Below are 57,671 nucleotides of genomic sequence, written 5' to 3' on the forward strand. Positions count from 1 at the left end.
TTTCCTGAAAAAAGAAATGTCTTCATAACCGACCTGATAGGTGATGTCGTTGAAGGTCCGGCTCCCTTCCTCCAGAAGGCTTTTGGCGGTTTCCACCCGCAATTGCTGCAGATATCCCAAGGGGGTGACACCCGTGGCCTGTTTGAAACGGCGCTCCAGGGACCGGCGGCTCATCCGGAATTTTTCGGCCAGCCGGTCGTAATCAATGGGGTGGGTTTGATGCTGTTCTATCCACCTCTGGGCCTTAAGGACAAAGGGATCGCCATGGTCGTTTGAAAAAAGAAAACGGCCGTAGGGGGTCTGCATTTCCCGTCCCAGATCCAGGACCATGGTCTTGGCAGATTCCAGGGCAGCTTGCCGGCCACAAAATTTTTCCACCAGGTAAAGGGATAAATCCATGCCGGCATTCACGCCTGCCGAACAATACAGGCGACCCTGGTCGATGAACATTTTGTCCGCTTCTAAATTGATATGGGGATATTTTTTGCGAAACATCCCTGTAAATCCCCAGTGAAGGGTGGCGGATTTTTTGTCCAGCAAACCGGTTTCCGCCAGTAAAAATACGCCGGTGCAGATACTGGCCACATGGGCACCCTGCCGGTATTGCCGGCAAATCCAGGGAACCAGTTCAGGGTTTTTTTCAAGAATCTGTTTGATATACGTGGCCGAAGCAATGATAATTAAATCGGTTGTGGGAATGTCCTCAATGCTGCAATGGGGCTGGATAAGGACATTATTTGTGCAGCGGATGGGGTGCCCGTCTGCCGAAGCAATGGTGACGTCAAAAAACGGGGTTTGCGGGGTATTGCCCACACGGTTCCAGAGCCGTCCTGCCTGGTTCAAGATATCCATGGGACCGAAAATAGTGGTGGCCATGGAGTTATACAGTCCAAGAATCGTTACTTTTTTCATTGGTTATCCTTAAAATAATGGATAAATGTCGATATAGACACCTAATATGTCGTTTATGCCACTTTTTTTATTTTCATGCAAGCCCTATAATTAACCTTATTTTTTCAACGAAAGGAGACCGGTTATGACATCTGAACGAATCAAGGCTTCCCTGGCCCCCTGCGGCCTGAACTGTGAAAAATGTTTTGCCCATGTGGATGGTGATATCCGCAAGTACAGCCTGAAACTCAAGGAAAAACTGGGAAATTTTCACCTCAATGCCAAGCGGTTTGAAACCTTGCTGGACGACCCGATATTTAAAAAATATGCTGATTTTAAAGAGATGCTGGATTATCTGGCTTCGGAAAATTGCAAAGGGTGCCGGAATGAGCAGTGCAAATTGTTTAAAGATTGTGGGGTCCGCAGGTGTCACCAGGAAAAACAGATTGATTTTTGCTACCAGTGTGACGCGTTTCCCTGTGACAGAACCCATTTTGATGAAGGCCTGTATAACGGGTGGGTACAGATCAACGAGAAAATTAAACGGATAGGTCTGGAGGAATTTTATGAACAGACCCGGAACCGGCCCCGGTATTGATGACATCCATTGGAAATGGGCGGTACCATGCAATAAGGTGTGGGACAGGCATCAGTTGTGGGAAGGTGTGTGTCTACGGAACTGTTTTTTGACCCTCCAGCACGTTACGGATAATTTTGACGAGTTCACTGATGACCACTGGTTTTTCATAGTATTCACTGATACCCATGTCCAGGGCTTTTTGTCGGTTGATCAATTCGTTATGACCGGTGCATAAGATGATGGGCTGGTCCGGTCGAAGGCGAAGGATCTTTTTTGCAAGTTCCAATCCGGTCATTTCAGGCATGGTCATATCCGTAATAACGACATCAAAAAAACCCGGCTGCTGTGCATAGACGTCAAACGCCTGGTGCCCATTTTGGAAAGGACTTACCGCATATCCCAATTCCTTTAAAAGTTCCTGCACAGTCCTTAGCAGGCATTCTTCATCATCAACAAGTAAAATTTTTTCCGTTCCGGAAACCGGGGATTCTTTTTCTGGGGAGGGATGGGGATCTGCGGATTGTTCAACGATGGGCAGATATACGTGAAAGGTTGTTCCCTTTTCCGGCTCGCTGAAAACGTCTATATGCCCATTGTGTTCCTGCACGATACCCAAAACGATGGCCAGGCCAAGCCCTGTACCCTTACCGGATTCCTTGGTCGTAAAATAGGGATCGAAAATTTTTTCCATAATCGCGGGTTCAATACCGTGACCGGTATCACTGACATCAAGTTTAAGATATTGGCCGGGTTTAAACTTTGATCCCAAAATACACGCTTGTTGTGAGACCGTTATCTTATTCAGGCCCACGGACAAAATGCCGCCGTTTTTTTGCATGGCATGATAGGCATTGGTGAACAGGTTCATGATGACCTGATGGATTTGTCCAGGGTCTGCCATCACCAATGCCTCGGAAAAATCAGTCTGCTTGATTTGAATCGTTGTCGGTATGATTGCCCGTAGCAGCTTAAGAGACTCTTTGACCACGACACACAAAGAGAGCGGATGTTTTTTATGGGGTGATTTCCTGCTGACGGCCAGGATCTGCTGAACCAGCGCACTGGCTTTATGGCTCACTTTGATGATCTGATCAATATTTTTTTTGGCTTTTTCCGGATGGCTCAGGTTATTTCTGGCCAATTGGGAAAACCCGAAGATTCCCGAAAGAATATTGTTGAAATCATGGGCAATACCCCCTGCCAGGGTTCCAATGGCCTCCATTTTATGGGAGTGGCGAATTTTTTCTTCAAACCGTCTCCTTTCTGTCAAATCCCGGGCAACTCGCAATATGGCATTTCTATTGTCGTATTCAATATGACTGCTGCTTATCTCGACAGGAATCAACTTTCGTGTTTTCGTCGTGCAGGTGGTTTCAAAGATCAGTTTCCTTCTGGGTTGCTGCTCATCTACCGGGGACTGTAAAACCGGGTCAGAATCGTGGGCATAGATGTCCGAAATATTCATTTTCAGCAATTCTTCACGGCTATATTGCATAAGATCAATGGCTTTCTGGTTGACTTCAAGGAATTTGCCATTCAGGTCAATGATATAGATGGCATCATTGGCACTATTGAAAAGCGTGCGGAATTTTATTTCTGACCGTTGAATCAGCAGATTAGATCTATGCAATTCATTGAACAGACTTCGATATTTAAATGCCAATTGGCCAATTTCATCTTTTGGATAGTCTGTTTTCACATCAACAGAACCGGACTGGATATCTTTGACCAGTTTAATCAGGGGGGTCAGTGATTTTTGTACCCAAAACGCAGCAATCAAGAGACCCATAAAAAAACAACCCAGGATCAGAAAAATGATGCCCCTTGTTTCTGATTTAGCAGCAGAGACCACCGTTTCAAGAGGCTGTTGCACGATCAAACCCCAGTTTGTAATGCCAATAGGATGGAAAGATGCGATCCATTTTTTATGGTCATAAGCGTAAGTGACAGTTCCGGTTTGCCCTTTTAATACCTTTTCTACGGGCTCATTTTTTAATATGCGGTATTCATTGAAGGCATTGTAATTCAGTTTTTGATGGCTGTGAGCGATAAGCCAGCCCTTGGAAGAGACCAGGTAGACGTGAGAATTTTTTAACAGGCCTGGGGTGGATATGACTTTCACCAGGGCATTATTTCCAGAAAGAATCAACACACCTCTTAAAAGAGCGGATCTCCCTCCATCCGTGTCGTTTATCGGTGTTGAAAAGCCACCCACGAGGGTGCCTATTTTTGATTTTACAACATCAAGAAACACGGTTTTACCGGTTTCAAATGTTTCATTGACCCAATGGATGTTCTCCATGGGGATTTTTTCCCCCACAAGTTTTGGGTGGGTTGGATAGGACAACCATTTTCCATCATTGTCCATGACAAAATAATAATTAAAAAAATGATTCGATCTGTTAAGGGTGTTCACTGTGTCGTCCAGAGACGCTTTGTCCATGGACACAAATGCCGGCAATGACGACATCTCCCGGAGTTCTTTAGCGGCTGTGTCCAGGCTTAGGGTTATTTGGTCTGCCAGGTATGTGGCGACTTTGTTTTGCGATAGTTTGATTTCCTCCATTTTTCTTTTTTGGAATTTGGGTGCAATATAAACCAGCTGGATGAGTAAGGCCGCACCAAAAAGAAAGGTAAGGGCAATCAGGAGTTTGCCTTTGATACTATGAAAGAAAAAGTGTTTCACACGTTGCAATCCCAATTCGCTTTATGCGATGTCAGAGAAATACCCGGTCGATGATGCTTCCGGTTGTCCATGATGTCCTGAATAATAGATAATTTTAATATTATCCAGTGGAAATTTCATTTTGACACGTTTAATGAAAATGAAGATATCGCAAAAAGCCCGTCAATGCAAAACAAATTGTCAGATTGTCATGGAAATAATTGAGATTTTTTTAAAATCCATCCAGCCGGGACCGGATGTTGCTGCCGTGGGGCAACGGGGATCTCTGCAGTGGAGGGGGGGGCCGGCTCAAACAGGGAAGCGCCGGCCTGACCCTGGATTTATTTTTTTGAGGTTCCCAATGCCTGGGACTGCGCCGGCATTACCTTTCTATAGACGCGATCAAAGGGCAGCTGACGGCCGTTTACGGTCAACAGATCCGCTTCAACGGAAATACCAAACAAGGTTTCGTTTTCTTCAAGATACGGATGAATCAACGCCCAGTCAGCATCTGACAGTTTCGCAAAAATACCGCCGTTCAAATGCTCATCCACGACCTTGCAGTCCGGGTCTCTCAGATAAATGGCACCGCCGGAAGCCAGCGAGAACAGGTTGGAGCCGGGATAGGGCATGGAAAGATCAATGACCTTGCCGTTATCATCAAAGGCAATCCCGTTAACAATAACAAATCCGCCCCCGTTTAACGGATCGCCTGCCATAAAAGATTCTGCCAGATAATCCAGACAGGTGCCGTTGATCACCACCCGGGGTCTGCCCGTGGCATTAATCAGGGGACGTCCGGCAGCATTGCCCATAATATAGACCTCCCCGCCCTTGGCACCGTACATGAAGGTTTGTCCCACATCTCCATGAACCACAAATTTACCGCGTTTCATGATTTGTCCCAGCTGGTCCTGGGCATTGCCGTGGACATGGATCTCCATGCCGTCAATCCCCGAGGCCATATAATCCCCGGAGCTGTCATATACATCAAATCGGACATCGTCAGAACCGGCGCCAAACCCGCAGCCGGTGAATCTCTGACCTTTGTACCCATAACAGATATACTGCTTCCACCCCAGTCGGTAAGCCTTATTTATCAGTCGGGAGTCACAGTCCTTACCTTCAGGTTCAAATTCTTTTGCATTTACCACAAGGATTTTTTCATTTTCCAGGGGGGCCCTTAACGCCTGCCGGGTCGAACGGTCAATATAGGCGTATAAACGGTTTTTACGATCGCCTATTTGGGGAGAGGATTTAAAAATAGTTGTCAGGCTCTCCCGGATGATCTGGAGGACAGAACTTCGTTTTTTATTGGCAGTTGGAAAAATTCTGTCGTTTAAGTGGGTTAACAGATCAATGGCCATGGTTTGATTGGCATCGCTTTTTGTTGCAAGGACTTCAATGGTGCTGCACAATCGTGTGATGTCCTGAAAATCCAGGTCAACAAGTTCTGATATGCAGTATTGTTTCATTTCCTCCCGGGCATTGTCAGAAAATAATTTTGTTATCCTGCCGGCTTGAGGGCTCTCTTCAAAAGAAGGGGACATATCCACAGAACGGTCAAAATGGCGTTGGTCTTTCCGGGTCTGAACGATGTCGCCAAACTTATTCTGGGTGATGAGGTGTTTTGATCCATTCCCTTTTCCTGAATCCTTGATGGTAAACGTAAAGGCGCCGCCATCGGTGGCACTTCCGCCCCTGGCATTCCAGTATTTGTCGGCAATGGGGCAAAACCGGCTGTCTTCGGCGGCAATGCTTTGCAAGGTGGCATCAATGGCCTGTTTTTCAGAACAGACAAGGCCGATCTGAACCTCGTCCCTTTCCTGGAGGGCAAATACCTGGGGCCGGAGCATGGCCGTGTCCGTGATCCCGATCAACTGCATCAGGTTCTTATACGGGTCATTTCTGGCAATGATAAAAAACCAGGGTCCGTCCGGGGAGCCGGTCATGTGCTGAGATTGAATATACCGGTAAACATCCTGCTTTTCCCGGGGCAGGCAGTCAAAATCATATTCCGTGGTGGGTGCCAGGGCTTCAATGATATATTCCAACGGGTAATTGAACACCCGGTTGTATAAATCCAGCAGCAGAACAGAGGTTTCCGTATCCGTAAGGAACTGGGGGTAGATATGATGCTGGTTTAAATATTCACATACGGCATGATAATTGGCAAAATCACCATTGTGGACCAGGGCCTCGTGCATTCCGGAAAACGGATGCGCGCCTCCGGGATGCCACAGGCGCCCCCGGGTCGGATACCGCTGGTGGGCAATCCAGCCATGGGCCCGGAAATCATCCAGGCAGTAATACTGGGTGGCCTGCTCGGCATAGCCCACCACCTTCAGGATCATCACGTTCCGGGCATGGGACAGGACAAAGGCCTGTTTTTCCCCAAGGGAGGCATAATAGGTCTGGTTCAGGCGATTGGAATTCTGGAAGACAAATTCATCTTCCGCCTTGCGCCTGTCCATGTCATGAAAATGATTGGCCTGGATAAAATTTTCAAGTACACTTGGTTTGACCCTGACAAAATACCGCCAGACATCCGGTGGTTTGACTTCAAGGCCAATGGTGGTGTAATCATCAATGGTGGGGATTCGTTCAGACTTATAGATGTCAAACAAAGGGGTGATGCTGGTGGATTCCACCTGGGGGATAGCAATATTATCCAGATATGCCACCTGCAAAAGGTAATGGTCTTCCAGCACATCCTGGGGAACACCAAGGTCGCCGGCACTTAATCCCACTGCGGCAATGCCGCCGCCTTTGCCGTTACCCCGGTTGTGCATTTGAACCGAGGGTTCGTAAATATGTTTGCCTGCAATGGGAATGGAGGCCATGAATCCGGTCACACCGCAGCCGCCTTCTTCATCACATTTGTTCACCGGTGTTTTAATGTGGGGCAGCCGCCCTCTTGATGCCAGTATGTTGTTTATGATTTTATCCGTATTCATATGAGTCATTATTGAAATTCCTTATTATCTCAACTTTCGGTCATTCGCTTTAATGGTCAGGGGCAGGTTTTTTTATGGTGCTTTTTATCATTATGTCATGACCAGACAGGTAAAAAGTGCCATAAAGAAAGCCTGACCCCATGTAAAATGGGTAACGCCAAAAGTTGAGGTGTTATAAAACCATTTTGGAACTGGGTGCGGGCTGGTAGCGGTTTCTTTCTTCTTGGTCCAGATAATCCAGGTGCACCAGAAGATCTGACCGGCCCCGGAGCTCCCGGATGCTTTTCAGTCCATAGGATCTCAAGATATCGCACCATTGTTTGCGCCAGGCCATATACATGTTTACCAGACGCTGTTCCACATAGGCTTCATCGATCATGCATCCCAGTTCAGGATCTGTGGTGGCGATCCCCCTGGCGCATCCCCGGCCGCTTTCACAATTGCCACACCTGACACATTCCACTGCCACCAGATCGGCGGTACCGATCACACACCCGTCTGCTCCCAGGGCGATGGCCTTTGCAATGTCAAGCCCGTTCCGGATGCCGCCGCTGGCGATGAGGCAGATCTTGTCCCTGGCCCCTTCTTCCACCAGAAACCGGTGAACTTTTGGAATGGCATATTCAATGGGCATGGCAATGTTTTTTTTGGCAATGTCCGGGGCGGCTCCGGTCCCCCCGTAACTGCCGTCAATATGAATAATATGGGCACCGGCATAGTAGGCACCAACGGCCACCATGTCCACATCCGTTGGGGTGGATACCTTTATGGAACATAAAACATTGTGATTAATTTCCTTCATCCAGTCCACATGCTTTTTATGGTCTTCAACCGAATAGACGGAATGGAAAGGGAAGGGGGAAAAAAGGGAACTGCCCACAACGGTCTCCCGCATTTTGGCCACTGCTTCCGTGACTTTTTCTCCCAGGAGATGACCGCCGAGACCGGGTTTTGCCCCCTGGGCATACTTGAATTCCATGACGGGACACTGCTGGATGGTTTCTTCCCTGACCCCAAACAGGCCGGTGGCCACCTGGGTGATGACATGCGCTTTATAGGGAAGGAATTCCGGCGGATATCCCCCTTCACCGGTACAGGTCAGGGAGTTCATCCGTTTGGCCGCCCGTGCCCGTCCCACAATAACGGATAAAGCGGTGGAGCCATAGGACATGCCGCCGCCGTAACAGGGAATGGAAATGGTTTTCCGGGGCCGGCCGTCTCCTGTTTTGTTCAGGTCAATGCTGGTATCCATGTCTTCATCACTGATGTCCAGGGCAAGCCCGGGATCCGGTTGAACAAACCGCATCATGTCAAATCCGCCGCCGGAGTTGCCCAGGTTGTATTCCAGGTTCACATGGGGGGCTGCCCCGGTTTCTGCCAGGGCAAAATGACCCAGCAGCATTTCCGGTGGCCAGCGGTAATCTCCCATGGTGTCCAGGAGAGGATTCTCCTTGAGGGTCAAGGCATCTTCCGGGCAGTGTTCAATGCAGTAGTGGTCTGTTTTTTTACAGTCGAATCCAATGCATTTGTGTTCGATGGGCCTGAAGGGGGACGCGTGACCCTCCGGTTTAATGTGAACCCCATAGGAACAGAGGTCGGCACATTTTCCGCAGGAGATACAGTTTGAATTTCGTTTAATGATATATTTGCCGATGGTATTGCGAAACCGGGAAGGGGTTTCGCGGGTTTCAGGCAAGGGGTTTTTTTTCGGGCTCATAACTTATCCTACGTCTATAGATACGTTTCGTTCACCAAAAATCGGTGCAAAATTTTCTCGTTCAAGGTCCTCAAACCACATGGAGCGACCGACTTCACCTCTCAGCCGCCGGGCTTCCCTTAAGCCCATGGCGCCCAGCATTTCCAGCATCTGGTTGCGCCAGGCCCCCATGAGATTGGTGATCCGGTTGCAGCCATACGCCGCATCAAGGGTTTCAAATGCCACCGGGCAGGGCAGCCCTTTTTTACACCGGTCGCACAGGCGGCATTCCATGGCAATGAGCAGGGGCAGGTCAATGACCACCCCGTCGGCACCGCAGATAATGCTCTTGTTCACATGCTCAGCCATGCTGATCCCGCCCGATGCCAGAATGTTGATCTGCTGCCGCGTGGCAGCATCGATCAATGCCAGATGGATATCCCTTAACATATCTTTGATAAATCTCGGATGGTCAGATTCAAACGCTCTACCCTTGGCGTTGGCATAGACATGGAGGGTGTCGATATCGGTTTTGGAAAGGTCAACGCAAATTCCGGCATAATCAAGATCTGCACTGAGCTTGACGCCCACGCTGATACACAGTGTTTCGTTCATGGCCTTTAAATCGCTCAATACGGTTTCAATCCCCGGTTCCCATTCAATTTCAACCATGTCAACAAGGGTCAAAAGTTTTGGATAGTGGTGATAATTTTTTTTTGTCACCAGCGGGATGATGGTGGGTCCATACGAAAGGAGATCTTCTCCCACATCGGCTGCAGGCATAAACAGTTTTGTCCCGATATCCTGTGCTGCATTGAGCATGGAGAGGCGGACGTTTTTGCTTAAGAGGCCAAAATCAGGCTGCTGGAACAAGATGGGGAGCGGAACCTCGAGAATGGGTCGAACGTCAGTGGCAAGGGAGCCGTCCGTATTAAAGGCCAGTCTTTCAGGCCGCCTTGACAGTTCGATGCAGGTATTGATATATTCCCGGCCATGGATGCCGTCCCGGGTGGGCCGGACAATTTCAGACATATCCGTCCACATGGAATCAAATCCTTTTCCCACAAAAGGCCCCCGGTATCCGGCCCCGGATACGGGGACGCTTCCGGTATGGGCCTGGTACCAGGTCCGGCCCAGGACGTCCGGTGTCCAATAGTCATCTCCGATTTCCCGATATTCCGGGTTGACCACCCGGGAAAAAATTCCCTTGGTGCATTCTTGAATACACCGGAAACATGAATTGCAGGTGTAGAGATATTCAGGCTCCTCCATTTTACTCATATGCAGGTAATTGTCCTTGAAGATGTCATACACACATTTTTTCTTTACACACGCTTTGCAGCTTCCGGCACAGTCTTCCCTGAACTCTATGGTGGCATATTTACCCACAGGATAAAATCTTGGCAAAGCCGCCTTTGTGTGGATATTGTATTTTTGAGGCATACGCTTACATCCTTGTTTTTTATTTCAACCCAGCCTGCGTCACAAGCTGTTCCACAACCGCTTCCCATTCAATGGCCATAATATGAACCCCGTGGACTCCGGTGAGTTCTTTGAGCGTTTCAATGGTTTCAAGGCAAATTTTGATGCCTTCATCGGCCTGGTATTGTTTGTCAACGCCGTCCATGCGTTTGATGATCTCATCGGGCACATCCATGCCGGCCACTTTTTTGTTCATATACCTGGCCATACCTGCGGATCGTAACGGGGTGACCCCCCCGAGGATGTATACCTTCTCTGTCAGTCCTTCATCATTGGCCCGCCTGATCCATTCTTTAAACCGGTCCATATTGTAGATACACTGGGTCTGGATAAAATCCGCCCCGGCATCAATTTTTTTGGCCAGTCGAATCACCCGGTAGTCAAAGGGGTCGGCAAACGGGTTGGCTGCTGCACCAATAAACATCTGTGGCGCCACATCCAGATCAAACCCGCTCATGTCTTTTCCGGTGTTCCGCATGTCTCTCACTGTCCGGATCAGATTCACCGAGTCGATGTCAAAGACATTCATGGCATCCGGCTGACTGCCGAATTTCTGATGGTCGCCGGACAGGCATAAAATATTTTTGATGCCCAGGGAATAGGCGCCCATGATATCCGATTGAATGGCAATCCGGTTCCGGTCCCTGACCACCATCTGCATTACCGGTTCCAGACCTGCGGCAACCACATGGGCAGCGGCGGCAATACTGGACATCCTGACAATGGCGGTCTGGTTGTCAGTGACATTTACCGCATCCACAAACCCATTCAGCAGGGTTATTTTGTTGTCAATGACGTCTTTGTTGGAACCCCTTGGGGGGCCACATTCTCCTGTTATGGCAAATTTACCCTGGGAAAGTTTCTCATGAAGTCGGCTAAGGGGTTTCATATGATATGGTCCTCCCTGATCAGTTTTCTGGGTCCGCCGGAAAGACTGGTATTCCAGTTCTTTGGGGGGATATAAGTTTTCAGGTTATCCAATTGCCCTAAAGTGGTCAGTCGTTCAATAATCAGGTGCCAGGCGCAGGGGGTATCCGGATCAATTTCACACACGCCGTTCTGGGAGCCGCCGCAGGGACCATTGAGTAATTTTTTGGCACATCGGGTGACCGGACAGACCCCGCCAAATATGGCCAGGCTGCAATTGCCACACCCGGAGCATTCTTCGGTGAAAATGCCGGGACTTTCCTGAATGCCGATAAAAGTGGTATTCACCCCGGGCAATACCACCTCTTTTGCAAAGCGCTTTGCCATGGCCTGAACACCGGCACCACAGGCAAGGGAAAGGATGGCCTCATTTCTGGCAATCCCGGGGGATGCTTCCTGAATAAATTCGTTTTCACACTGGCGTTCAATGGTCAGTTCTTCTATGTCAATGGATTTTGCCATTTGTTTAAAACTGAGTCGTAGGGCAGACGCGAGGACGGCCACTTCGTCTTCGCCACCGGCAAAACATGTTTTTACACAGGTGCCGCAGCCAAGGATGAGAACCTTTTTATAGGGTTCTACAAGTTTGATAATCTCATTAATGGGTTTTTGACTACCGGTTATCATTATTGTACTCCATTTCTTGGATAGGTTGGGTAAAAACCAGATTAAAGCAAGGCATGGGCTTCATACAGTTTGGGCTTCATTTAATCGGGGAGTGATCAAACAATGGACCCCAGATATAGAAACCAGGAACTTGCTTTAAATCTGATTTTTTTATCATACCCTCTTTGGGGATGGTATTAATTCAAATGATTTAAAGCGGGATTCGGGCCAATCGTTTCAAGCGCCACTAATGTTTTTTGGATGATATCTGTAATCGCCCTGCTGTCTTTTGCAGTGGTGTTGAATATGCTCAAGCGCCTGCCATCCATTCCAATATCATCTAAAATGGTTTTTACATAATCGACCCGTTTTTTTGCCCGTATGCTGCCCTGGGCATATCGACAGCCTTTATCCGGGCAGACCAGCACTAGGACGGCGTCTGAACCGGCTTCAAATGCTCTTAAGAGGTGGATATCTTTTGTCATTGAAGCGCATGCCATCTTAACGGTTTTGACCTGGCAATTGTCAAACATTGAAGGGGTTTCTTCAAAAGAATTGATACAATGAAACAGCGTAAGTTTTGGTGTGTTATGGATTTCCATTTTTTCTTCCCAAAATTAAAATAAAAAAAGGCCTTCGCCCAAGTCATAATTTGGGAAAACGCCTTTGTTTTCTTCTAACCTTGCCAATACGCCATTGTATTCAGCAATAAACAGATTAAAGGGTATTGTTTGAAATGTCAATCTTTTTTTATTGGCCTGGCCGATGATGTAAAAAAATCTGTCTTTACGAATTTAATTTTGTTATGAGGTCTATCAGTCGTATGGTATTTTTACTGATAAAATACGAAATCAAAGAAAAGTGGGGCCTGTTGATATGGTAAAGGAAAAAACAATTGCAGTATCAAAAAAAACAGTGAATCGGGACCTGCTCATTCCGTATGGGGTCCCTTATTTTGCGTATGTTGGCATTGCCTCATTGACCCAGGACAGGCTCCCTGTTGAAGTCGGTTATCTGTTGAAAATCATTATTGTCCCTTTGCTGTTATACTGGGCATGGAAATGGTATGTCCCCGTTACCGGGCCAAAAAAACCATGGGTCTCCGTGGTTTATGGCGTTGTTTTCGGAATATTGGGTCTGGCCATCTGGTGTCTGTTGATGGCCCCTTTCATAGCGGTTTCCGGCGAACCCTGGGGCAACACAGGTTTTTTTTTAAGACTCTTTTCAGCGGCATTGATTGTGCCGGTTTTTGAAGAATTGTTTATTCGGGGGTATATATTGCGGGTGGCGCTTCAATGGGATATCAACCGGCAAAACCATAAAATTGACTCCCCTTTAAATGAAACATTGGATCATGACCGTCTCGATGATGTCAACCCTGGTGCCTGGAGCATTATGGCGATCGGCATCTCAACGATTGCATTTGCAGCCGGGCACCTGCCGGTTGAATGGCTGGCTGCTGTGGCGTATAGCATCCTGATATCCATTTTATGGGTTATCAGAAAAGATCTTTTGTCCTGCATGGTGGCCCATGGGACAACCAATTTAGCCCTGGGGGGATATGTATATTTTACCGGCCAGTGGGGATTTTGGTAGAAAAAAGGGCAAGGGAAGTTAAAATCGGGTTACCCGGTTAAGGCGACTCATTATTGAAGATTTCATTGGAAAGAATCACGGCTTCTGCCACTTCTCGAATGGATTTTCTTGAATCCATGCTTCTTTTCCGGATCCAGCCATAGGCTTCATCACCAGTCATCTGTCGATTGTGCATGAGAACCTCTTTGGCTTGTTCGATTTTTTTACGGGCTTCCAATTCTTCCTGGATGACCTTTGTTTTTACCATGAGTTCCGTGTTGACGATGGCAATGGCCGACTGATTGGCAACCGCTCTTAACAGGTTGACTTCTGTATCGGAAAAGTCATGGGGTGTGGCGGTAAAACAATTTAACACCCCAATGACTTTTTCTTCTTTTGCAACTAAAGGGATACCCACCATGGAAACAAGGCCCAATTTTTTGGCCATTTCTTTTTCTTTAAAGAGATCGGATTCCAATACATCCAAAAGGACTAAGGGCTTTTTGTGTGTTACCACAAACCCGACAACGCCTTCATCCAGACCCAGGGCCCGGTCGATGATATAATCCGGAGAAATGGACTGGGTTGCTTTCAGGCGGATTTTAGGCGGTTTTTCTTCTTCATTGACAATCCATAAAGAACAAATTTCAACACCGGTCACTTTTGCGGTTACCATCACAATCAATTTTAGCAGATCTTCAATAAAAAGGTCCGAAGTGATTGCCCGGCTGATATCGGTCAACGCTTTTATGTAACCGTCATATGTCTGGTCATCATTATTTTCCATCATATCCCTATATTAATCAGAAATCAGTGATTCTCGTCAATAGGAAAAAATAATTTAGTCCCTATCCCTTTGTCTTTTCTACATGGCTGTGTTGGGGATTAAATCCCATATCCCGCAGGGACAGGCCCCTTTACAGAATCCACAGCCAATACACAGATCTGAATTTACCCGATATTCAAATGCTTCCTTGTCGAATTCAATTCTTTCAATAGCCCCTTCCGGGCAAATGGCCACACAGATGCCACAATCCTTACAATTGCCACAGGAGGCGCAATCCGCACCGCAATCGCTGAGATTGTCAGCCTGTTTCTTTGGATTGTAATATTCAAGATGGATCCGCTGCTTGTCGATCCGGGGCAACGTTTCTGCAACATCAGGACGGTTGCCTTTTATGATTTGATCAATACTCAGGGCTGCTTTTCTTCCAGCCCCAATGGCATCCGTGATAAGCCCCGGGCCCACCACATCTCCAATGGCGAACACCCGTGGGTCTGACGTCCGGTTGAATGGGTCCACGTCAATAAATCCGTTGTTAACGGTAATCGCATCATCAAGGAAGTCAAGGTCCGGAACATCCCCAATGGAGATCACCACTGTATCTGCTTTCAGGATTTCACCATCCTGGAGCACCACCCCTTTTTTTGTGATTTTCTTTGTAAAGCAGGGCCATCTGAAAGTGGCACCAATGGCCTGGGCATCTTCTTTTTCTTTTCCAAAGGCTGCCGGTTTTTGAACGTCAATCAGGGTGATGGTTTCAGCTCCCAGGCGATGGGCTTCTGTTGCCACATCGCATCCAACATTTCCCGCGCCGATGATCACCACATGTTTTCCTGGCTTTGCAATGTCTTTTTTTGATTGTTCAAGAAACGCATTGGCAAAGACGGCGGTTTCAATGCCGGGGATTGGCAGGGACCTTGGTTTTTGTGACCCGGCTGCAACAATGGTAAAATCATAGTCATACTTGATTTTTGAAAATTCCTTGCTGTCAATGACCTGGTTTAATTTTATATCCGATATCAATTCCCTGACCCGGTTGAGTTCTGCATCAAAGGTTTCTCCGGGCATTCTTGAACCGGGAATCACCGACGCTATTTTTCCGCCAATGGCGCTGCCGGTATCAAACAAAGTAGGGGTATGGCCTTTCAGCGTTAAATGCCAGGCAGCCGAGATACCACCGGGTCCGGCACCGATGACGGCAATTTTCTTTTTGCTCTTTTTAGCCGGTTTCGGCAGTTTGACGCGTTCTCCGGACTTTCCCAGGAGTCTCACATCAATGGGGGACATATACTGTTGATGCCGGGTGCAGGATGCCATACAGGGGCTGGGGCAGAGGTATCCGCAGACGGTTGCGGGAAACGGGGTGTATTCAAGACCCATACTGATGGCTTCGTCAATATTGTCCAGCCGCACCATCTTCCATCTTTCCCGGACAGGAATCCCTGTGGGGCAGGCTGCCTCACAAGGTGCCATATATTTTCCCTGTTCCCATACCGGAATGTACCGTCTTAAATCGCCCCGGGTAATCAGGGGAAGGATTTCTTTTTCCGTTTCCTGGAGATCTCCGATAAGGCCGCCCCGGCCAAGTTCTTTGTCCCAGACCTGTTCTCTGAACCAGGACATGGACGGTTTCTCCGGTTCATCGGTTTTTTCCAGGGCCGATTTTGCTTCAATGAGCTGCCATTGGGAGCGGTTGGAGAACGCGGGTAATTGATCGCTGTGATGGATTTTTTCCAGGAAAGCCGCCAGGTTGGTGAGAAGCCAGTTCCATTGTTCATCTGACACGTCAGACAATTTGGCATCTTTTTTAGAAAATCCTTCCACACTGCCCCGGACAAAGACTTTGCCCCCCACCATTCCGATAAGGGGTCTGTACCCTAAGATCTGATCTTCCGGGGCTGCCGTGTGACCGCAGATAACCGCAATTCCACCGGCCATGAATTCTCCAAAATAATCCCCGGCAGATCCCAGTACCCAGAGTTCCGGCGGTTCAAATCTCGGGTTTCGCTTGGTCATGGTCATGCCCCGGGCACCAATGGAACCGCCAATATAGACCTTGCCCTGGGCCGCACCATTCATGACACCATTGGAGGCATTGCCGTGGACGATAATTTCGGCACCGGCATTCAGCCAGCCAATATCATCCGAGGCCGGTCCCATGATTTCGATCCGGGTATTTGCATGGCCGAAAGATCCCGCTCTCTGCCCGGATTGGCCGATGATCCGGATATAGGTTTTTTCTGTCCCTGCATCCCAGAGTCTTCCGCCGATACCGTGTTGTCCAAATCCTTCTACTTCAATGTTTCTGCGACCGTTTTTTATATGGCGATGAATGATCTCTTCCAAAACCCTGGAAGAAATTCGATGGCCTTCTTTTTTGCCGGATATTTTAATAAATGCATCTTTTTTCATTGTTCACCCCTCCTTACACCACATACTTTATACTGAGGCGTTGCGCTGCAGCATGATCATCAATTCCAAGGGCATCGGACATACCTATGGGAAGGGATGTTGAGCGACCCAGTGGGGCCACGATCTTTTTAAGCTCCGTATCAAAGGAGATAAACAGATCAACGATTCTCTGGGCAACATCCTCAGGGTCAAGCCGTCTGTAAAGTCTCGGGTCCTGGGAGGTGATGCCCTTTGGGCAAATGCCCACATTGCATACATTGCACCGGTCTTCTTCCGTTCCCACACAACCGGCCGCCGCCTGCATGACATATTTTCCAATTTGAACCCCACTGGCCCCCATCATGATCAATGCTGCGGCATTGGCTGCAAGATTCCCATTTTTCCCGATCCCGCCCCCGGCAAAGATGGGGATTTCATTCTGCTTTCCAATTTTGATCAGGTTCAGGTAATTGTCTCTGATGCAGGAGGCAATGGGGTGACCCATGTGGTCCATGGAAACCGTATAGGCGGCTCCCGTGCCCCCGTCCTCACCGTCAATGGCAAGCCCGGATGCAAAATCATTACGGGTCAGGTTGTTCAATACGGCCAGGGATGTGGAAGAGGCGGATATCTTTGGATATACCGGTACCCTGAACCCCCAGGCCATGGACATGGACTGGAGCATTTTTGCCACAGACTCTTCTATGGAGTACTGGGTCTGATGGGTCGGCGGGCTGGGCAGGCTGATCCCCGGGGGAACGCCCCGGATGGCGGCAATCAGTTTATTGACCTTATGCCACATCAACAATCCGCCATCGCCCGGTTTTGCCCCCTGGCCATATTTTATTTCAATGGCACAGGGGTCTTCTTTCATGTGGGGAATGGCATGGATGATTTCATCCCATCCAAAATACCCCGAGGCAATCTGGAGAATGACATATTTTAAAAACCTGGACCGTAACAGCCGTGGCGGGCAACCGCCTTCCCCGGTGCAGATCCGGACCGGCATCCCCATCTCCTCATTCAGATAGGCCACCCCCATCTGAAGGCCTTCCCACATGCTGGGAGACAGCGCACCAAAAGACATTCCACCAATGATTAACGGATAGATTTCTCTGACCGGCGGAATCCAGCCTTTTTCTTTTAACCGTTTCATGTTTTCCCTGGGGGAGAGGACCCGTCCCAGAAGGGTTCTCATTTCAAATTCATGGCGGCCGGCATCCAGAGCCGGATCAGTGAGCATGGAGATCCGGGTAAATTTGATCCGGTCCAGTATGGATTGGGAAGAATTCCTTCTGCCGCCTCGTCTTCGGGGAATACCCTTTTGGTTGATATGGAATTTGAGCCGGTCCAGTCCTGGGTTTTTCACCGGGGCAATGGCATCATTGGGACAGACCATGGTACACATGGCGCACCCGATACAGGCGTTTTCCACCCGGGTTTTCTGGCGGATGCCGTAAAACGTGTCATATTGGTTGGAATGGGGGGTGTCTTGTTGAATGGATATTTTAACCATCCTTTTTTGAAACACCTTCAGTTCAATGGCCTGGACAGGGCAGACAGCGGTACATTGGCCGCACAGGGTGCACCGATCATTGCTGTAACGGATCTGCCAGGGCAGATCATTCAGGCTTAAAGAGGAAGGTTCAAGGCTTCTGTTTGACGACATATTTTTACCTCCTGGCGGTCAGGGCTGACAATTGCTGTATCAATGTGCATGGGTTGTATATCTTTTGTTGTATCCCGGTCCGGGATGACGGCATCAAGGCCGCAGATTTCAGAGGAAAATCCAAACAAACCGGCTTTTCCGCCAACAACACCCGGGCGAAGTTTTTTCCTGTCCTGGACCATGAAAAGGGAATGATCCGGCAGCGTACCGATGACGCAGTTGGGTCCATCAATAATAAGGGGTCTGCACGTTCTTTTAAGATGGGCGAGAAATGGTGCATCCGGGTGTTGCTGAAGATCTTTTTCCTGCAAAGGGGTAATCACATGCTTGTACGCATCAATCCCCATATCAAGGCCCACCATGGCATAATGAAGAATATGGGCAAACACCTCGGAATCGGACTGATATCCCATGTAGCCGGGGAAATCCCTTGATGACAAAAAGTCCTTGATGGGGATAAATGCGGTGTTTTCTCCATTGGTCATGGTGCAGTAGCCATTGATAAAAAACGGGTGACAGGCATATAAATTGATGGCGTAATTCGTGTTTTGCCGGCCCTGGGCCATAATGATACGGGCATTCAGCTCTTTTCGATCCAGGCCCAGATAATCGGCCAGTTGCATGGGATCACCGATTTCCTTGATCATGATGGTGTCCGGCCAGAAGGAAAAGACCATCATATCTTTTTTTTCTTCCCCCATTTCACGGATTTTCAACAGGATCATCATCAGTCTCTGGGAAATTTCGTCCGGTTCAAGAGTGTCCCAGTCCTCGGGTAGTTCATAGGCCCTGATCAGGTAAAGGTCCCGTTTGGGTATGCCCGGAACCGATTTTTTGGGCACTTTTAAAGTGATTTTGTATTTGGTAAGAAACCCCTTGTCCATCATAAAAAGGTCCAGGCGCCGAATCCCTTCTTCACTGAAGATACCGGATAAAATCGGTGCCTCTTTCATCTCTTCAAAGGGGCCGCCCAGATCCTGGAGCAAAAGCCCCATACCTGATCCGTCATGGCCTTCTTTCATCACATCAAGGGCTTTGATGGCAAGCATGGGAGACACGGGGTCCTTGCTGGTAAGCGCAAACAGACGACACATTAGTTCTCTTCTCCTTATCTTTAACTCAACTTTCGGACTTGGCCATTTTACATGGGGTCAGGCGTTCTTTAAAACGAATGACCAAAAGCTGGGTCTTTAAAATATCGCAGCATTCTGCTTGATTCTTTGGAAAATGGGGTTTTATTGCCTGTTTTCCAAAACTTCAGTATAAAGAACAAGACGGGTAATGTCAATAAATTAAACAGCTTTTCAATGGGTTACATAAATTGAGACGTGCGAATATGTTCAGTCCTTAAGAGGGGGTAACGGTATTGAAAATCCAACATTATCATACAATTTTTGAATTTTTAATAAATCTTCTTCAAGGCTTTCTCCCGGGTTGATTTTGCCGATCCACCGGGTTCGTTTTGCCTGATTGTCAAGATACCAGCAGAGGATCGGGACAGTGGCCCCTTTTGCAATATACCAGAAACCTGTCTTTATAGCGGCCACATTTTTTCTTGTGCCTTCCGGAACAAGGGCCAGGACAAGCGCCTCCCTTTGATTGAATTCCGCCACCACACTTCCGACAAACCCCTGGGTTTTATCCCTTTTCACCGGCATGCCGCCAAGGCTTTTAAGGAGAAGTGACATGGGAAAGAAAAACCATTCCGCCTTCACCAGCAGGCGCACGTTGACTTTAGCGATTTTCATATAGGTCAGTGCCCGCACCGTATCCATGTTTGCTGTATGGGGAAATCCGATCACCACGCTTTTGTCGGTCCAATAGTTTGGCAACGCATCATAGGACCATCCCATGAGCGTATACAACATCTTTCCCACTATGCTCAACAGGGTTTTCAATGGTGATGTCCGCAACCGCCTTCTTTTTTGTTCTTTTTTGTCTGACAAAAGTCAAACATATGGAACATTTTGAGTTCGTCTTTCTCCAGAAGTTCCAGATTTTCCAGGACGGTATCTTTCAGTGCCTGATAGACTTTAATATCTGATGATGCCAGGCTTCTTTGAGACCCATCCCCCATGCATTTGGTTACCACCGCATCCACGTTATCCTCTTGTTTGAACAAACCGGTTTTGCATGTGGATCCTTCACCTGAAAGTTTTTGGTTTCCTATAAGCTCAACCTCCCGGGTTTCCAGGTCCACGATCAAAAATTTTTCAGCCACACCAAAATGATCATCAATGATACTTTCCAGCCCTTTGTTCTCCTTAACGGGAAAGGCTATTTTCATTACATACCTCCAAAAAAAACGTTGTTTATTGCTGTCTCAACTTTCGGAATTGGCCATTTTACATGGTGTCAGGCTTTTTTTATGCTACTTTTTACCTGTCTGGTCATGGGATAATGATAAAAAGCATGGAACCTGAGAAAAGATTCAGCCTCCAATAAAAAAAGCCTGACACCGTCCATTGAAGCGAATGACCGAAAGTTGAGTTACCTCTATCATACCAAAAGAACGGCCTAAAAGATAAGGGTTTTTTTTGTGATGACAAGAGTGTGGTTCTTGAATTTCCTTGGAAAACAGGCCATAATTGCCGACATATGACACGATATCTGAAATACCTTTTGATGGTGGCCGTTTTCGTTTTTTCAGGCCTGTTTGCCGGGGCAGATGAACAGGGCCTTCTTTTTGTGGGGGCATTTTCCCAGCAAACGCTGGATCAATGGACGTCCAAAAAATTTGTCAAGGAAACCGCTTACTCACTGACCGTGGTTGACGGAGACTGGTCATTGAAGGCTGTCAGCGAAAGTGCGGCATCAGGATTGATCAAAAAAATTCGGGTCGATCTTGAAAAATTTCCGGTCCTGAACTGGCGATGGCGAATTGAAAACCGGTTGCCAGGCACCTTTGATGAACGACAAAAAACCGGGGATGACTATGCTGCCCGGATTTATGTCGTGGTCTCCGGTGGCATCGCCATCTGGAATACCCGGGCACTGAATTATGTATGGGCCAAAACCTCTCCAAAAGGAGATGTCTGGCCCAATGCTTTTGCTAAAAAAAATGCCGTCATGGTGGCGTTGAGATCATCTGAAGCCCCGGTATCGGTCTGGCATACGGAAAAAAGAAATATCCGTGAGGATTTTAAAACCCTGTTCCACAAAGAGGTTAGATGGATTGATGCTGTTGTATTGATGAGCGATACCGATAACACCCAACAAGCGGTAACGGCATATTACGGCGACATCTATTTTTCAAGCCAATGATGCCCATCATATGGATAGGTCATGGATGGGCGGGCTTTTAATGGTAGGAAAAAACAAGTTAAAGGGAAGTTATGAAAAATTTTTTCAAGGGAGTTGTTTTTCTGCTGACAATCGGAATACTGGCGCTTCCGATTGTTTTAGTGTTGTTGACCATTGAAAACACACCATTGGTTTCACACCATCAAAAACTGTCCTTTGAAAATGTTAAAAAAGTAAAGACCTTGATACGGGATATCACGCCTGACCACTTAAAGAAAAGACAAATTAAGGATGTCAGAATCACTGAAAAAGAGTTAACTCTTTTGCTTAATTATGGATTTTCCCAAGGGCTGAAACTTGAAACTATTTTTTCAGAGATCAAGTTATCCCATCAAATGATCAACACGTTTATTACGGTTGGCCTCCCTTCTAATCCGGTGGGAGAATATGTAAATCTTTCTGTCCGCATGAAGAATACCGGCTCATCTCTTGATGTCGACACGTTTAAAGCGGGAAATCTTACCCTGCCGGGTGTCCTTATTCATCCGGTTGTTCAGTTCTTCAATGGGTTGCTGTTGAAAGTTGACCTGTACCATCATTTTATGGAAAATGCCCGTTCCATAAAAGACATGTCAATAACCAGCAAAGATTTAAAGATAAGATATGAGTGGGACCCGGATTCTCTGGACAAACTTCATGAAAGCGGGAAAACCTTCCTGGTATCAAGAGATCATCAGGAAAGGCTTGTGCGCTATCACAATCAACTGGCAGATATTTTATCCACCGTTAAGAATCCGCACATTCCACTGGTCAATATGATACGGCCCATGTTCAAATTTGCGGCCCGGCAATCAAAACTACATAACCGGCCGGTTTTGGAGAATACGGCATTGCTGCAGGTTCTGTCCCTTTATGCCGTCAACAGGGGGGTGAAACATTTTATCAATACAGATATCCAGCGACAGATTAAACCTGCTGTTAAAAAGAGGGTAACACTTCATGGTCGAAGTGACTTGCCCCAGCATTTCCTTGTTTCCGGCGGTCTTGCGGTTTCTGCCGGAAGCCAGCTGGCCAATTTTATTGGACTGGCAAAGGAAGTTGAAGATGCTGACGGGGGGTCTGGTTTCAGTTTTGCTGACCTTGCTGCGGATAAAGCCGGTGTAAAAATGGGGGATATGGCCATTGCCTCCCCAGAACAGGCGCTTTTGTTCCAGGACAAAATGGCGGCAATAAAAACGGAAACTGAGTTTATGCCCCCCATAGATCGTTTACCGGAAGGTATCATGGAACTTGAATTCAAAAAGAAATATACGGATCTGGATTCTGATGCATATACCCTGATCAATAATGAAATAGACAAACGGATAAGAAATTGTCAGGTTTATAGATGAATCCGGATGCCATTATTTTGTTATCCCTTTCATGAATATGGTTCGGAACGTTCTCACGTATTCCCTGCCATCCAGATGCTCGCGGTTGAGCACCCATTGGTGAAGGCTTCCATCGTGTATGGCCATAAAGGTGAGCGCTGCTAGGTCCGGATCGAGGTCATTTTTAATAATCCCCTGGCGAATTCCCTGGGAAATCAAACTGCTGATGAAATTCATATAGGTTCGATAAACTGCTTTAAGGGCATATTGAAAATCAATATTACTATTCAATTCTGTTGTCATAAAGGTTAAAAACACACAGAGGTCTGGATTTTTAAGGGCGAACTCGGAATTAAAACTTAGTGCATAATTCAGTTTTTCTATGGTATCCCCTTTGTGTTCAGTAGTGGTTTTAATCAGTTGATCAATATATTTTGTTTTAAATTCTTCTATGATTTTAAACAGCAATTCACTCTTGCTTTTGAAATGAGCGTAAAGCGCACCTTTGGTAAAGTTTACCTTTTTCATAATGTCATTGATGGAGGTGCCGTGATATCCTTTTCGGACAAAGAGTTCAAGCGCAGCCTGAAGAATGATTGTTTCGGTTTTTTTGCTTTGTTTCATGACGATATGATATCCATATTTTTCCTAATCGGTTGGTATTTAATGTATTATAAATTAAACCCAATCCATTATCAATAAAATAAAATTATTTATCTATCATACCAATATAATTTATTATTTTCAATAAATTTAAATTTATTGGAAATATCCTGTTTTAAAAAAATACTGATCGGTTAGTTTTTTCTTGACATTCATTTTTTTTTTAAATATGATTTTTACTCAAACAAAAATGGTGAGTGACAAGCTGTAAATATCAAAAAGATCGTGGGTTGATAGCCCTATGCCATAAAGTAAACGTCCGTTAATACATATCTTAGGAAGGAGAAGTGGATACCATGACAGAAAAACGGCTGCCTTTAGGAGGCGAATTTCTGATTACTGAGACGGCACCACACAATATTTTCATCCCGGAAGATTTTACAAAACTCCATAAGATGATTCATGCTGCCACAACTGATTTCGTACAAAAAGAAGTTTTTCCCAATACGGAACAGATTGAAACAAAAGATGAAGCAATCTCCCGGGAGCTGTTGCTCAAAACAGGTGAACTGGGACTGAATGGGACAGATATTCCGGAAATCTATGGTGGTGAGGAAATGGATAAAATAAGCACCTGTCTTGTAACAGAAGCCATGGGTGCTGCCGGTTCTTTCAGTATCACGCACTCAATTCATACGGGTATTGGGTCGCTTCCCATTGTTTATTTTGGTACTGAAGACCAAAAGAAGAAATACCTGCCAAAACTTTGCAGCGGTGATTGGGTGGGCGCTTATTGCCTCACTGAACCGGGGGCCGGATCTGACGCACTGAACTCCTTGACAACGGCTGTATTATCTGAAGACGGGAAAAATTATATTTTAAATGGGGAAAAAATATATATCACAAATGGGTCCTGGGCAGATTGCTATACGGTTTATGCAAAGGTGGACGGAGAAAAATTTACCGGATTTATTGTTGAGAAGGCGTTTGCCGGTATTGAAAGAGGCGCGGAAGAAAAAAAAATGGGCCTTACCGGATCTTCCACCTGTACGATTCTTTTAAAGGACTGCATTGTTCCTGTGGAGAATGTGTTGTACGAAATCGGCAAGGGTCATAAAATCGCTTTTAATATTCTTAACATGGGAAGATACAAGATAGGTGCCAACGCAGTTGGTGGTTCAAAAACAGCCATTAGTGACGCAGCCAAACATGCAGCCACCAGAATCCAGTTTGGTCAGCCGATAGGATCCTTTGGAATGGTCCGGAACAAACTTGCGGACATGGTAATCCGAACCTATATGACCGAATCAATGATTTACCGGCTTGCCTTCATGATTGACAGCAGGTTGGAAAACCAGGGTGAAAAAAAAGAAAGGCCTGCTAGAGATACGGCAAACGTTATTGAAGAATATGCTGTGGAATGTTCCATGATAAAGGTCTATGGCAGTGAATGCCTTGATTTTTGTGTGGATGAATGGGTTCAAATTTTAGGTGGTGCTGGTTTGATCGCTGATTACCCGGCTGAACGGGCTTATCGGGGTTCCCGCATTAATCGTATTGTGGAAGGGACCAATGAGATCAATCGTCTTTTAGTGCCCCAGACCCTTTTTAAAAGAAGCCTGCAGGGACGATTGAATTTAAAGGCTGCTGTTGAGGCGGTTACAAAAGAGCTCAATTCCTGGGAAACAAGTCGTAACGATATGGCTGATGAACCCCTGGCGTTAGAGGAATATATGGTTCGAATGTGCAAAAAAATGATCCTTTTGGCGTTTGGGGTTACCGTCCAGAAATTAGGAAAATCATTTTTAAATGAACAATCGGTCCTGGGAATTCTGGCAGATATGAGTATTGAGGTGTTTGCCATGGAGAGCGGCCTGCTTCGAGCCATTAAAATTATAGAAAAAAATGGTATAAAAAAAGCCGAATACCATATTGCTGCAGTTAAGACCTATGTGGGTGAGACACTACACAAAATGGAATTTTGGGCAAACCAGATTTTGGTATTTTCAGATCCGGAAGAAACCCTGAATAAATATCTTGATGATATTAAAAAATTATCATCTTGCCATCCGATTCCTACGATTGTTTTGAAAGAAAAAATCGCAGAACGGGTGATTAAACTGAAAAAATATATTTTTTAAAGACCTGAATTTCTAATTTGTGAATCAAGGATAAAATTTTAGGAGATAGTAATGACCATTAAAAAAGTTGGCATCATTGGGTGTGGGGCCATGGGTTCCGGAATTGCCCAGGTTGTACTTCAGGCGGGATACAAAGTCATTGTGCAGGATTCCGGACAGCAATTTCTGGATACGGGTCTTAAAAGGATTAAAACGTCCCTGGATAAGCTTGAAAAAAAAGATGCCATCACATCTGGGAAAAATCAGGAAATACAAAACTTGCTTTCAGGTACAATCGTTCTTGAGGATTTGTCAGATTGTGATCTTGTCATTGAAGCTGTTTTTGAGGAGATCAACATTAAACAAGACGTGTTTAGTTCCCTGGACAGCATTTGTAAAAAAGAGACCATCTTCGCAAGTAACACCTCTTCTTTGTCCATTACCCAGATGGCTGCATTCACAAATAGGCCCAGTCAATTCGTGGGGCTTCATTTCTTTAATCCCGTACCCGTCATGCAACTTGTTGAAGTTGTCAAAACAATGTCAACCCAGGCTGAAGTATTAAAGACGATATTAGACTTTGCAGCATCTCTGGGCAAGGTTTCAGTTGTCGCTGTGGATACTGCGGGGTTTCTTGTCAACCGGCTGTTAACTCCTTTTTTGCTCGATGCCATGCAGGCCGCGGAAAATGGCGTGGCCAGTGTCCGGGATATTGATGCTGCCATGAAATTAGGGTGCAATCACGCCATGGGGCCTTTGATGCTGGCCGATTTTATCGGTCTGGATGTTCTTTATAATGCAAGCAGCATCATGTTTGATGAATACAAGGACAGCCGCTATGCGTCACCGCCTATCCTGAGAAAAATGGTATTGAGCGGAAATTTTGGGCAAAAATCCGGCAAAGGGTTTTATGACTGGTCTGATGGCAGAAACCCTGTCCCTTCCACACTGAATAATTAAACCAGCGAGACTTAAGATAAGGGGGTTATAATGGAAAAAGAGGTGTATATCGTCAGCGCAACGCGAACACCCATTGGAGATTTTGGTGGGTCCTTAAAAGGTGCATCTGCAACCGAACTTGCCATGCAGATCATGGATGCTGCCCTTGGCAGGGTTGGCATTGAAAAAGGTGCACTGGATCTGGTGACCATGGGGAATTGTTTTGATCCCATTGCCAATAATATTGCCCGTATTGCGGCGGTAAATCTTGGAATCCCTTTGGAAACTCCGGCATTTTCGGTTTCATGCACCTGCGGATCAGGCTTACAGGCAATTATCAGCGGATGTCAGGCACTCCAGCAAAAGGATGTTGGCGTCGTCCTGTCAGGTGGCGTGGAAAGCATGAGTAATGCGCCGTATATCTCCACCAGTAACCGATGGGGAAGCCGTCTCCAGCACACGCAATTGTTTGATCTGGTTTGGAAATCCATGCAGGAATACCCTGTGGGGGTGGGCATGGGGCTTACAGCAGAAAATTTGGCAGAAAAAGATCATATCTCAAGACAGGAACAGGACGAATTATCTTTGATAAGCCAGAATAGGGCATGCAAGGCAATCAAAGACGGTCGGTTTAAAGAAGAAATTACCCCGGTAACAATTTCCAGGAAAGGCCGCGATCCTCTATTCATTGAAACCGATGAGCATCCCAGACCGGGCCTGGCCATTGAAAACCTGGCCAAATTGCCTGCCGCTTTCAAAAAGGGGGGGACCGTCACAGCCGGCAACTCTTCAGGGATAAACGATGGGGCGGCAGCGGTGATTCTCATGGATGGGGATAAACTCAGGGAATTTGGTATTCAGCCGTTGGCCAGGATACTTGATTATGCCGTGGTCGGTGTTGATCCGGATTATATGGGAATCGGCCCGGTTCCGGCAACCCGGAAGGTCCTTGAAAAGACAGGTCTGTCTTTGGATGATATTGGACTGATTGAACTGAACGAAGCATTTGCTGCACAATACCTTTCTTGTGAAAAAGCCCTGGGCCTGAATAGAGACATTACCAATGTTAATGGCAGTGGCATCGCATTGGGTCACCCTGTGGGCTGCACAGGCGCCCGAATGATCGTCAGTCTTGTCCATGAAATGAAAAAAAGAGGTGTAAGCAAAGGGATTTCAACCCTTTGCGCTGGAGGCGGTCAGGGGTTTGCCATGGTGGTTGAAAGTTTATAAAATTTTAATCCGAATTCAGTATTCGTTTATGTCAGGTAATCGAAAAGAGATAATGGATTATACAAACTAAAGGGAGGGTAAAGGTGATAAATTTAGCAACTTATTTGGAAAATTCTACTATCGCTCATCCGGACAAAACTGCAGTAATCTTTGATGATGAAAAATGGACATTTAGACAGATTAACGAAAGGGCCAATGCTGTTGCAAACGGGCTGCGAGAAATGGGAGTGACAAAAGGTGATCGGGTTACCTTGTTTTTGCCAAACTGCACCGAGTTTTTTTTCTGGTATTTCGGAATCTTAAAAATAGGCGCCATTGTGAACCCTCTTAATGTAATGCTCAGGGAGAAAGAGCTGGATTACCTGATTGATGATTGCAAACCCAAAGTCGTTGTAACAACCCGTGAATTGTCGCCGGAACCCTTGAAAATTTTTTCCAGGGACGATTGTTCTGTTGACAAGATGGTTATCCTGGGGGGTGATACTGGGGAGAATATTTTATCTTTTGAAGCGTTTTTGAAAAATCAGTCCCCGGAATTCGATTCTGTTCCGGTTGAAGCGGATGATGTTGCAGCTATTTTGTATACATCAGGAACCACAGGCCTGCCCAAAGGGGTCATGCTGACCCATACCAATTTATGGGTAAATGGTCGGCATTGCGCAGACTGGGCTGAAACAACCTACAAGGATATTACGGTTTGTGCGCTGCCGTTGTTTCATTCTTATGCCATAACCCATGTTGTTGCTGAACTATTGATGGTTGGGGGTACCGTTGTATGGCTCAGTCGCTTTGATCCAACCGATTGTTTTGAAGCCATGGCAAAATATCAGGCAACGGCATTTCATGGTGTGGGAACAATTTATTATGCGTTGGTGAATCATCCGAAACTGGATGAATATGCAAAAAAAATCAATCTTCGTTATTGTGTTACCGGTGCTGCAGCAACACCGGAACCCATATTAAAAGCGTGGAATGAAAAATTTGCAAACTTAAGTGAAGGCTATGGAACAACAGAAGCTTCTCCTGTGGTCTTCATGAATCCGCTGATGGGAAAGGGGGTGCAAAAAGCAAATTCATGCGGGGTGCCAATTGTTGAGGAAATAGAAGTAGCAGCGGTGGATGTTGACAACAATCCTGTTAAGACCGGTGAAATAGGAGAGTTGGTGGTCAGGGGCAGCAATATCATGAAAGCATATTGGAATAAACCAAAAGCAACAGCAGAAACAATTATTGATGGCTGGCTGCATACAGGTGATCTGGTTTATTTTGATGCGGACGGATATTGTTTTGTCAAAGATCGAATCAAAGACATGATTATCACAGGCGGCTTTAATATTTACCCCAAGGAAATTGAAGATTTCCTGTATACACACCCGGCTGTCGGTGAAGCCCAGGTCGTTGGCATGAAAGACAAGGTAAAGGGTGAACTGGCAGTGGCATGTATTGCTCTAAAACCAGGAATGAGTGCCACACAGGATGAAATTATTACCTTTTGTAAAAATAATATTGCGGCTTACAAAACACCCAGAAAAGTTGTCTTTTTTGACGAATTACCTAAAACAGCTACTGGAAAACTGGAAAAATTAAGCTTGAAAAAAATGCTGGAAACCAAAACTGTTTAAAAAAAATTAAGGAGTTTGATTATGGGTATGCAAAGAGTGCTTTCAACGATAACATTATTTTTTGTCCTAGTAACATGTGGTTTTATTCAAGAAGCAGGGGCCGGCTCAAAACAGGTAATGAAATATTATTGTGTGGCCCCGCCTTTTTCACCGGTGAACACCAGTATGGAAAAAATGAATGAATTCCTGAAAAAAGAGAGTGGCGGTGATTTGGAAATGGCTTTATTCCCATCCGGTCAACTCGGACCCGAGAGCCAGGGGCTGAACAGTCTGAAGATGGGTGCCGTTCAGTCTGCGGCCATTACAGGGGTTGCCATATCCGTGCTGGAACCCAAAGCCAATATAATGATGCTCCCCTATGCCTTTAAAACATGGGAAGATATTGAAACCTTTGCCAACAGTGCCACCATGGCTGATATAGGCAAATCCCTTGATAAAAAGGGCTTAAAATTAATGGGTGTTGGCGGATATGGGTTTTTTAATGTGTTGTCAAAAAAGAATTTTTGTACGGACATAAGCGATTATAAAGGCTCGAAAATAAGGGTTTATCCGACTCCCATCCTGATAGATCTTTACAAAACCCTTGGTGCGTCACCCACGCCCATTGCCTTTCCTGAAATTTATACCGGTCTGCAGCAGGGTGTTATAGATGCAACAGACGGCACTCTGGACAGTTCCTATGCCAGCAAGCAGTATGAGATAGCCAAATATTTAACGCGGACCGACCACCTTTACGGCTGGTTTCTTTATCTGGTGAATAAGCGTTGGTATGGTAAATTATCCGAAAAAAATCAGATCCTTGTGCGGGATGGGTTTGAAAAGTATTCAGTGATTGCCAGACAGGAGACAAAAAAATATGATGCTAAAGTGATGAAAATTTATGCTGAAAACGGCGTCAATGTAATGCGGCTTTCTGATGAAAAACGAAATGCTTTGCTTAAAAACACTTACAGCATCCATGAAAAATATAGGGATATTATCGGTGCTGATCTCTTGGATCAGTTTTATGGTGAGTTGAATTTTAAGGCACCCCTCTAAAGATAGAACACGTCAAGTCGTGGAAAGGGGGGAAACCCCCCTTTCCACGGATTAAAGGGAGAGTTTTATGGTGAAGCAAATTTTGATTTTTTTATCAAAACTGGAAAAAAATATAATTGCCGGGCTGCTTTTTTTTAACGTGGCCATTTTGTTTATTACGGTTGTCCTCAGATATCTGTTTAATAATCCGCCGGTATGGCCGGAAGAAGCCAGCAGGTATGTAATGATATGGATTGTTTACCTTGGGGTTTCCCAGTCCATTGAAAATGATACAGAGATAAAAATAGATATATTGACCCAGGTGACAAATTCGGCTGTCATAAAAAAAACGGCGCCTTTTATTGCCGCAATTGTTGGGATGCTGATAGCTGTCTTTATGTTGATCTACGGTATTCAGTTTACACAAATGCTCATGGAAAGCCAGGAAGTGGCTGCATCTTTCCCCTTACAAAAGGGATATATTTACTCAATCATACCCATTGCCGGTATGCTCATGACCATAAAATACATGATACGGCTGGCAGCTCACATCACAGGGCTTAAACTGTCTTGATAATGGCCATGGCAGATCTCTCTGCCACAACAAACCATGAAAGAGATTTAATTCCAACAGGTTAAACGTTTTTTCGTGTAAAACGGATACTGCAGTTGATTATTGCTGCTCAATGCCAATACAGGGTGATAAAATGGAAAATATTATTATAGGTGTTCTTTTAATCTCTTTTTTTCTGTCAACAACCTCCATCGCCATATCATTTGTTGCCACCGCCACCATTCTTTTTGTTCTATATATGGATGTGCCGATGATGTATATTGTTGCAGGACTTTTTTCCAAGCTGGATTCATTCCCTCTGGAAGCCATTCTTTTCTTTATCCTTTTGGGCAATATCATGCGCAAGGGCAATTCTTCAATGCACTTGATTGGGTTTATCCGGTTACTTGTCAGTAAAATTTCCGGCGGTCTCGGTATTGCCGGTATCATTGCGTCTGCCGTATTTGGAGCCATTTCCGGTTCTGCAACAGCCACAGTTGTTGCCATCATGCCCATAGTGTTGCCGGAAATGATTGCTTCAGGATATAAAAAGGAATTTTCTTATGGTGTATTAACCACTGCAGGTATACTCGGGGTCATTATTCCGCCGAGTATCCTGATGATTTTATATTCAGTGGTCGCAAATGTTTCCATGGGAAAATTGTTTTTAGGGGGATTCATTCCAGGGATAATGATTGCCATAGGGCTTTCCTTGTACGTGATGATTGTATCAAAAAAAAATCAATACGGGGTTGAAGAAAAACAGGTGAACAATGGTTTAGGTGATATCATCAAAGCCGGTCGAAAAGCCATCTGGGCCCTGATGCTTCCCTTCATTATTCTGGGGGGGATTTACGGCGGCTTGTTTACACCCACCGAAGCGGCTGTGGTGGGCAGTGTGTATGCTTTTTTTGTGGAAATGACGATATTTAAAACCATTGATTTTAAAAGTTTCAAAGAAATTTTGAGCACCTCGGGAATCAGTACGGGCGCATTATTATTTACACTGGCAGGTGCCACTGTTTTTTGTGATTATCTTACGATGAAGCAGATTCCCCAGGAATTATCCTCATTTGTGGTATCCAATATTACATCCCCCATCGTATTTTTAATTTGTATTAACCTGCTTTTTTTGTTTCTCGGAACATTCCTGGACCCTTTATCGGCAATAATTGTCGTTGCCCCACTATTGTTGCCCACGGTTATCGCATTAAATATTGATCCCATTTTTCTGGGCGTTATTCTGACCATTAACTTAGGTGTGGGGTATGTGACACCCCCACTGGGTGCCAATCTTTTTGTGGCATCCATGATTCTCAAAGAATCCTATGCAAAAATTGCTGTTGCAGTTATTCCAACGCTGGTGATTTATGTCATCATTCTAATACTGCTCAATATCTTTCCATCAATTATCATGTTTTTACCGAATCTTTTGATGTAAGTCATTTGTAAAAACACAGCAGGAGCTTTTCATGGCAAAATATATAACAGAGTGTAAATTAACAGTTTACAAGAGTGAAAGAGCAGGCAGGATTGCCATTGTTACAATGGATAACGGCCAGATGAATAAAAAGCCGATTACATGGAGTGATGAGGCTTTGGATTCCCTGGGAGGGGTGCTGGATCAGGTTGAAGCAGATCCTGATTTTACCGGCTGGATTTTAACCGGGAATGCATGGTTTTTTAATGCCGGGGCTGATATTATGAGTGTTAACCTTTCCGCCACATGGGAAGAGGCATTAATGGAAGGACAAAAAGGGCATACGGTTTTTAAAAGGATCATGGATCTTGATATACCAACTGTTGCCGCCATTAATGGCATCGCCCTGGGCGGGGGGCTGGAATCGACGCTTTACCATGACTACCGAACCGTCTCCGGCACCCAGGGCAGCCGGGGTAAATTTGCTTTTCCAGAGTGCTATATGGGACTGATCCCCGGTTGGGGGGGGACCCAGCTGGTTCCTAGAATTGCCGGGCCGGAAGCTGCTGTTGAACTGATCATTAAAAATCCGTTAATGGGAAACCGAATGGTCAAGCCGGATCGACTATTGGAAATAGGGCTTGTAGATCAATTGTATGCACCGGAAAAATTTCTGGAAGACACCATAAATTTTCTGGAAGATATTATCACCGGCAAAGGCGATATAAAAAAGCAAATTGCAAATCCCAGGATGAGTGAGGCCCAATACAATGACGCCCTTGAGTTTATAAAAAAAATAGTCCACTCCGGTGCTAAAGCACCCTATGACGCGCTGGCATTAATTGAAGAAGCGGATAAAACAACTTTGGAGCAGGGTTTTGTTAAAGAAAATGAGGCCCTTGCCAGAATGCTGATATCCCCACAATTTAAAGCCAGCATATACTCGTTTGATCTGATTCAACGAAGATCTAAAAAAATGTCCGGCCGGTTCAGTCATCTCGAGACCAGGAAAATTAATAAAATAGGCGTTGTCGGTTCTGGTTCAGAGGGCTGTGACCTGGCCCTGTTGTTTCTTCAACGGTTCAAGGTGACAGTGGTGCTGCAGGATATGGATCAGGTGGGTATTGAAAAGGCAGTACAATATATCCAGGGACAATTATTCAAAAACAAGGAAAAGGGGCTTTTGTCGTTGACGGAAGTTAACAAGCTGGCCAATGATTGTTTGAAGGGGACCCTGTCTTTTGACACCCTTAAAGATTGTGATGTCGTAATAGAAACTGTTTCAGAAAACATGAGTAAAAAACAGGAATTATTTCATCAATTAGAATCCGTGTGCAGCCCTGATTGCCTGTTTCTGACCACCACCTCTTTTTTGGATATTACTCAAATGGCCTCTGTGCTCCAGTATCCTTCAAGATTGGCAGGGTTTCATCCGATACCACCCCTTTTTGCAAGGCCTCTGGTTGAAATTGTCAAATCAAAAGAGACAAGCCAGCTGGCCTTGGCAACAAGTTTTTCAATTGCCAATAACGTCAAAAAAGTCCCTGTTCTGGTTGAAGACTCACCTGGGTTTCTTGTGGGTCGTTTATTGAGTGCCATGGTAGAAGGGGGAATGACCTGTCTGGAAAAAGGGGCTTGTTTTGAGCAGGTTGAGAAAGCCAATCTTGATTTGGGTTTCCCCATTGGCAGTATGGGGGTATGGCAATCTTCAGGCGCATCAGCCATGCTGAATATGCTAAAAACGATGGCGGACGTCTGGCCTGAAAGGTTTAATGGTCGTGAAGGACTGCAACGTATCGTTGCCCAAAAGAAAAATATGATTTTCATTCCCTCGGACAGGCAGATAACTTTAGACCCTGAAGTTGCCGATATCTGGCCCCGGGGAAACGTTTGTCTGACTGACAATGAGATAAATGAAATTGTTATGACCCGTCTTGCCGTTGAGATAGACTGCCTTCTCAATGAAGGGGTTGTTGAGAGCTATAAAGATGTTGACACAGCCATGCTTTTGGGAGCAGGTTGGCCATTTTTCAATGGAGGAATTACCGGTTTACTAGATCATAACGGATACTCGGAAAAAGTTTTGGGCCGGAAATTTATGGTCATGAATTAAATCGTGCCTGAACGGAAACACTAAATGCCGGGGTCTTTTTCGAGCAACCGTTAAACAGCGCAACAATTTCAACAAATAAAGTTGACAAACAGTAAATAATTGGTTTATTGCCGTCATATATTAAATCTTTATCTCATATGAGGATGGCAATAGCATGCTGGACACCCAAGTCAAAAACGAATTAATGACAATCGTCGATACCGGCAGATACCTTGACCGGCCCGAAGAACTGGCCTGTTATGCCTATGATGCCTTTGTGGTGGAGGCCCTTCCGGATGCGGTGATATTTCCTGAAACAACCCAGGAGGTATCGGATATTGTAAAAATCGCCTCCCGGTATAAGGTTCCCGTTACCTGCCGGGGGGCCGGTACCAGTGTCTGCGGTGCACCGATTCCGTTAAGACACGGGATTGTGATCTGTTTTTCAAAAATGGACAAGATTATCGACGTGAATACCCGGGACCGGTATATCATTGTTCAGCCTGGCGTTGTCAATGTCGATGTCCAGAAAGCCCTGGCACCGTTCGGGTTCTTTTATCCACCGGATCCGGGTTCCATGAACACCGCCACCATTGGGGGGAATATGGCCATGAACGCCGGCGGTCCCCGATGCCTGAAATACGGCGTCACCATTGATTATGTTTTAGGGATGGAAGTGGTCCTGGCATCCGGGGACATCATCCGGTTCGGCAGTAAAAATATCAAGGATGTTACTGGATATAAACTGTCGTCACTTTTTTGCGGTTCAGAAGGGACCCTGGGAATTATTACGGAAGCGATTTTAAAGGTCCGGCCGTTGCCTGAGACGGTAAAGACCCTCATGGTGACCTTTGATGATCTGGATAACACCGCAAAGGCCGTCACCGATATTATCGGGTCGGGCATCATACCGGTTGCCATGGAACTGATGGACAAACTAACCTTGAATACCATTGAAGACGTGGCAAACCTGGGACTGGACAGGGAGGCGCAAGGGTCATTGCTCATTGAAATCGACGGGGTGAAAGAAGCCTGCGAAAGAGAGATGACCCTCATCATTGAAAAGGTGAAAGAAAACGGGGCAATCCATGTCCAGGAAGCTAAATCAGAGGTTGAACGGGAAAGGCTCTGGACAGCAAGGCGGTCCGCCTATGGGGTCTTTGCTAAACTGGCACCGGATATTGTTTCGGAAGATGTGACCGTTCCTGTGAGCAAAGTCCCGGCGATGATCCGTAAAATCATAGAAATTACAGAAAAATATGGACTCAAAGTCGGTGTTCTGGCCCATGCCGGGGACGGCAACATGCATCCCATGATTCCGGCCAACAAAGCAGACAAGGAAGAATGGCAGCGGGTTGAACGCGCATTTGATGAGATTTTTCAGGCGGCAGCAGCGCTGGATGGAACCCTGTCCGGTGAACATGGCATCGGGCTTGCCAAATCCGATTATCTTCCCCTTGTGATGAACAAACAGACCATTGATTTTATGAAAAAAATCAAGCAGGCGGTTGATCCTGACGGTATCCTGAATCCTGGAAAATTTGTATGAAAAAAAAAACACCTCAAAATTGCGGGAAATGCGGGCTATGCCTGAATGTCTGCCCGGTATATAAAGTCTTAAAAGAAGAGCCGGCATCTCCCCGGGCCAAGCTTCAACTGATAAAAGCCTATGAGAATGATACCCTTTCGTCGTCTCCCCTGTTAAAGGAAATTATGTCTAAGTGCCTGATGTGCGGATCATGCACCACCAATTGTCCTTCCGGGATAGATCATTATTCAACGTTCATGGAAATGAGAAGAAAAATGGTGGAAGACCAGGGGGAAACGCCGGCCATAAAAAGTCTGACATATCTTCTGGCCCGGGAATACCGGTTAAAATTTGGTGCCGGTCTGGCCAGAACCGGGCAGAAATTTGTGCCGGACCTTTTTGCCCGGAACTATAAACTGGGTAACATCCCGTTAAAAAATTTTCCAACACTCAATGCCACCCCCTTTAGAAAAGCCCATGATGTCATTATACATCCCGATAAAAAACCAGTGGGAAAAGTGGTTTACTTTACCGGGTGTGCAACCAATTATTTATATGATGACACCGGCGTTGCCACCATTGGGATTTTAAAACACATGGGGTATGAAATTTTAATTCCCCGGGACCAGACCTGCTGCGCTATCCCATTGTTGTTTCATGGGGCAGCAGACAGGGCATCCAAAAATATTACCACCAATATCAATGCGTTAAAAGGCCATGATGTGGATGCCATTATTGTGGACTGCTCCACCTGCGGAGAGGCATTGACAAATGAATATCCGCGGTTTATCGAACAACAGGGTCAAAATCCTTCCGAAGCAAATGCTATTGCCGAAAAGGTGATGAATATTCTTTCGTTTATTGATCAACAGTTTGATCGTCTGGAATTTGATCCGAATATCACTGAAAAACTTTCTGTCACCTATCATGCGCCCTGCCACACAAAAAACAATTTTAACGCCCACATCATTGTTGAACGTTTGATTGAACGACTGCCTTTTGTGGATTACAAAAGGGCGGTTGATGCGGATGAATGCTGTGGCGGTGGGGGGACCTTTTTTTATGAATATCCCGAGGTTTCAAAAAAAATGGTTGACAAAAAAATTGAAAACGCAAAAGCTGTAAACGCATCGCAATGGCTTACAGATTGCCCGGTCTGCAGGATGAACCTTGCCGGCAATCTGGATACGGATGATCCGTTGAAGGTTTTACACCCGGTAACCCTTATTTATTCGGCATTGAAAGACATATGAAAATTAAATTAGAGCAAGGTCAAATCCACCTGGACATCACTCTCCCGGATGATAAAGTACTGGATATTATTATGGGAAAAGATGTCCCGGCCCTGGGCCATGATAAGATCAAACAGATCATTTCAAAGGGGATAAAAGCGCATACGCCGGCAGATATCATCCATCAAAAGATTGCCATTATCATTCCGGATAATACACGGCTCTGGGCCCGGGGGGATGTTTTCGTTCCTCAAATCGTCCGAACCCTTTTTGAGTTGGGTGTTGCCCGGGAGAACATCAAGATCATCATTGCCCTCGGGACCCATGAGGATATGGAAAAGGACCAGTTTGCCGAGCTTGCCGGAAATTATTGCACACAACGCGTTAACATCCTCAATTCAGCGAATAAAGATCAGGACCGGTTGGTCCATCTCGGTAAAACATATAAAAATACCCACCTCACTTTCACAAGGGAGGCTGTTGAAGCCGATCATATCATCATTTTCGGCGGGATCCTCCATCACATGATTGCCGGATTCGGGGGCGGCAGAAAATATATATTGCCGGGTATCGCAGGGTATGACACCATCCAGGAGAATCATTCGCTTGCCATTCGGAAAGACGGTTCCCCCCACCCACTGGCCCGGCAGGCAAAATTGTGGGGAAATCCCATCAATGAAGACCTCAATGAGGCCGCTGATTTGTTTCTGGAAAATAAAACCTGCACCTATGTTGCGATTGCCGCAAATGGTACCGGGGACATTTTTCACGCCGGGGTGGGACCTTTGCATACGACGTTTATGAACGGCTGCAAAGAACTTGACCGGGCCTGTTGTATCCATGTCCCTGAAAAAGGAGATTTTGCACTGATTTCAGCCGGGGGATACAGGGTGGACGGCCAATTGTATCAAGCCACCAAAGCCCTTTTCAATGCCGTCAATATTGTGAAGGAAGGCGGAAGCCTCCTTTTTGTGGCCGGGTGTTCCCAGGGAGCGGGAAATGAAACATTTTCATCTGTTTTAAAAACGTTTAAGGAGGATCCCCAAAAAATCGGCAAAGAACTGGCCATCCGTTTTAACATGCCCGCTTATGTTGCGTTCAGGGTCATCGATGTCCTTAACCGATTTGATGTAACCCTTTTTTCAGCGTTTTCAAAATCACAGACAACGGCATTGGGATTTGGCTATACCGATACCATTGACGACTATATTAAACAATTAAAGGGAAAAGGCTATATTATCCCATTTGCTGAAAATATTCTGCCGGTTATCAGTCGCCCTTAACCGGTAACGATGTTATATCAATTGACATTGAATATTTAAAAAAAAGAAGTCTCATTAGCTCATATCAACTTTAAAGGAGGCATTATGGAAAGACGGACATTTTTAAAAAAAGCAGGTATTGGAACCGCCACAGCCGCAGCGGCATTAACCGTTGGCGCACCGGCAGTCATTGCCGCGCCAAAAATCAGATGGACAGCCACGTCATTCTGGAATCCAAAAATAAGAATCATGTTCGACAAGGTTAAGGACTTTTGCGAGAATGTAAAAGAGATGACCGACGGCCAGTTTGAAATCAAACTCTATGGCGGCGGCGAGCTGGTCCCTCCTCCGGGTGCCTTTGATGCCGTATCCAAGGGAACGGTGCAAATGGGTACCGGGTCTCCGTATTTCTGGGCAGGCAAATCAACCGCATTCAACTGGTTTGGGTCCATCCCCTTTGGCATGAATGCCCAGTCCATCAATTCCTGGTTCTATGAAGGAAATGGCCAGACACTGATGAATGAATTGTATGACCGGTTTGATCTTGTCCCCAGGATTATTGGAAATTCCGGTATGCAGATGGGGGGCTGGTATGCCAAAAAAATCAACTCCCTGGAGGATTTCAAGGGCTTAAAAATGCGGATTGGCAGTATTGCCGGCAAGGTTCTTTCCGAAGTTGGCGTTACAACTGTTTTTGTGCCGCCGGCTGAAATTTTTCCGGCCCTGGAAAGAGGCGTGGTGGATGCAGCGGAATTTGTCGGCCCGGTTCATGATATCCTGCTGGGGCTGTATAAAGTCGCCAAATATTACTACACCCCGGGATGGCATGAGCCGGGACCGACCCTGGATATTTTCTTCAATAAAAAAGCCTACAATGATCTGCCCAAACATTTTCAGCGCGTCCTGGATATTGCAGCAGGCGATATAAATATTAAAACCCTGGCCGCTTTTGATGCCCAGAGCGGAGCAGCCCTGGACACGCTGGTCAAGGAGCATAATGTGAACGTACAGGTCTATCCCGAAGATGTATTGAAAAAATTAAAACAGATATCCAAACAGGTCATAGCGGCTGAAGCGGAAAAAGATCCGTTTGCCTTGAAAGTCCATGAAGATTATGTGGCCTTCCAGGCCAAAACAGCTGTCTGGGGAAAGATGTCTGAAAAAGTTTATTGGAATACAATGGCTTAATTTTATGCAGACCGTTAAAAAAGCGATTCTTTTGTGTGATAAAATCAATGAATGGATTGGCAGTGTTATTGTTACCTCTGCTGTTTTTTTCTTCATTCTGGTGATCTTTTCCAATGTGATTATGCGGTATGTGTTTAATACCAGTTTTGTGTTTATGGCGGAACTGGAATGGCATGTGTTTGCGTTTATTTTCCTGGTAGGTGCCGGGTATACCCTGTTGCATGATGGACATGTCCGCGTGGATATCTTTTATTCAACGATGGACAGAAAAAAACAGGCCCTAATTAATTTTTTGGGCGTCCTTTTTTTTCTGATTCCCTCCTGCTATGTTGTTTTGACCACCACCATTCCCTGGGTTATCGTCGCATATGAAATCGGAGAAGTTTCCATTGATGGCGGTATTCCTGCACGGTTTTTAATAAAGGCAGCCTTGCCCGTGGGTTATTTTTTAATGCTGATTCAAGGCCTCTCGCTTTGCGTAAAAAGTGCGTTTATTCTTTTGGGAAAACCGTTGGATCTGGATCATTCATGATTGTGTCGCTGACGGGGAGATAACATGCTGATTGAGTATTTGCCATTTTGGATTGCGGATTACCTGGCTGCCTGGCTTTTTGTGGTATTGACCATTGCCTTAATGGGAGGATTCCCCGTCACCTTTACCATGATGGGGGCGTCCTTCCTTTTTGGCCTTATCGGATTAACGCCTGGTTTTTTTGATCTGCTGCCCCTGCGGATGTGGGGGATTATGAACAATACCATGTTAATGGCCGTTCCCCTGTTTATTTTCATGGGTCTTGCCCTGGAGAGATCCGGGCTGGCCAAAGCCTTGCTGGAAACAATGGAGGAGCTGTTTCAAAATGTCCGGGGCGGCCTGGCCATCTCCGTTGTTATTGTCGGCGCATTACTGGGGGCATCCACCGGCATTGTCGGGGCCACGGTGGTGACCATGGGATTGATGTCCCTGCCCACCATGCTCAAGCACAACTACTCCAACTCTTTTGCTTCGGGCACGGTTGCCGCCTCGGGAACCCTGGGTCAGATTATTCCTCCCAGCATTGTTCTGCTGCTTCTGGGGCCGGTGATGGATGTGCCCATAGGCGATATGTTTATTGGGGCCGTGATACCGGGAATGATTCTCGTGTCCCTGTATTGTCTGTTCATCTGGCTGTCTACATTTTTTGGAACAGCAAATGTTCCGGCAGCCCAGGAAAAAGGCGTTGAGTTTGATGTCGTCTTTATCCTGAAAATTTTAAAAGCCCTTTTACCCCCTTTGTTTCTCATTCTGGCAGTTCTGGGCACCATATTTGCCGGCATTGCCACACCAACTGAATCCGGCGCCATGGGCGCTGTGGGTGCCGTTATCCTCACGGCCATGAATCGAAAGCTGTCTTTTGGATTACTGCATGACGTTGCAAAGGGCACCATTCGCATGACCTGTATGGTGTTTATTATCATTATGGGGGCCACCTGCTTTGCCCTTGTGTTTAGAGGTCTTGGGGGGGATGACCTGCTTCGGGAATTTATCGACAGCATGCATCTGTCCGGGTGGCAACTGGTGACCATGGTCATGATTTTTATTTTTATCCTGGGGTTTTTCCTCGATTTTATTGAAATTACCTATATCCATATTCCCATCATTGCCCCCATTGTGGTGGATTACGGGTATGACCCCCTCTGGTTCGGCATTCTGTTTGCCGTAAACCTGCAGACATCGTTTATGACGCCTCCCTTTGGGCCCTCGCTGTTTTATCTGAAAGGGGTTTGTCCGCCGGAAATCAAAACAATGGATCTGTATAAAGGCATTATTCCTTTTGTGATATTACAGCTTATCGGATTAATGATTATTGCCGTCTGGCCCAGCCTTGTTACCTGGCTTCCGGGAATCGTTTACGGCAATTAATGTGTTGATGTATGGAAAGCAGCTGGAATGGAATGTATATTTTGACTCGTGTGTGCCCCATAGTGGAAAAAGTATCGGCGATAAACAGGCAAAGCTCATGGTCATCATCTATTTCTACAAACGAAATCGTCAATGATCCCAGCGGTAACCCCGGACGATTGCCATCCCCTTTAATCATGATTATATTCGAATAATAAAAGAAGATGTTTGTTCAAATGTTCAGTGGTTGAACCAACGTCAGATATAAGAAATGTGGTTGTTTGTTTGCAAAAGGAGACCTGCCATGACAAAAGGGAAAAGATTTCCAGAAAATGTAATCCCGGTTAATTTCAAAAGGAAAAATCCCCGGCAACGCTCTATGAGGGAATTATATCCTGATGCCTTTGCCATGTATGTTGATACGGATTCTGACCACCCGGATAAATTCAGTCAGGCCCTGTTGGACACGCTGCAGGAACAAGAAGATCTCATTGCCGGCAGGGGGCTGGAGCGTCTTGATAACAAGTCGCTGCCAGATGATGACGAGCCGCATGAATAAAACCCTATCCGGTTGTTGCTTTATATCACTCAACTTTCGGGTTTGGCCATTTATGCCTGGAGTCAGGCTTTTTTATGGCGTTTTTTACCCGTATAGTAATGAAATAGTGATAAAAAGCACCATAAAAAAGCCTGACCCCATCGATTAAAACTAACGTCCGAAAGTTGCGTCAAATTATAATCAAATAGTTGAGGGAGACAAGAAATGGGTATTTTTAACGGGTTGTTGGGCAATGCAACTGAAGTGAAGGTGGAGGATCTGCAGCAGGAACTGAATCCAATATTAGCGGATGGTGAATCCATAGAAATGGCCTATAAAGTGCTCAGGGACATGTATATTTTTACAAACAAAAGATTGTTGCTTATTGATAAGCAGGGGTTTACGGGAAAAAAAGTCGACTATCACACGATTCCTTATAAATCAATATCGCATTTTGCTGTAGAGGCAGCCGGACATTTTGATATGGAAGCGGAATTGAAAATCTGGATATCCAGTTCAAAAGAGCCAATTGTAAAAACATTGAAAAAAGGAACCGATGTTGTTGGCATCCAAAAAACAATCGCTAATTTTATGTTCAATTAATGTTAGCGGTTTCGTTTTTTTCTTTGTAGAAAAGGCCCATAAGGCAATACCTCTGTTATACAGGAGAATTCCAGTGCATCCACTTTCTTCCTGCACCAAAGTATTGCCAGGCTGCTTATTTCTCCATCGCCATTTTAGTCAATACATAAACGGCCTCCTGTAAACCGATCCTGTCACCTCCTCGATGACAGTCTGGTCCGGGCCTGCCAGCAGAATGGTTTCACCTGAGGCAGAGAGTTTGAAATTCGTATGCAGTCCCTCCTGATCTTCATCTTTGTCAGCCCAGACGATCAGATATCCGCCTGCTGGTATGGACACGTCCGGGAAAGTCCATTGGGCGATATCCGCGCTGTTATCTGTGAGAGAATACCCTTCAAGGGAAATATCGCTGTTGCTTTTGCTCCCAAAATGATTGTTAAGGAAAAACTTGTCAACACTTTGAACGTTCGTATAAAGTCCCATGCAGGTTCCGTTGATGGTCACGTTGATAAAATTCGCCTGGCTTGCGGGCATGTATTTGCCGGCGATTTCATAGCTGACCACTTCCCGCACAAAACTTGGGTCTTTATATACATTGGCAAGTTTAAGGGTTCCGTAGCCGTCCAGGTTCTGATCCTCAATAAGATGATCCAGTTTAATATTCAGCGGATTTTTTATATTTTGCGGGCTGTAACTGCTGTTCCCCTTATACCGGACACCGACGTTTTCATAAGTAACGCCTTTAATGACCGCTGTTCCCACAAGTCGTTCTTCTTCCCCAGCCGCGTATAAGTCGTCAAGCAATTGATCCCAGTTTGATTCCACAAAAGTGATGGAAATCGTGTTGACCGTATTGATGTCGTAAAAATCCTGTGCCTGTGCCTTGGGAAAAGCAGCGGTTAAAAAAATAAAAATTGACAGGAAAAAAAATGGTGTTGCGCATGACCGACGTTTGTTGGTGATCATCATTTGATAGTCTCCTTTTCATAGTATTGCCACCTGCATGTGTTTGTTGAAGGAACAACTGTAAAATGATTATCGGACGAAAATAAACCAATTTCAATAGGCCGCTAACCCCTCTATTTTTCCACACATTTTCATCTAATTGTCCCCTTAATTATTGCGTATACGGTCATACAGATGGTTTCGAAATTTTATCGCCATTTTTAAATACGAATCAAAGGAGGTTAGATAGGGTTGGAAGCATTGTGTAACCGAACCGGATTATGATTTTCATCATCGTGTTCGGTTATACCGGGTCAGGTTGGGGGAATATCGTCCTTGCTACAAAACCATTTTATATCCATATCCATAAGCTGATTGAATGATTTTTTCTCCGGGAAGATACCCGGCAATTTTTTTCCGTAAATTCTTGATGTGAAAATCTATGGTTCGCTCATATCCGTCAAAACTGTATCCCTGGACCTTTTCAATCAATTGAGTCCGGGTAAAAACCCGGTTGGGGCTGCCCATTAAAACCGATAATATGTCAAATTCACTGGGTGTCAGGTTTAACTCATTTCCTTTCACCGTCGTGATACGGGATGTTTTGTTTAACTGGATGGGGCCGGATGACAGCAGTTCATCATCCGTTTTTTTAAGGGTTCTGCGCAGCACGGCATTTACCCGGGCAACCACTTCTCTGGGGCTGAAGGGCTTACAAATATAATCATCGGCACCCAGTTCAAACCCGATAATCCGGTCCACTTCCTCCACCCTTGCTGTGATCATGATAACCGGAATGTCTGAAAATTTTCTCAGCTCCCTGCAAATGGTTTTTCCATCCACATAGGGAATCATGATATCCAGAAGGATCAGGGCTGGAGGGTTTTTTTTGACCAAAGGAATGACTGTATCGCCCCGGTCCAGCAAAGAGACCTGATAGCCCTCCCGAACAAGATAATCTCTCAGAATCTGGGCGATATCCGGTTCGTCTTCCACAATTAGCAAGTGTTCATTGGACATGATTCATCCTTAAATTATTTTTTTTTGCAATGGCAATTCAATCTTTATCTTTAGTCCACCCAAAGAAGAAGGGGATGCCTGAATCGTCCCCTCGTGTTTTGTGATGATCTGCCTGGCAATACTCAATCCAAGGCCGCTGCCGCCAAGAGCCCGGTTCCTGGATTGTTCCACCCGATAAAGACGATCAAAAATATATGCCAGGGAATCGGCCGGTACTCCGGGTGAAGAATCTTCAACACAAAGGATTATCCGGTTTTCTTGTATGTCATGGGAAATTTTAATGCTGCCGGGAGAATCGGTATATCGAAGGCAATTTTCAAGCAGATTGCTGAAAACACGGCTTAAAAGGATGGCATCTCCTTTGATTTCCAGCCGGTCTTCCTTTTTCCAGTCTGTGTGAATTTTTATCTGCTGCTGCTCAAGGCGGATAAGAAATGTTTCAAGGCATTGGTTGATCAGTTCAAAAAGGTTGACGGATTTCAGGTTACACGGCAGAGTCTTTGAATCGGCAAGGGAAATCAGGTGCAGATCATTGACCAGTTTGCCCAATCCCATGATATCATTGTGCAGTGAATTCAATAATGTCGGTGTCATCACGCGGATACCGTCCTGCAATGCTTCTATTTTACTTCTGATGACCGCAACCGGTGTGCGTAATTCATGGGAAATATCTGAAATCCAGTTTTTCCTCAGTGTTTCATACTGCTTCAGGGTTTGGGCCATGAGATTAAAATCATCGGCAAGCCCGCCGAGTTCATCGGTTGAATGGACTTTTATTTTTGTATTAAAATCGAAATTCATCATGGCTCTTGTCCCCCGGACAAGTTCCTGGATGGGGGACAGCAGATGTTTTGACATCAGATAAGAGATAATGATGGCCAGGACAAAGATGCCCGCACCGATAATATAAAAAGATTGTGTCTGTTTTTCCAGAAATTCAAGTTCAATGGGTTTAATCATTTCTGCCTGATTTTTCAGCCCCAGCCAGCCGATGGTCTGGTTTGAAAGGACAATGGCCCTGAAATTGAACTTATCCCCGGGTTGATACTCTCCTGCGACATATTGCTTGTCCTCATCAAAGAGGCAGAGCCGTCGGTGAAGCGTAAATGGATCCATGGGTTTTAAAACGCCCCGGGATGGCGGACCGCCCAATGGATTAAAATGGTGAGGGGGAGGCACGTTGCTGTTTTTATGGTGCTCCGGCGGTCCGGGATGAAACCGATCTTGATCCGGATTGTCCGGGTGGGATTCAGATAACAGTTTTTCCCATCCAGTCTTGTTGTCATGGAAATCATCCCACCCTGCGGTTAACTGATATCTTTTTTTGAGCAGGCCCGCCAGTTTATCCAATTTTTCAAACTCCACATTATTTACAAATCGAATAAAATTTTTCCGGACATTGATTTGGGTGACACCGACAACCATAAATACAATTAAAAAAGAGGTAACAATAAATGCGATAAAAAATTTATACTTAAGTTTCATCTACGACTCTTTTTGTTGATTACTGCATTATTTTTTTAAAGGGTTTAATTTTTCAACACCCCAATTATCAAACGAAAACAAAGTAATTTCAAGATCCCAGGGCGATCCTCTATTTATCCACACATTTTGATCATCAGGCACACATCTTTGGGTGGTATCATATCATCTTAGCGTTTTGTGTCCGGAAATATGGCGCTTATTCTGAAGCGCTGTTGTCAGCGACATCCAGATATTCAGCCATAAACGATTGTATTGCAGCATTGTATCCTTTTGTCAGGCTTGCATCGCTGTGACCGGCATCCTTGGCCAAATAGCAGGCGACCTTGTCATGGAGAAAACTTTGTTTCAGTTGCAGGGCAAAGGAGACTGGAAAACGCTGGTCTTTCATGCCGTGGATAATCATCACCGGCATTTTAATCTGTTTAGCCAGTCGAGCCGGGCTGTATTTTTCAAGCTCACCTTTGTAGAAAAGGCTCATCCAGAGGATAATCATTGGACCAAAAAGGTTTCCGAAAACAGGATTGACCCAGCGGTATAAACTCATCAGCGCTTCTTTGGTATGGGCATAGGACGCTTCGAGAAAAAGCAGTTGAACCGTGGATGGGTTCCGTGAGGCAGCTAGGATGGCCCCGGCAGACCCTGCTGAGTGGCCATATAAAAGGACAGGGGCATTCACCCATTTCAGTACCGCTTCAATATCTTCAGCAAACTTAACGGCATTCATGAATCTTTTAGGACTGGAATTGCCGTGGTCTCTTGCGCTGTGGATAACGGTCGTAAATCCCCATTCGGCAAATTGCCGGGCTCTTTTTACCATCCGGTCACGATTCCGGCCCCATCCGTGGGCAAATACCACAATGCCGCGTGACGGCGCCTCCGGGTCGATTCGCCACACTTCCAGGGAACCGCCGTCAATGGCCGGAATAATGGTGTCGACAACAGATCCCCAGTCAGGGGCATCGGTTACGGGATGTCTGGGAATTTCCTGTACCAGATACGTTAAAAAAAGACTGATCACCAGATAACCCAAAACGAGACCAGCCAAACCATAAAAAATTATTGGCATAAACAAGAGTAGATCAGCGCTGTTAAACTCCATCGAATATCTTTCCTTTTCATGTTTTTAATCGTTAACCAGGGCATTATGCAAAATATAATTATAATTATCCAGCCTAAGTTTTAAAACATCTGCCCAAAACAGGCCTCATTACAATGGCAGGCCTATAAACTGCCCGGCATGGCCCATGACTAGCCTGTCATCAATATATTCATGATGAGTTGGGAATCCCTGATCTAATGAAATTGACAAAGAAATACATAAGTGCTAATTTTTCAGTAAATACACAACCGATTGCAGAAAAAATTATTTTAACATGTCTATGAAACCATTTTGTATCCAGGCCGTATTGTTCGATTTTGACGGCACATTGACCCAACCCGGCGCCATTGATTTTAATGCCATTCGCAGGGAAATCGGGTGCCCCGGGAGAACCCCGGTGCTGGAATTTATTGAAGCGCTGGCCGATTCCCAAAAAAAGGCCGATGCCTGGCAGGTGGTCCAGCGATTTGAGATGGCTGCGGCGGCAGTGTCCGAGCCCAATCGGGGGGCAGAGGAGATCATCGGCCATATTCGAAAATCCGGGCTTCGTCTGGGTATCCTGAGCCGAAACGGCCTGGCTTCCATTCGGCGGGCCCTGGATAATTTTAAATACGTTGGGGAAACCGACTTTGATTATGTGGGATCCCGAGATCTTCCCCTAAAACCCAAACCGCATCCGGAAGGCGTTTATCATGCGGCCCGTTCCATGGGCGTTGATGCCGAACAGGTTCTGGTTGTGGGAGATTATGTATTCGATATTCAGGCCGGGCAGGCCGCCGGGGCGGTGACGGTGTTTCTGGAAAACGGAACCGCCGGTGAATCCGGGTCCAGTGATTTTTCAATTGCCCATCTTGAAGATCTCAGGGCGGTTCTGCGGATGGGCCTTCCCCTGCCTGCCGGAAAACTGCCCAATGATCTATTGCAGCGGTTTATGGCTGATTTTAAGCTGGATGATCCAAGCATCATCATGGGGCCGGGGGTGGGGGAAGATGTGGCGGCCATTCGACCGGTTGAAAATCAGCTCCTGATTTTGAAATCAGATCCCATCACCTTTGCCACCTCGGCCATTGACCAGTATACCATTCTGGTCAATGCCAATGATATCGCCACTGCCGGGGCCACGCCGCGCTGGTTGCTAGTCACCTTGCTGTTCCCCTGCGGGACCACGCCTTCTCAAATTGGCCATGTCATGGGCGGTATTCAGGAAAGGGGAGCCCGACTGGGCATCAGTCTGTGTGGCGGCCATACGGAAATCACCGATGCGGTGACCCGACCGGTAGTGTCGGGGATGATGCTGGGAACCGTACCGGAGGCGGACCTCGTGGACAAGCGCCGGATGAGACCCGGAGACCACGTGCTGCTGACCAAAAAGGTTGCCGTGGAGGGTACGGCCATCCTTGCCCGGGAGTTTGGCGACCGGTTGGTGGCTATGGGAATGAGCCGGCGCGATCTTGACGAGGCCAACGCGTACCTGTCTCGAATCGGCATTCTCACTGAAGCCCGGATTGCTGCTGCTACCGATGGAATTCATGGCATGCATGATGTCACCGAAGGGGGTATTGCTACGGCACTTACCGAGTTAAGCGCCGCAGGTGGTTGGCGCATTGAGGTGAACACGGATGCCGTTCCCGTCTATACGCACACCCGGCGCATGTGCCGTCTGCTTGGCCTGGATCCTTTGGGGCTCATTGGTTCCGGAAGTCTGCTCATCTGCTGTTCACCGGATACCAGCCGGCAGCTGATGGCGCAGATCGAATCCGCAGGCATTGCCGTCAGCCGTATCGGTCGCGTGACGCCGGGCATTGCCGGGATTGATGCACTGTCCGGCGGTGAACCCGTCGGCTGGCCGGTTTTTGAAAGGGATGAGCTGGCACGACTGTATGATGGCGGTGCCCTTCCATAAATGTCTTTCTTTTCCTGAAATCAGTTTGAATGTATAACTAGTCATGCAAAAAATACACAAATTCAAACCTTTTACCTGGATGTATTCTTTTTTAGTGCTGTTCAGCAGCGCTTTTTAATGATATTAATACAAAAAAAATGCATTTAAGCAGAAGTGATATTTTGTATTTACTACTCCCTTTAATGGGTCCCTTGAATTGTCATTATCTGTAAAAATAAGATAATTAAATCTCAACTGCACGCAATTAAAGGAATTGTCGACCCATCCCATGTTAGATTTTTTGCAGTCCTTAATCAATTAAAACAAACCCGTTTTTAACAAACCATTTTATCAGGAGAAGTGGATGTCTATTTCAAAAGCAGCAGTATTTAACAGGTTCCTTTTACCCTTTGCCCTCTCAATTCTGATTTACAGTTGCCCCGGTATTTTTGCAATCTCTACTGCTTTTGCAACCATTGACATAGACGAAGACGGAAAAACAGGCTTTTCTGAAGTTGTATATGCGCTCAAAGCCAGTGCGGGAATAGAAGACAGCGATCTCATAGACATTGACGGAGACGGGCAGACCGGGATCAATGAAGTGGTTCACATATTAAAAATTTTGTGTGGTGTACCCTCTGTTCCCCTGGCGGATACAGAAGGCCTCCTGGCCTCAATCAGTATTTCCTCCATCCATGAACTGAAAGAAAAAACATCCACAAAGGGGGCCCTTGCCTTAACCGTAGAAATAGGCAATTCAGATACCGGTACGTCCACCGAAAAAATCATTAAACTGCTCAAAGAAAACAACCGGAACATCGAGTATCAAAAATTCATAGATGATGGTTTTGCCACTGAGGTGATTGATAAATTAAAACAACTGCCCTACTCGCCTGTTGCGGTGGAACAATTTGTTCAACTGCCTGATCCGGATATTTTTCCGATACAGGCAACCGACAATGCGCTGGCCATACTGAATCAGGAAAAATTAAAAAAATTAAATCGGAAATTGAGATTAAGCGGCCAGACAGCCCTGGGTCTGGCGGAATTTCTTGCCTTGCAAAATGCCTTTCGCCGGATACCCATTATCAATAATTTCGGCAATCTTGATCAGCAGTTTCAAAATGTTATCGTCCGGGATACAATTCCTGCAACGACCCGTGAAACCAAGTCCTTTGGAATGTCTACCCCCCTGGCAGACGCGACACCGCAAGGCTATGCGCTGGTGAATGCCGTGGATGAACTGAGGCAAAGCGGTGGTATCGGCGAGGTTCCTTTGGGTGAAGAGGTCTGTTTTATTTCAAGGTTGCCCAATTTGCCCATGCAGATTGCCAACCCCAATGAGCCTATTGATACGGCCCTGGTCAGTTCCGAGGGAAACGATGCCCTTGTTTCTTTCCCTGAAACCGGCATAGCTGTTATTGTGGCAAGCCGACAGGCCACCATCGTTGACAGTGACGGCCTGACGCTGAGTTCCGGCGAGTCAACAGATACCCTGGTTTATTACCTGCCCATAACAAACAGCAACCGCTGTCTGCCCTATCGATTTGTGGGCGCCAGTGCGTCATACAGTATCACGCTGGTGGATATGATAAAACCGGCGCGTCTGACAAACCATGTCATTTCAGACGGTATGGAATACCTGAGCAATGGCCCGGCAGCAGAATTGTTTAATTCAAACACCATATTTAATGCAAAATCCTATACCTTCAGCACCCTCAACTCCCAGCTGTCCGATTTGACGGTAACCTTTGATCTGGATTACAATGATGCGGCCCATGCATCGTTTAATTTTGTCCTTTATTCCCCATCCGGCACGGTCTACGCAGGCACTAAAGATCAACTGCCCGAAAATATCAGCAGGGATTCGGGCATCTGGCGGCTGGATATATTGCCGGCCGGCAGCATTTCCATTGCTTCAAACCAGATATCGGGTTTGAACCCCGCGGGTGTGGATTTTTTTAGTAATGAAAAAACACTCGATTTGACCACCCTAATCAATACAGACCCCCAGGTTCAAACCAAAGAATTCATGCTCGGTACGCTTAAAAATATTTCTCTAAAGACCCAGGGTGAAGACGGCACCTTTGATGAAGGTGAAGTGACCATTGATCTGAATACCAATATGGCCCCTAAACTGCTTATTCCCTCCTATATTGATGACATCATCGAAAGTGGTGATGAAATGAACGATACCATTGCCCTCTGGCAATGTTGGAAAAATTCGGAAAAAACCGGTCTTGAATTTGAAACCGGCGGCAGTTGTTTCAGCTTCAGAGCAGAATTTTTGCGCCGCCGGGAACTCTATGAAAGCTCTCACACCTTTGATTATCAGAATGATCCGGAGACATACCAGTGCCGTGACGAAAATGGTGAAGAAGCGGTATGTGTCCGGGGGGAACTGGGGCCTTACAATATGCCGGAACCGGTCTCCGACATCTTCAAGGTCCAGGCGGTCATGAACGATTTTTCAAAAGATATGCAGCGCCAGTATCAGGATGTCGAGTATTTAAATTTATTGTCCAATTACTATGATTTGTATCAAAACTGGAAAGACCGGACCGTTCAGGTGGACACGGCCCAGTTTCCCTATGATGGTCTGCCCTATAAAACACATGAATTTTCAGGGTGTGAGGCCGGAGATGCGGACTGCCTGGCATCGGCATTAGAAGGGAATTATCCCCGCATACCGGTGATTATCCAGACCAACCGGCCCATATTTGGTGTTCCCCTGGACCGGCTGAAAGAGAGCACCTTGCCCATCACCTTTGATTACACGGCAAGCGACCAGGATGTATACGATATCAATGCTGCGAACTGGGCCTTTTTAAGCTATCTGGCCAGCCAGACCTTCAATGTTGTGACGGGTAATTTTATCGGCCTGATATGTGACAGTGTTGATCTGGTGGATGATCTTCATGATGTGGAACTGGCCGCCGAAGATGATCCCCTGGGAAGTGCCAGGGCCAGCATCAATCGTTATTCCAGCAGTGATCCGTTCTATGGCCTGCATGGTCAGGACGCATTCAAATTTTTCATGTCAGGTGTTCCCGAACAAAATACCCAGATTGATACCTATGGTCAGAAATTAAGTTATGCGCAAATTACCTGTGATTGTGCCAATCTCTCCAGTTCAGGACTGCAGTTTGCACAAAATGCAGATGCTGTTTTGAATCTTGATTATGAGCAGTTGGGAACGGCTGCTGATGTGTATAAAATCATTGGGGGAACATCGACTGCCATCAACGGTGCCCTTATTATGGCAGAAGCGGAAGAGATTGTTCAAAAGATTAAAGCAGGCGATATTGACGGGGCCAGAGACCTGATGAAAACTAGCAGCAATATCAATGCGCTGAATCAGGGACAGGACCTGTTTGATGATCTCGACAGTCTGTTAGCCGGCTATGCGGATGTGGGCTCTGCCGGAAATGGGAATAATGTTTTAAAATCAAGTGCCGGCTATTTATTGGGTACCGGTAAAAAAACCCGGGCGGAAGTCGAATTTGAACGCGTTGGCTCTGTTCCGGTTACCAGCATATCTGTTTTACTCGATCGGGTTAAGATCATATCCAATTATGAAGAAGATGATAAGGCGGAGATCCGCTTAATACCCTTTGTCGGCGTTATCAGCGACAAACCCAGGGTGGGAGACGAATTACAGACGTTGTTTACAGACAGTGAAGATCTCAATGACGGCAACCACCCATGGAATTATCTTCGCTTTAACGATGTGGCGGACGGTCAGACACTGGACACCCCCGATACCGTTCTGTATTCAGGTGGCGGGTACAATACGGCCGCACTCTATGTGGAGCTGGCCGTCATTGAAGATGATGCCTTAAGTATCGAAGATGATGACATGATTGGTATCTTCAGCCAGACCATCAAACTTGAAGAAATATTCAATGAAAATGCCGAATTCAAATGGACGTTCCTGGGGGGCAGCAACTACGAGCTGAAGATCACTGAGTATCCGATCTACAACTCAAGCAACCAGCTCTGCCTGGAGAACCCCCTCAGTGATGATTTTGAACGTCAGAAAGCACATAATCTCAACAGAAGACCCAGTGCCCTTGTCTCCATGACCGTCAAGTTGACACTGGGCGATATCAGCGTCCTTCATCCGGTGGTGGATACCTCCCTTGATGTCGGCGTCATGGGGGCTGGCCGGGATACCTATTCCATGGAGATGAAAGCAGTCAAAGAAATCGACACCAGCGGGTATAACCGTATTTTTGACGTATTCCAGGGCAACGCCATTGTGGGCAGCCTTTATGATCAATTGTTGACAGCGACGATTGTCGCCTATGGTGTGGACCCCTATTATTTAACAAACCGGTTTACATATGATGTAAATGACTTCTCAGGAGACCTGTTGCCCATAAAAGAGGCCATGACCGCATCACGCTCCCTGGCAACGGGTTTTCGCAATGCCGGCAATGAGATTGTCAAGGAATTGCCCCTGGTCCAGCTTCTTCCGGACAATCGACTGCTCTTTGCCATATCCCATGATCAAGGCGCCCGATTAATGATTGTCCATTATACCGATGCGGGGGAGATGACTCTTGAAAGCAGCGTTCTGGTTAAAGATGTAAACGAGAACCCGGTCTACAGCCTGTTGAATGCAACACTGTCACCGAATCGAACGCGCTTGCTGGTACCTTATGTGCCGGCAGATTATGGGGCTGCCTCGGACAAAACCGTCCCTGCCTACCCAAAATTGAATGTATATGAGATCAATGGCGATACCATAACACGTCTGTCGGCCAATTCCTTTGGAAATGGCGTTCCCTTGACAAATGTCGAATTTATTGATGAATCACATGTGGCCATGCTCACCCGAACACTCGTCTTCGGCAGTGACGGTGACGCCTGGTGGCCGGACTGGGAAACCGTTCAAAATAATTGCACCGGCGACGATTTAGATTGTCTGTTCGAAACAGTGGGCAGAAATATATTATTGTTTACCATCAATGCCAGTAACCGGCTGGAACTGACGGATTCCCGGGACATTTTTTATACACCGTCCTATGAAATATATCAAAAGGATTTCTATCCGCTTAAAATGCTGCTCTCCATGGATAGCAGTAACAATGACCTGCAGCTTGTCTCAACCATTGAAGGCGATTCATCCATATTGCGGTTGGGGCAGAAAATTTACCAGTTGAATTTTGAACCAACTACAGAAGATTATTATTTTGGAAACAGTTCCGCCTATCAGAATGTAAAATCACTGAGATATAATGCCGATGGTGACTATTACTGTGCCGGCAGCATCACCTGTTCCGGCTTTCTCCGGTCGGCATTGAACCCGTCAAGGGACGATACCAATGTGTTTAAAAGCGAAGATAAGATCTGGACGTTTGAATTTGCCGATACGGATCGGGACATGGCCCTGGGCATATATGGTGACAAACTTCAACTGCTGAGTTTATACAACGGGGCCGCCTATAAAGGCCCGCAAATCAGCAGTGACATGTTTGATACACAAATACAAATCAATGATACCGGTGTCATCAATTTTTCTTTCACCGTAACGGATCGGGACACACCGGCAGACCAGCTGGCAATGACGGTTACCGCAATAACGGTAGAGGGCCCTGACGGTTACAGCGGAACCCATATCTCGGAAATAACCGCTGTGACAGATAGCGAGGGTGTCATCCATTGTTCCGGTACCATTACCATAGATAATGTTACCGGCATCAATCTTAACCAGAAAATCCTGGTCAGTGTCACTGACGGTGTCTATACATCAGAGCAATGGTTCTGGATATTCCATGAGGTCATAACGATTATCGTTCCTTTTGCGGATCATGATCATGGCGGTGAGCCATGGGTGACCGATGGCACACCATCGGGGACCCGTATGGTGAGTGATGTAAAAGAGGGAATGGGGAGTTCCATCTATTTAGAAGCGGGTGAATTTTATAAACTCAAGGATGCCTACTATTACGGCTTCTGGTATGTGCCCCCCGGTTATAACAGTTGGGACGGGTATGGAAGGTTCTATAAGGTCACTCAGAACGGTATTGATTTGGTTAAAGATCATTTTTCTGTAGATAAGTTTACGTCTTTAAATGACACCCTGTATTTCTCGGGGAATACAGATCCTTTTGCGGACTGTGACGGCAAACTTTTGTGGACGAGTGACGGTACGCCTGCTGGAACACAGTTGGTTAAAGATATGGTTACCGATACACGCCTGGACCAGATCTCAAGCGGGCTTTTTACCCTTGATAACCGGATATTTTATTCCGCGGCGACAAATAATGGCGACAATGACAATGCCATCTGGAAGAGCGACGGCACCGAGGGGGGCACGGAGAGACTGCTCGATATTTTCGGTTGGGACCCCTTTGGAGACGGCGGTGAAGTAAACAGTATGGTCCCCATGGGCGGTCATCTATACTTCCAGGGAACTGATCAGCGGTATAACGACAGTCTCTGGTCCAGTGACGGCACCACTGCCGGCACACAGAAACTGAAAACCATCTGCAGCGAAGGGTGTGATATCCGCAATTTCACCGCTGTTAACGATACCTTGTTTTTTGATACCTGGAGTGATCTGTGGAAATCGGATGGAACAGCGGCCGGGACAGAGAAGATACCCCTTACAGCAGCCGGTACCGTTGACAACTTAATTGCCTGTAACCATACCCTGTATCTAACCATCAGCCAACGTCTGTACGCCAGTGACGGAACAACAGACGGGACGGCCAGGGTAGATGGCTTTTCAGGCATTATCGGGTATTTTACCCCGGGTCCCAATATCTTTGTCCACAGTATGTTCTGCTTTAATGACATTCTGTATATTAAAACCGTTAATAATGACACCAATCAATACTCGCTTTATGCCTTGAATCCGGCGGAAAGCAATGATGCCATCATCGTGAACAGTTTGTCATATAACACATTGAATGTGACACCTTACCTGTTGGATGATTCATTAATCTACACCACTGACGACGGTGTCAATACAGAATTGTGGAAATACAATATCACCGATGGCAATGTTTTAATTAAATCAAACAGCAAGTAAATAAATACATATAAACATGTTTCAGTTAACGCATGAGATTAAGCGCATAATGCATTGTCAGCAAGCCCTCTCTCCAGTTTTTTGGGGGGAGGACGAATCAAAGTAAAAACGCTATTTGAACAAGGCACTTACGCTTTCTCCAGTGTGTATTCGCAAAAGATGGGCTGGGAAAACAAAGACCCCATCGAAAGCACCTTTAACTTTGGAAATTGTTTTTACCTGGTCACCGTTTTTTTACCTTTCCCACTGGAGCAAGGTATACCGCAAATTCGTCTTCTCCATCAAGGCCGAGTAGGTCATCTAATTCTTCCTGATCATAGGCTGCAATGGCACAGGTTCCTGCATCAATAGCCTCGCAGGCGAGATAGAGGTTTTGACAAACATGACCCGCGTCCAGGGCAATGACCTTATGAGCTGCTAATCCATACCGCCATTCCATCCTGTAGGGTATAGCGGTCCAGATGAAGGTGACGGCTGATTTGCCCGGATAAGATTGACTAAGGGAGGCAATGATCATTTTTTCTGACAGCATATCATCTTTGAATTCAAATACAAGCTGATGAGAAAGAGGTAAATATCTGTAAACGCCGGGATCAAGATTATCCACATTAAAAACGGCAAGATAGGTTTCAAGGGCATGGCGGCAGCCAGCAGAAGGAACATTCCTATATGCATGACCGCTAAATTCTTTTCCCCGCATGCCCTGGGTACACCACAGAAGATATGTCAGTTCTTCTAAAGAAAGGCTCTGGTTCAGATAAACCCGGTGGCTTTTTCTATTCCCTATGGCGAGTGTGATATCCGTTTGGGGAATATGTGTCCAATCATCAGGGCCTGGAAGATTAATTAAAATTGAGTCATCAGGATACGTCTTTTCAATTGGAGGGGCTGGAACGCCTTGGTTTTGATCCGTAAATTTGAAAGCAATCTTTTTTCGAATACTGTCTTTGAGAAAATACCGATACATTTTAAGTGACTCATTATTCATCACATCCCTCCTGAAAATCTGGTTTGGAAGTTATGGGGCTTCCGGCTTTACCGATAGTTTACAATATTATTCTCTGATTTCATATTTTAAACTTTATTTCAGATTTGGTGTTTGTAAATATACCAACACATACCAAGACAAAAAAAGAATCCCGTCTGTAACAGGTGGGATTCTTGGTTTGCCAGGCGGTATTTTCCATTAGTCTTCTGACTGCTGCGGCCGAGCTGCCGGCAATGACGATGGGCAGACAATGACCAAGACCAATCATGGTTGCCAGACCCTTAACAGGAAGAATTGAAAAATCCTCTGCAAAAGCACTTATCACAGAAAACTGCATCAAAATTACAATCAGAACACTCAATTTTTTAAAGGCTATTTTCTTCAGATCCACCTGAACAGGCAAGTATCATTATCTTCTGAGCACAATTGCAGTTAGTCTTGGACATGAGCTTTCCGCCCAGACGACCGCCCACAAGGGACATAAAACCAAAAGCGGTCATGATTGCCCCAATGGTAAGATAATTAAAATGATAAGTTTTTGAAATATAGGCACCAAGATAAGAAAAACT

At 46.0% G+C, this 57,671-nt stretch carries 43 protein-coding genes (2 of these 43 running past the window's edge); 22 read left to right on the forward strand and 21 right to left on the reverse strand.

Features of this window, described 5'->3' with window-relative positions:
- Positions 1–912, reverse strand: the 5' portion of a protein-coding gene (locus Q1Q15_RS02290) for a helix-turn-helix domain-containing protein (RefSeq protein ID WP_300456077.1). 84 nt of this gene lie to the left of the window's left edge; 912 of the gene's 996 nt are visible here — the first part of the coding sequence; its start codon is at positions 910–912; the stop codon falls past the left edge of the window.
- Between the two features lie 124 nt (positions 913–1,036).
- Here Q1Q15_RS02290 and Q1Q15_RS02295 point away from each other — a divergent pair, with 124 nt between their 5' ends.
- On the forward strand, positions 1,037–1,489 hold the full coding sequence (locus Q1Q15_RS02295) for a DUF3795 domain-containing protein (RefSeq protein WP_300456080.1): 453 nt from the start codon (positions 1,037–1,039) through the stop codon (positions 1,487–1,489).
- A 73-nt stretch (positions 1,490–1,562) separates the two neighbouring features.
- On the opposite strand, the gene Q1Q15_RS02300 is transcribed toward Q1Q15_RS02295, so the two are convergent.
- The 7 genes from Q1Q15_RS02300 to Q1Q15_RS02330 form a co-directional block, all read right to left on the reverse strand.
- Complete coding sequence (locus tag Q1Q15_RS02300) at positions 1,563–4,157, reverse strand: response regulator (RefSeq protein ID WP_300456083.1); 2,595 nt, start codon at positions 4,155–4,157, stop codon at positions 1,563–1,565.
- A 320-nt stretch (positions 4,158–4,477) separates the two neighbouring features.
- Positions 4,478–7,102 (reverse strand): hypothetical protein, encoded by a 2,625-nt coding sequence (locus Q1Q15_RS02305; protein WP_300456085.1) that lies wholly within the window; start codon positions 7,100–7,102, stop codon positions 4,478–4,480.
- Between the two features lie 163 nt (positions 7,103–7,265).
- Complete coding sequence (locus tag Q1Q15_RS02310) at positions 7,266–8,810, reverse strand: glutamate synthase-related protein (protein ID WP_300456087.1); 1,545 nt, start codon at positions 8,808–8,810, stop codon at positions 7,266–7,268.
- 3 nt (positions 8,811–8,813) lie between these two features.
- Positions 8,814–10,232, reverse strand: a complete 1,419-nt coding sequence (locus tag Q1Q15_RS02315; RefSeq protein ID WP_300456089.1) for a glutamate synthase-related protein — start codon at positions 10,230–10,232, stop codon at positions 8,814–8,816.
- A gap of 19 nt (positions 10,233–10,251) precedes the next feature.
- Positions 10,252–11,160, reverse strand: coding sequence for a methylenetetrahydrofolate reductase (locus Q1Q15_RS02320; protein ID WP_300456092.1), 909 nt, complete (start codon positions 11,158–11,160; stop codon positions 10,252–10,254).
- The gene (locus tag Q1Q15_RS02325) at positions 11,157–11,825 is read right to left on the reverse strand and encodes a methylenetetrahydrofolate reductase C-terminal domain-containing protein (protein WP_300456095.1); all 669 of its coding nucleotides are present in this window, start codon (positions 11,823–11,825) and stop codon (positions 11,157–11,159) included. Before Q1Q15_RS02325 ends, Q1Q15_RS02320 begins: the two co-directional genes overlap by 4 nt.
- A 176-nt stretch (positions 11,826–12,001) precedes the next feature.
- Positions 12,002–12,406, reverse strand: coding sequence for a hydrogenase iron-sulfur subunit (locus tag Q1Q15_RS02330; protein ID WP_300456098.1), 405 nt, complete (start codon positions 12,404–12,406; stop codon positions 12,002–12,004).
- A 274-nt stretch (positions 12,407–12,680) separates the two neighbouring features.
- Here Q1Q15_RS02330 and Q1Q15_RS02335 point away from each other — a divergent pair, with 274 nt between their 5' ends.
- Positions 12,681–13,400, forward strand: a complete 720-nt coding sequence (locus tag Q1Q15_RS02335) for a CPBP family glutamic-type intramembrane protease (protein ID WP_300456100.1) — start codon at positions 12,681–12,683, stop codon at positions 13,398–13,400.
- 37 nt (positions 13,401–13,437) lie between these two features.
- Here the strand turns inward: Q1Q15_RS02335 and Q1Q15_RS02340 are convergent, their stop codons facing one another.
- From Q1Q15_RS02340 to Q1Q15_RS02365, 6 genes are all read right to left on the reverse strand, one after another.
- Positions 13,438–14,169 (reverse strand): GAF and ANTAR domain-containing protein, encoded by a 732-nt coding sequence (locus tag Q1Q15_RS02340; protein ID WP_300456103.1) that lies wholly within the window; start codon positions 14,167–14,169, stop codon positions 13,438–13,440.
- Between the two features lie 75 nt (positions 14,170–14,244).
- On the reverse strand, positions 14,245–16,575 hold the full coding sequence (locus Q1Q15_RS02345; RefSeq protein ID WP_300456105.1) for an FAD-dependent oxidoreductase: 2,331 nt from the start codon (positions 16,573–16,575) through the stop codon (positions 14,245–14,247).
- A gap of 13 nt (positions 16,576–16,588) precedes the next feature.
- On the reverse strand, positions 16,589–18,223 hold the full coding sequence (locus tag Q1Q15_RS02350; protein WP_300456107.1) for a glutamate synthase-related protein: 1,635 nt from the start codon (positions 18,221–18,223) through the stop codon (positions 16,589–16,591).
- Positions 18,187–19,317 (reverse strand): glutamate synthase, encoded by a 1,131-nt coding sequence (locus Q1Q15_RS02355; RefSeq protein WP_300456110.1) that lies wholly within the window; start codon positions 19,315–19,317, stop codon positions 18,187–18,189. The genes Q1Q15_RS02350 and Q1Q15_RS02355 overlap by 37 nt, the downstream gene beginning before the upstream one ends.
- A gap of 246 nt (positions 19,318–19,563) precedes the next feature.
- Positions 19,564–20,121, reverse strand: coding sequence for a 1-acyl-sn-glycerol-3-phosphate acyltransferase (locus Q1Q15_RS02360; protein WP_300456112.1), 558 nt, complete (start codon positions 20,119–20,121; stop codon positions 19,564–19,566).
- Positions 20,118–20,510, reverse strand: a complete 393-nt coding sequence (locus Q1Q15_RS02365; protein ID WP_300456115.1) for a NifB/NifX family molybdenum-iron cluster-binding protein — start codon at positions 20,508–20,510, stop codon at positions 20,118–20,120. The genes Q1Q15_RS02360 and Q1Q15_RS02365 overlap by 4 nt, the downstream gene beginning before the upstream one ends.
- A gap of 311 nt (positions 20,511–20,821) precedes the next feature.
- On the opposite strand from Q1Q15_RS02365, the gene Q1Q15_RS02370 reads away from it, so the two are divergent.
- Together Q1Q15_RS02370 and Q1Q15_RS02375 are read left to right on the forward strand one after the other, a co-directional pair.
- Positions 20,822–21,487, forward strand: a complete 666-nt coding sequence (locus Q1Q15_RS02370) for a DUF3047 domain-containing protein (protein WP_300456118.1) — start codon at positions 20,822–20,824, stop codon at positions 21,485–21,487.
- A 71-nt stretch (positions 21,488–21,558) separates the two neighbouring features.
- Positions 21,559–22,857 (forward strand): hypothetical protein, encoded by a 1,299-nt coding sequence (locus tag Q1Q15_RS02375; protein ID WP_300456120.1) that lies wholly within the window; start codon positions 21,559–21,561, stop codon positions 22,855–22,857.
- Between the two features lie 12 nt (positions 22,858–22,869).
- On the opposite strand, the gene Q1Q15_RS02380 is transcribed toward Q1Q15_RS02375, so the two are convergent.
- Entirely contained in the window at positions 22,870–23,460 is a 591-nt protein-coding gene (locus tag Q1Q15_RS02380) for a TetR/AcrR family transcriptional regulator (protein WP_300456123.1), read from the reverse strand.
- A gap of 335 nt (positions 23,461–23,795) precedes the next feature.
- On the opposite strand from Q1Q15_RS02380, the gene Q1Q15_RS02385 reads away from it, so the two are divergent.
- The 16 genes from Q1Q15_RS02385 to Q1Q15_RS02460 all read left to right on the forward strand — a co-directional run bounded on the left by Q1Q15_RS02385 (position 23,796) and on the right by Q1Q15_RS02460 (position 42,662).
- Complete coding sequence (locus Q1Q15_RS02385; RefSeq protein WP_300456125.1) at positions 23,796–25,580, forward strand: acyl-CoA dehydrogenase family protein; 1,785 nt, start codon at positions 23,796–23,798, stop codon at positions 25,578–25,580.
- A gap of 51 nt (positions 25,581–25,631) precedes the next feature.
- On the forward strand, positions 25,632–26,519 hold the full coding sequence (locus tag Q1Q15_RS02390; protein ID WP_300456128.1) for a 3-hydroxyacyl-CoA dehydrogenase family protein: 888 nt from the start codon (positions 25,632–25,634) through the stop codon (positions 26,517–26,519).
- 30 nt (positions 26,520–26,549) lie between these two features.
- Positions 26,550–27,728 (forward strand): thiolase family protein, encoded by a 1,179-nt coding sequence (locus Q1Q15_RS02395; protein WP_300456131.1) that lies wholly within the window; start codon positions 26,550–26,552, stop codon positions 27,726–27,728.
- Positions 27,729–27,811: 83 nt separating this feature from the next.
- Positions 27,812–29,350, forward strand: coding sequence for a long-chain fatty acid--CoA ligase (locus tag Q1Q15_RS02400; protein WP_300456133.1), 1,539 nt, complete (start codon positions 27,812–27,814; stop codon positions 29,348–29,350).
- Positions 29,351–29,371: 21 nt separating this feature from the next.
- Positions 29,372–30,388, forward strand: a complete 1,017-nt coding sequence (locus Q1Q15_RS02405; protein WP_300456136.1) for a TRAP transporter substrate-binding protein — start codon at positions 29,372–29,374, stop codon at positions 30,386–30,388.
- Between the two features lie 67 nt (positions 30,389–30,455).
- A complete protein-coding gene (locus tag Q1Q15_RS02410) occupies positions 30,456–30,941 on the forward strand; it encodes a TRAP transporter small permease subunit (protein WP_300456139.1) in 486 nt (161 codons plus the stop codon).
- 133 nt (positions 30,942–31,074) lie between these two features.
- Positions 31,075–32,361, forward strand: coding sequence for a TRAP transporter large permease subunit (locus Q1Q15_RS02415; RefSeq protein ID WP_300456142.1), 1,287 nt, complete (start codon positions 31,075–31,077; stop codon positions 32,359–32,361).
- 31 nt (positions 32,362–32,392) lie between these two features.
- The gene (locus Q1Q15_RS02420) at positions 32,393–34,453 is read left to right on the forward strand and encodes a 3-hydroxyacyl-CoA dehydrogenase NAD-binding domain-containing protein (protein WP_300456143.1); all 2,061 of its coding nucleotides are present in this window, start codon (positions 32,393–32,395) and stop codon (positions 34,451–34,453) included.
- A gap of 154 nt (positions 34,454–34,607) precedes the next feature.
- Positions 34,608–35,981, forward strand: coding sequence for an FAD-linked oxidase C-terminal domain-containing protein (locus Q1Q15_RS02425; protein WP_300456146.1), 1,374 nt, complete (start codon positions 34,608–34,610; stop codon positions 35,979–35,981).
- On the forward strand, positions 35,978–37,213 hold the full coding sequence (locus tag Q1Q15_RS02430) for a (Fe-S)-binding protein (RefSeq protein WP_300456148.1): 1,236 nt from the start codon (positions 35,978–35,980) through the stop codon (positions 37,211–37,213). Before Q1Q15_RS02425 ends, Q1Q15_RS02430 begins: the two co-directional genes overlap by 4 nt.
- Positions 37,210–38,475 carry a nickel-dependent lactate racemase gene (gene larA / locus Q1Q15_RS02435; RefSeq protein WP_300456150.1) on the forward strand — a complete coding sequence of 422 codons (1,266 nt, stop codon included), beginning with the start codon at positions 37,210–37,212 and terminating at the stop codon, positions 38,473–38,475. The genes Q1Q15_RS02430 and larA overlap by 4 nt, the downstream gene beginning before the upstream one ends.
- Before the next feature lie 84 nt (positions 38,476–38,559).
- Positions 38,560–39,642 (forward strand): TRAP transporter substrate-binding protein, encoded by a 1,083-nt coding sequence (locus Q1Q15_RS02440; protein ID WP_300456152.1) that lies wholly within the window; start codon positions 38,560–38,562, stop codon positions 39,640–39,642.
- Between the two features lie 4 nt (positions 39,643–39,646).
- Positions 39,647–40,174, forward strand: coding sequence for a TRAP transporter small permease subunit (locus tag Q1Q15_RS02445; protein WP_300456154.1), 528 nt, complete (start codon positions 39,647–39,649; stop codon positions 40,172–40,174).
- A 24-nt stretch (positions 40,175–40,198) separates the two neighbouring features.
- Positions 40,199–41,542: a TRAP transporter large permease subunit gene (locus Q1Q15_RS02450; RefSeq protein ID WP_300456157.1), complete on the forward strand. Its 1,344-nt coding sequence runs from the start codon at positions 40,199–40,201 to the stop codon at positions 41,540–41,542.
- 283 nt (positions 41,543–41,825) lie between these two features.
- The gene (locus Q1Q15_RS02455) at positions 41,826–42,080 is read left to right on the forward strand and encodes a hypothetical protein (RefSeq protein WP_300456159.1); all 255 of its coding nucleotides are present in this window, start codon (positions 41,826–41,828) and stop codon (positions 42,078–42,080) included.
- Positions 42,081–42,284: 204 nt separating this feature from the next.
- Complete coding sequence (locus tag Q1Q15_RS02460; protein ID WP_300456162.1) at positions 42,285–42,662, forward strand: PH domain-containing protein; 378 nt, start codon at positions 42,285–42,287, stop codon at positions 42,660–42,662.
- A 138-nt stretch (positions 42,663–42,800) separates the two neighbouring features.
- Here the strand turns inward: Q1Q15_RS02460 and Q1Q15_RS02465 are convergent, their stop codons facing one another.
- The 4 genes from Q1Q15_RS02465 to Q1Q15_RS02480 form a co-directional block, all read right to left on the reverse strand.
- Positions 42,801–43,610 (reverse strand): CotH kinase family protein, encoded by an 810-nt coding sequence (locus Q1Q15_RS02465; RefSeq protein ID WP_300456163.1) that lies wholly within the window; start codon positions 43,608–43,610, stop codon positions 42,801–42,803.
- Positions 43,611–43,925: 315 nt separating this feature from the next.
- Positions 43,926–44,606, reverse strand: a complete 681-nt coding sequence (locus tag Q1Q15_RS02470; RefSeq protein ID WP_300456166.1) for a response regulator — start codon at positions 44,604–44,606, stop codon at positions 43,926–43,928.
- 9 nt (positions 44,607–44,615) lie between these two features.
- On the reverse strand, positions 44,616–46,091 hold the full coding sequence (locus Q1Q15_RS02475; protein WP_300456169.1) for an ATP-binding protein: 1,476 nt from the start codon (positions 46,089–46,091) through the stop codon (positions 44,616–44,618).
- Positions 46,092–46,287: 196 nt separating this feature from the next.
- Positions 46,288–47,190, reverse strand: coding sequence for an alpha/beta fold hydrolase (locus tag Q1Q15_RS02480; RefSeq protein ID WP_300456172.1), 903 nt, complete (start codon positions 47,188–47,190; stop codon positions 46,288–46,290).
- Between the two features lie 274 nt (positions 47,191–47,464).
- Here Q1Q15_RS02480 and Q1Q15_RS02485 point away from each other — a divergent pair, with 274 nt between their 5' ends.
- Together Q1Q15_RS02485 and Q1Q15_RS02490 are read left to right on the forward strand one after the other, a co-directional pair.
- Positions 47,465–49,093 (forward strand): HAD-IA family hydrolase, encoded by a 1,629-nt coding sequence (locus tag Q1Q15_RS02485; protein ID WP_300456175.1) that lies wholly within the window; start codon positions 47,465–47,467, stop codon positions 49,091–49,093.
- A 343-nt stretch (positions 49,094–49,436) separates the two neighbouring features.
- Positions 49,437–56,114 carry a hypothetical protein gene (locus Q1Q15_RS02490; protein WP_300456178.1) on the forward strand — a complete coding sequence of 2,226 codons (6,678 nt, stop codon included), beginning with the start codon at positions 49,437–49,439 and terminating at the stop codon, positions 56,112–56,114.
- Between the two features lie 223 nt (positions 56,115–56,337).
- On the opposite strand, the gene Q1Q15_RS02495 is transcribed toward Q1Q15_RS02490, so the two are convergent.
- Entirely contained in the window at positions 56,338–57,102 is a 765-nt protein-coding gene (locus tag Q1Q15_RS02495; protein ID WP_300456180.1) for a SagB/ThcOx family dehydrogenase, read from the reverse strand.
- Between the two features lie 365 nt (positions 57,103–57,467).
- Positions 57,468–57,671: the end of an MFS transporter gene (locus Q1Q15_RS02500; RefSeq protein WP_300456183.1), read on the reverse strand. Its footprint extends 666 nt past the window's final position; the window shows 204 of its 870 coding nt (coding positions 667–870); the start codon falls outside the window, past its right edge; it ends in the stop codon at positions 57,468–57,470.

It is taken from the genome of Desulfobacula sp. (assembly GCF_030145145.1).
GTDB lineage: Bacteria > Desulfobacterota > Desulfobacteria > Desulfobacterales > Desulfobacteraceae > Desulfobacula.

Bases quoted from the DNA above. Each gene is read 5' to 3' on its own strand.
- Q1Q15_RS02350 (WP_300456107.1), bottom strand. From the start codon at position 18,223: ATGTCGTCAAACAGAAGCCTTGAACCTTCCTCTTTAAGCCTGAATGAT.
- Q1Q15_RS02330 (WP_300456098.1), bottom strand. From the start codon at position 12,406: ATGGAAATCCATAACACACCAAAACTTACGCTGTTTCATTGTATCAAT.
- Q1Q15_RS02495 (WP_300456180.1), bottom strand. From the start codon at position 57,102: ATGAATAATGAGTCACTTAAAATGTATCGGTATTTTCTCAAAGACAGT.
- Q1Q15_RS02490 (WP_300456178.1), top strand. From the start codon at position 49,437: ATGTCTATTTCAAAAGCAGCAGTATTTAACAGGTTCCTTTTACCCTTT.
- Q1Q15_RS02320 (WP_300456092.1), bottom strand. From the start codon at position 11,160: ATGAAACCCCTTAGCCGACTTCATGAGAAACTTTCCCAGGGTAAATTT.
- Q1Q15_RS02340 (WP_300456103.1), bottom strand. From the start codon at position 14,169: ATGATGGAAAATAATGATGACCAGACATATGACGGTTACATAAAAGCG.
- Q1Q15_RS02325 (WP_300456095.1), bottom strand. From the start codon at position 11,825: ATGATAACCGGTAGTCAAAAACCCATTAATGAGATTATCAAACTTGTA.
- Q1Q15_RS02355 (WP_300456110.1), bottom strand. From the start codon at position 19,317: ATGTGTCGTCTGTTTGCGCTTACCAGCAAGGACCCCGTGTCTCCCATG.
- Q1Q15_RS02385 (WP_300456125.1), top strand. From the start codon at position 23,796: ATGACAGAAAAACGGCTGCCTTTAGGAGGCGAATTTCTGATTACTGAG.
- Q1Q15_RS02395 (WP_300456131.1), top strand. From the start codon at position 26,550: ATGGAAAAAGAGGTGTATATCGTCAGCGCAACGCGAACACCCATTGGA.
- Q1Q15_RS02455 (WP_300456159.1), top strand. From the start codon at position 41,826: ATGACAAAAGGGAAAAGATTTCCAGAAAATGTAATCCCGGTTAATTTC.
- Q1Q15_RS02345 (WP_300456105.1), bottom strand. From the start codon at position 16,575: ATGAAAAAAGATGCATTTATTAAAATATCCGGCAAAAAAGAAGGCCAT.
- Q1Q15_RS02485 (WP_300456175.1), top strand. From the start codon at position 47,465: ATGTCTATGAAACCATTTTGTATCCAGGCCGTATTGTTCGATTTTGAC.
- larA (WP_300456150.1), top strand. From the start codon at position 37,210: ATGAAAATTAAATTAGAGCAAGGTCAAATCCACCTGGACATCACTCTC.
- Q1Q15_RS02425 (WP_300456146.1), top strand. From the start codon at position 34,608: ATGCTGGACACCCAAGTCAAAAACGAATTAATGACAATCGTCGATACC.
- Q1Q15_RS02365 (WP_300456115.1), bottom strand. From the start codon at position 20,510: ATGAAAATAGCCTTTCCCGTTAAGGAGAACAAAGGGCTGGAAAGTATC.
- Q1Q15_RS02410 (WP_300456139.1), top strand. From the start codon at position 30,456: ATGGTGAAGCAAATTTTGATTTTTTTATCAAAACTGGAAAAAAATATA.
- Q1Q15_RS02450 (WP_300456157.1), top strand. From the start codon at position 40,199: ATGCTGATTGAGTATTTGCCATTTTGGATTGCGGATTACCTGGCTGCC.
- Q1Q15_RS02370 (WP_300456118.1), top strand. From the start codon at position 20,822: ATGACACGATATCTGAAATACCTTTTGATGGTGGCCGTTTTCGTTTTT.
- Q1Q15_RS02405 (WP_300456136.1), top strand. From the start codon at position 29,372: ATGGGTATGCAAAGAGTGCTTTCAACGATAACATTATTTTTTGTCCTA.
- Q1Q15_RS02305 (WP_300456085.1), bottom strand. From the start codon at position 7,102: ATGACTCATATGAATACGGATAAAATCATAAACAACATACTGGCATCA.
- Q1Q15_RS02420 (WP_300456143.1), top strand. From the start codon at position 32,393: ATGGCAAAATATATAACAGAGTGTAAATTAACAGTTTACAAGAGTGAA.
- Q1Q15_RS02335 (WP_300456100.1), top strand. From the start codon at position 12,681: ATGGTAAAGGAAAAAACAATTGCAGTATCAAAAAAAACAGTGAATCGG.
- Q1Q15_RS02440 (WP_300456152.1), top strand. From the start codon at position 38,560: ATGGAAAGACGGACATTTTTAAAAAAAGCAGGTATTGGAACCGCCACA.
- Q1Q15_RS02375 (WP_300456120.1), top strand. From the start codon at position 21,559: ATGAAAAATTTTTTCAAGGGAGTTGTTTTTCTGCTGACAATCGGAATA.
- Q1Q15_RS02390 (WP_300456128.1), top strand. From the start codon at position 25,632: ATGACCATTAAAAAAGTTGGCATCATTGGGTGTGGGGCCATGGGTTCC.
- Q1Q15_RS02380 (WP_300456123.1), bottom strand. From the start codon at position 23,460: ATGAAACAAAGCAAAAAAACCGAAACAATCATTCTTCAGGCTGCGCTT.
- Q1Q15_RS02460 (WP_300456162.1), top strand. From the start codon at position 42,285: ATGGGTATTTTTAACGGGTTGTTGGGCAATGCAACTGAAGTGAAGGTG.
- Q1Q15_RS02315 (WP_300456089.1), bottom strand. From the start codon at position 10,232: ATGCCTCAAAAATACAATATCCACACAAAGGCGGCTTTGCCAAGATTT.
- Q1Q15_RS02445 (WP_300456154.1), top strand. From the start codon at position 39,647: ATGCAGACCGTTAAAAAAGCGATTCTTTTGTGTGATAAAATCAATGAA.
- Q1Q15_RS02465 (WP_300456163.1), bottom strand. From the start codon at position 43,610: ATGATGATCACCAACAAACGTCGGTCATGCGCAACACCATTTTTTTTC.
- Q1Q15_RS02430 (WP_300456148.1), top strand. From the start codon at position 35,978: ATGAAAAAAAAAACACCTCAAAATTGCGGGAAATGCGGGCTATGCCTG.
- Q1Q15_RS02310 (WP_300456087.1), bottom strand. From the start codon at position 8,810: ATGAGCCCGAAAAAAAACCCCTTGCCTGAAACCCGCGAAACCCCTTCC.
- Q1Q15_RS02470 (WP_300456166.1), bottom strand. From the start codon at position 44,606: ATGTCCAATGAACACTTGCTAATTGTGGAAGACGAACCGGATATCGCC.
- Q1Q15_RS02295 (WP_300456080.1), top strand. From the start codon at position 1,037: ATGACATCTGAACGAATCAAGGCTTCCCTGGCCCCCTGCGGCCTGAAC.
- Q1Q15_RS02415 (WP_300456142.1), top strand. From the start codon at position 31,075: ATGGAAAATATTATTATAGGTGTTCTTTTAATCTCTTTTTTTCTGTCA.
- Q1Q15_RS02480 (WP_300456172.1), bottom strand. From the start codon at position 47,190: ATGGAGTTTAACAGCGCTGATCTACTCTTGTTTATGCCAATAATTTTT.
- Q1Q15_RS02475 (WP_300456169.1), bottom strand. From the start codon at position 46,091: ATGAAACTTAAGTATAAATTTTTTATCGCATTTATTGTTACCTCTTTT.